This window comes from Cupriavidus pauculus (assembly GCF_003854935.1).
Classification (GTDB): Bacteria; Pseudomonadota; Gammaproteobacteria; order Burkholderiales; family Burkholderiaceae; genus Cupriavidus; species Cupriavidus pauculus_C.
Window position 1 is genome coordinate 57672 of record NZ_CP033971.1, and the last position, 57203, is coordinate 114874.

General features: G+C 63.8%; 48 protein-coding genes, 3 pseudogenes and 1 riboswitch (1 of these 52 only partly in view). Of the genes and pseudogenes, 21 read left to right on the plus strand and 30 right to left on the minus strand.

Features of this window, described 5'->3' with window-relative positions; genetic code table 11:
• Window positions 1-40 precede the first annotated feature (40 nt).
• From EHF44_RS26950 to EHF44_RS26960, 3 genes are read right to left on the minus strand one after another with little or no spacing between them, the layout of a single operon-like run.
• The gene (locus EHF44_RS26950) at window positions 41-970 is read right to left on the minus strand and encodes a tyrosine-type recombinase/integrase (protein WP_172966215.1); all 930 of its coding nucleotides are present in this window, start codon (window positions 968-970) and stop codon (window positions 41-43) included.
• A 38-nt stretch (window positions 971-1008) separates the two neighbouring features.
• Complete coding sequence (locus EHF44_RS26955) at window positions 1009-1368, minus strand: hypothetical protein (protein WP_124686847.1); 360 nt, start codon at window positions 1366-1368, stop codon at window positions 1009-1011.
• The gene (locus EHF44_RS26960) at window positions 1365-2108 is read right to left on the minus strand and encodes a DUF6884 domain-containing protein (protein WP_253700478.1); all 744 of its coding nucleotides are present in this window, start codon (window positions 2106-2108) and stop codon (window positions 1365-1367) included. The genes EHF44_RS26955 and EHF44_RS26960 overlap by 4 nt, the downstream gene beginning before the upstream one ends.
• A gap of 355 nt (window positions 2109-2463) precedes the next feature.
• On the opposite strand from EHF44_RS26960, the gene EHF44_RS26965 reads away from it, so the two are divergent.
• Window positions 2464-2715, plus strand: a complete 252-nt coding sequence (locus tag EHF44_RS26965; protein WP_124687068.1) for a 2OG-Fe(II) oxygenase — start codon at window positions 2464-2466, stop codon at window positions 2713-2715.
• Between the two features lie 7 nt (window positions 2716-2722).
• Here EHF44_RS26965 and EHF44_RS26970 read toward each other — a convergent pair whose 3' ends face one another.
• A complete protein-coding gene (locus EHF44_RS26970; protein ID WP_124686849.1) occupies window positions 2723-3457 on the minus strand; it encodes a CbtA family protein in 735 nt (244 codons plus the stop codon).
• Window positions 3458-3469: 12 nt separating this feature from the next.
• Entirely contained in the window at window positions 3470-3697 is a 228-nt protein-coding gene (locus tag EHF44_RS26975) for a CbtB domain-containing protein (RefSeq protein WP_124686850.1), read from the minus strand.
• Window positions 3698-3699: 2 nt separating this feature from the next.
• A riboswitch (cobalamin riboswitch) is annotated at window positions 3700-3856 on the minus strand.
• Here EHF44_RS26975 and EHF44_RS26980 point away from each other — a divergent pair.
• Complete coding sequence (locus EHF44_RS26980) at window positions 3845-4441, plus strand: histidine phosphatase family protein (protein WP_124686851.1); 597 nt, start codon at window positions 3845-3847, stop codon at window positions 4439-4441. (Overlaps the previous riboswitch by 12 nt.)
• Before the next feature lie 422 nt (window positions 4442-4863).
• On the opposite strand, the gene EHF44_RS26990 is transcribed toward EHF44_RS26980, so the two are convergent.
• The 4 genes from EHF44_RS26990 to EHF44_RS27005 all read right to left on the minus strand — a co-directional run bounded on the left by EHF44_RS26990 (window position 4864) and on the right by EHF44_RS27005 (window position 11090).
• Window positions 4864-6159 carry an MFS transporter gene (locus EHF44_RS26990; RefSeq protein ID WP_423194779.1) on the minus strand — a complete coding sequence of 432 codons (1296 nt, stop codon included), beginning with the start codon at window positions 6157-6159 and terminating at the stop codon, window positions 4864-4866.
• A gap of 371 nt (window positions 6160-6530) precedes the next feature.
• Window positions 6531-9401: a molybdopterin-dependent oxidoreductase gene (locus EHF44_RS26995; protein ID WP_124686853.1), complete on the minus strand. Its 2871-nt coding sequence runs from the start codon at window positions 9399-9401 to the stop codon at window positions 6531-6533.
• Window positions 9398-9907: a (2Fe-2S)-binding protein gene (locus EHF44_RS27000; protein WP_124686854.1), complete on the minus strand. Its 510-nt coding sequence runs from the start codon at window positions 9905-9907 to the stop codon at window positions 9398-9400. The genes EHF44_RS26995 and EHF44_RS27000 overlap by 4 nt, the downstream gene beginning before the upstream one ends.
• 22 nt (window positions 9908-9929) lie before the next feature.
• On the minus strand, window positions 9930-11090 hold the full coding sequence (locus tag EHF44_RS27005; protein WP_124686855.1) for an FAD-dependent monooxygenase: 1161 nt from the start codon (window positions 11088-11090) through the stop codon (window positions 9930-9932).
• A gap of 329 nt (window positions 11091-11419) precedes the next feature.
• On the opposite strand from EHF44_RS27005, the gene EHF44_RS27010 reads away from it, so the two are divergent.
• Genes EHF44_RS27010 through EHF44_RS27025 form a run of 4 tightly spaced genes read left to right on the plus strand, consistent with a single transcriptional unit; the run spans window position 11420 to window position 14734 of the window.
• Window positions 11420-12172 carry a maleate cis-trans isomerase family protein gene (locus EHF44_RS27010; protein WP_124686856.1) on the plus strand — a complete coding sequence of 251 codons (753 nt, stop codon included), beginning with the start codon at window positions 11420-11422 and terminating at the stop codon, window positions 12170-12172.
• A gap of 13 nt (window positions 12173-12185) precedes the next feature.
• Window positions 12186-13013, plus strand: a complete 828-nt coding sequence (locus EHF44_RS27015; RefSeq protein WP_124686857.1) for an alpha/beta fold hydrolase — start codon at window positions 12186-12188, stop codon at window positions 13011-13013.
• A 22-nt stretch (window positions 13014-13035) separates the two neighbouring features.
• Complete coding sequence (locus tag EHF44_RS27020; protein ID WP_124686858.1) at window positions 13036-14103, plus strand: 2,5-dihydroxypyridine 5,6-dioxygenase; 1068 nt, start codon at window positions 13036-13038, stop codon at window positions 14101-14103.
• Window positions 14096-14734, plus strand: a complete 639-nt coding sequence (locus tag EHF44_RS27025) for an N-carbamoylsarcosine amidohydrolase (protein ID WP_124686859.1) — start codon at window positions 14096-14098, stop codon at window positions 14732-14734. Before EHF44_RS27020 ends, EHF44_RS27025 begins: the two co-directional genes overlap by 8 nt.
• Here EHF44_RS27025 and EHF44_RS27030 read toward each other — a convergent pair.
• On the minus strand, window positions 14731-15459 hold the full coding sequence (locus tag EHF44_RS27030) for a TetR family transcriptional regulator (protein ID WP_124686860.1): 729 nt from the start codon (window positions 15457-15459) through the stop codon (window positions 14731-14733). The genes EHF44_RS27025 and EHF44_RS27030 overlap by 4 nt on opposite strands.
• Window positions 15460-15567: 108 nt before the next feature.
• On the opposite strand from EHF44_RS27030, the gene EHF44_RS27035 reads away from it, so the two are divergent.
• Window positions 15568-17757, plus strand: coding sequence for a xanthine dehydrogenase family protein molybdopterin-binding subunit (locus EHF44_RS27035; RefSeq protein ID WP_253700480.1), 2190 nt, complete (start codon window positions 15568-15570; stop codon window positions 17755-17757).
• A gap of 43 nt (window positions 17758-17800) precedes the next feature.
• On the opposite strand, the gene EHF44_RS27040 is transcribed toward EHF44_RS27035, so the two are convergent.
• The 3 genes from EHF44_RS27040 to phnN all read right to left on the minus strand — a co-directional run bounded on the left by EHF44_RS27040 (window position 17801) and on the right by phnN (window position 21937).
• The gene (locus EHF44_RS27040; protein ID WP_253700482.1) at window positions 17801-18850 is read right to left on the minus strand and encodes a porin; all 1050 of its coding nucleotides are present in this window, start codon (window positions 18848-18850) and stop codon (window positions 17801-17803) included.
• A gap of 257 nt (window positions 18851-19107) precedes the next feature.
• Window positions 19108-20100 (minus strand): tripartite tricarboxylate transporter substrate binding protein, encoded by a 993-nt coding sequence (locus EHF44_RS27045; RefSeq protein ID WP_124686863.1) that lies wholly within the window; start codon window positions 20098-20100, stop codon window positions 19108-19110.
• 43 nt (window positions 20101-20143) lie between these two features.
• The gene (gene phnN, locus EHF44_RS27050; protein WP_124686864.1) at window positions 20144-21937 is read right to left on the minus strand and encodes a phosphonate metabolism protein/1,5-bisphosphokinase (PRPP-forming) PhnN; all 1794 of its coding nucleotides are present in this window, start codon (window positions 21935-21937) and stop codon (window positions 20144-20146) included.
• Between the two features lie 308 nt (window positions 21938-22245).
• Between phnN and EHF44_RS27055 the strand changes: the two genes are divergently transcribed.
• Entirely contained in the window at window positions 22246-22791 is a 546-nt protein-coding gene (locus tag EHF44_RS27055) for a MarR family winged helix-turn-helix transcriptional regulator (RefSeq protein WP_124687069.1), read from the plus strand.
• Window positions 22792-22895: 104 nt separating this feature from the next.
• Here EHF44_RS27055 and nadC read toward each other — a convergent pair whose 3' ends face one another.
• From nadC to EHF44_RS27085, 5 genes and pseudogenes are all read right to left on the minus strand, one after another.
• Entirely contained in the window at window positions 22896-23729 is an 834-nt protein-coding gene (gene nadC / locus EHF44_RS27060; RefSeq protein WP_124686865.1) for a carboxylating nicotinate-nucleotide diphosphorylase, read from the minus strand.
• A gap of 217 nt (window positions 23730-23946) precedes the next feature.
• Window positions 23947-24417 (minus strand): MarR family winged helix-turn-helix transcriptional regulator, encoded by a 471-nt coding sequence (locus tag EHF44_RS27065; protein WP_253700484.1) that lies wholly within the window; start codon window positions 24415-24417, stop codon window positions 23947-23949.
• Window positions 24418-24642: 225 nt separating this feature from the next.
• Window positions 24643-25125 (minus strand): annotated as a pseudogene (locus tag EHF44_RS28770) (tyrosine-type recombinase/integrase).
• A 411-nt stretch (window positions 25126-25536) separates the two neighbouring features.
• Window positions 25537-25814, minus strand: a pseudogene (locus EHF44_RS28775) (SDR family NAD(P)-dependent oxidoreductase); the annotation flags it as partial.
• A gap of 93 nt (window positions 25815-25907) precedes the next feature.
• Window positions 25908-27368, minus strand: a complete 1461-nt coding sequence (locus EHF44_RS27085) for an efflux transporter outer membrane subunit (RefSeq protein WP_124686868.1) — start codon at window positions 27366-27368, stop codon at window positions 25908-25910.
• Window positions 27369-27452: 84 nt separating this feature from the next.
• On the opposite strand from EHF44_RS27085, the gene EHF44_RS27090 reads away from it, so the two are divergent.
• From EHF44_RS27090 to EHF44_RS27135, 10 genes and pseudogenes are all read left to right on the plus strand, one after another.
• Window positions 27453-28073 (plus strand): TetR/AcrR family transcriptional regulator, encoded by a 621-nt coding sequence (locus tag EHF44_RS27090; protein ID WP_124686869.1) that lies wholly within the window; start codon window positions 27453-27455, stop codon window positions 28071-28073.
• Between the two features lie 97 nt (window positions 28074-28170).
• Window positions 28171-29286, plus strand: coding sequence for an efflux RND transporter periplasmic adaptor subunit (locus EHF44_RS27095; RefSeq protein WP_124686870.1), 1116 nt, complete (start codon window positions 28171-28173; stop codon window positions 29284-29286).
• On the plus strand, window positions 29283-32405 hold the full coding sequence (locus EHF44_RS27100; protein ID WP_124686871.1) for an efflux RND transporter permease subunit: 3123 nt from the start codon (window positions 29283-29285) through the stop codon (window positions 32403-32405). Before EHF44_RS27095 ends, EHF44_RS27100 begins: the two co-directional genes overlap by 4 nt.
• Before the next feature lie 794 nt (window positions 32406-33199).
• Window positions 33200-34357 (plus strand): hypothetical protein, encoded by a 1158-nt coding sequence (locus EHF44_RS27105; RefSeq protein WP_124686872.1) that lies wholly within the window; start codon window positions 33200-33202, stop codon window positions 34355-34357.
• 385 nt (window positions 34358-34742) lie between these two features.
• Window positions 34743-34928 (plus strand): annotated as a pseudogene (locus tag EHF44_RS28780) (hypothetical protein); the annotation flags it as partial.
• A gap of 830 nt (window positions 34929-35758) precedes the next feature.
• Window positions 35759-35980 (plus strand): DUF2188 domain-containing protein, encoded by a 222-nt coding sequence (locus tag EHF44_RS27115; protein ID WP_124686873.1) that lies wholly within the window; start codon window positions 35759-35761, stop codon window positions 35978-35980.
• Between the two features lie 148 nt (window positions 35981-36128).
• On the plus strand, window positions 36129-36449 hold the full coding sequence (locus EHF44_RS27120; protein ID WP_124686874.1) for a hypothetical protein: 321 nt from the start codon (window positions 36129-36131) through the stop codon (window positions 36447-36449).
• 1406 nt (window positions 36450-37855) lie between these two features.
• Window positions 37856-38104 carry a hypothetical protein gene (locus EHF44_RS27125; protein ID WP_124686875.1) on the plus strand — a complete coding sequence of 83 codons (249 nt, stop codon included), beginning with the start codon at window positions 37856-37858 and terminating at the stop codon, window positions 38102-38104.
• 78 nt (window positions 38105-38182) lie between these two features.
• Window positions 38183-38425, plus strand: a complete 243-nt coding sequence (locus EHF44_RS27130; RefSeq protein WP_124686876.1) for a hypothetical protein — start codon at window positions 38183-38185, stop codon at window positions 38423-38425.
• Between the two features lie 148 nt (window positions 38426-38573).
• A complete protein-coding gene (locus EHF44_RS27135; protein ID WP_124686877.1) occupies window positions 38574-39419 on the plus strand; it encodes a DUF3626 domain-containing protein in 846 nt (281 codons plus the stop codon).
• A 211-nt stretch (window positions 39420-39630) separates the two neighbouring features.
• On the opposite strand, the gene EHF44_RS27140 is transcribed toward EHF44_RS27135, so the two are convergent.
• The 3 genes from EHF44_RS27140 to EHF44_RS27150 form a co-directional block, all read right to left on the minus strand.
• Window positions 39631-40815: an L-dopachrome tautomerase-related protein gene (locus EHF44_RS27140; RefSeq protein WP_124687070.1), complete on the minus strand. Its 1185-nt coding sequence runs from the start codon at window positions 40813-40815 to the stop codon at window positions 39631-39633.
• 1569 nt (window positions 40816-42384) lie between these two features.
• Window positions 42385-43155, minus strand: coding sequence for a YoaK family protein (locus EHF44_RS27145; protein ID WP_124686878.1), 771 nt, complete (start codon window positions 43153-43155; stop codon window positions 42385-42387).
• Between the two features lie 1256 nt (window positions 43156-44411).
• Window positions 44412-44831 (minus strand): HU family DNA-binding protein, encoded by a 420-nt coding sequence (locus tag EHF44_RS27150; RefSeq protein ID WP_124686879.1) that lies wholly within the window; start codon window positions 44829-44831, stop codon window positions 44412-44414.
• A 742-nt stretch (window positions 44832-45573) separates the two neighbouring features.
• Here EHF44_RS27150 and EHF44_RS28515 point away from each other — a divergent pair.
• The 3 genes from EHF44_RS28515 to EHF44_RS27160 all read left to right on the plus strand — a co-directional run bounded on the left by EHF44_RS28515 (window position 45574) and on the right by EHF44_RS27160 (window position 48059).
• A complete protein-coding gene (locus tag EHF44_RS28515) occupies window positions 45574-45732 on the plus strand; it encodes a hypothetical protein (protein WP_172966216.1) in 159 nt (52 codons plus the stop codon).
• On the plus strand, window positions 45708-46079 hold the full coding sequence (locus EHF44_RS27155; protein WP_124686880.1) for a hypothetical protein: 372 nt from the start codon (window positions 45708-45710) through the stop codon (window positions 46077-46079). Before EHF44_RS28515 ends, EHF44_RS27155 begins: the two co-directional genes overlap by 25 nt.
• A gap of 843 nt (window positions 46080-46922) precedes the next feature.
• Complete coding sequence (locus EHF44_RS27160) at window positions 46923-48059, plus strand: hypothetical protein (protein ID WP_124686881.1); 1137 nt, start codon at window positions 46923-46925, stop codon at window positions 48057-48059.
• A gap of 479 nt (window positions 48060-48538) precedes the next feature.
• Here the strand turns inward: EHF44_RS27160 and EHF44_RS27165 are convergent, their stop codons facing one another.
• The 9 genes from EHF44_RS27165 to EHF44_RS27205 form a co-directional block, all read right to left on the minus strand.
• Window positions 48539-48832 carry a hypothetical protein gene (locus EHF44_RS27165; RefSeq protein ID WP_124686882.1) on the minus strand — a complete coding sequence of 98 codons (294 nt, stop codon included), beginning with the start codon at window positions 48830-48832 and terminating at the stop codon, window positions 48539-48541.
• A 195-nt stretch (window positions 48833-49027) separates the two neighbouring features.
• Complete coding sequence (gene chrE, locus EHF44_RS27170; RefSeq protein ID WP_124686883.1) at window positions 49028-49354, minus strand: rhodanese family chromate resistance protein ChrE; 327 nt, start codon at window positions 49352-49354, stop codon at window positions 49028-49030.
• Window positions 49355-49376: 22 nt separating this feature from the next.
• Window positions 49377-50585, minus strand: a complete 1209-nt coding sequence (locus tag EHF44_RS27175; RefSeq protein ID WP_124686884.1) for a chromate transporter — start codon at window positions 50583-50585, stop codon at window positions 49377-49379.
• Window positions 50586-50630: 45 nt separating this feature from the next.
• On the minus strand, window positions 50631-51599 hold the full coding sequence (locus EHF44_RS27180) for a chromate resistance protein ChrB domain-containing protein (protein WP_124686885.1): 969 nt from the start codon (window positions 51597-51599) through the stop codon (window positions 50631-50633).
• Window positions 51600-51695: 96 nt separating this feature from the next.
• Window positions 51696-52076 (minus strand): hypothetical protein, encoded by a 381-nt coding sequence (locus EHF44_RS27185; RefSeq protein ID WP_124686886.1) that lies wholly within the window; start codon window positions 52074-52076, stop codon window positions 51696-51698.
• A gap of 57 nt (window positions 52077-52133) precedes the next feature.
• Window positions 52134-55238, minus strand: a complete 3105-nt coding sequence (locus EHF44_RS27190) for an efflux RND transporter permease subunit (RefSeq protein ID WP_124686887.1) — start codon at window positions 55236-55238, stop codon at window positions 52134-52136.
• 9 nt (window positions 55239-55247) lie between these two features.
• Complete coding sequence (locus EHF44_RS27195; RefSeq protein ID WP_124686888.1) at window positions 55248-56372, minus strand: efflux RND transporter periplasmic adaptor subunit; 1125 nt, start codon at window positions 56370-56372, stop codon at window positions 55248-55250.
• A gap of 16 nt (window positions 56373-56388) precedes the next feature.
• Window positions 56389-56946, minus strand: coding sequence for a hypothetical protein (locus tag EHF44_RS27200; protein WP_124686889.1), 558 nt, complete (start codon window positions 56944-56946; stop codon window positions 56389-56391).
• Window positions 56943-57203, minus strand: the 3' end of a protein-coding gene (locus EHF44_RS27205; protein WP_124686890.1) for a TolC family protein. The gene runs 945 nt beyond the window's last position; 261 of the gene's 1206 nt are visible here — the last part of the coding sequence; its start codon lies off the right edge, out of view; the stop codon is at window positions 56943-56945. Before EHF44_RS27205 ends, EHF44_RS27200 begins: the two co-directional genes overlap by 4 nt.

The window sequence follows — 57203 nt, forward strand, 5'->3', positions numbered from 1 at the left end:
GCTGCGAGTATGGCGTAGCAAGCCTGAGCCGGCCTCCCGGCTAAAGAGGGGGGCGATCCTGGCTCCCAGGCGCGTCGAGTGTCGCGGCGATTCGTGCAACCGTCCGGTTGCTCGCCAGGCCCAGCCGTTCCGTAACTGCGTCGGGCGCAACGCCACGAATCAATAGCCGCCGGCAGTAGGTGTTCCGCAGTATCCGCGGGCCCATGTCTTCGGCCTCGTGGCCAACAGCGGCGAATGCCTCACGAACGATCTTCCCAAGGCTCATGTCTGTGATCGGCGTGCCTGTGCGCTGAAGTGAGAACAGGAGATCGCCCTCGGCTGGCCAAGCGCGGCGATTACCGAGCCATGTGCTCAGTGTCGCGACCGCAAAGGGCTCCAGATGAATGGTTCGGGATAGCTTGGGTGGGCGCGCCGGTACGTGGAGATATGGCGGTGATGCGTGGGGGTTCAGGTCTTGGATGCGCGCCGCGCGGCCTTCGCTGGCCGTGACACCGGTGCCGAGGAACATCGCGATGATCGCCCGTTTCTGCAGGGTGGCCGGATCGTCGGAGGATTGCGGCCGTACGAATTCCTGCAGGTCTCGATCGACGTCCTCGGGCAGGAACAGGACATCGGGGTCGTCGACGGGCCAGTGCTGACCGAGTACGAGTTCGCTGGCAGGGTTGGCATCCCGTACGCCGATGGCCACAAGATGCCTGCAGAGGCGATCGACCAACTTGAGATAACGCATGCGCGTCGCTGGCGAGTAGTTTGCGGCATCGCCGTCGCGCCAGAAGCCATCGAGGACATCGGCGCCGAAGCTGGCCAACGTCGCACCGCGGCCGACCAGGTATCGGTGGAACCTGTCGAACATCGCCCGATGCTGAACGATGGATTGCTGGGAGAACGGCCGCCGGTCAGCGCCAGCGGCTTCGCGGGCCTGCCAGTCGGCATACGCCCGTTGAGGATCGGAAAGCCACAGTTTATCCATGACTAATTTATATACTGAAAGTTGCCTGCCTAGCAAACCTATCGTCGCTTCGCGACGCGATCTGCTTGCAAGTGGAGGGGTGGCCTGCCCGAACGCGGCGCCCGCCGAAGGCGCGCGTAACGGGGGTAGTAAGCGTCCATCGCCTGTTCCACTGCTTCCACGCGGCTCAGCTCAAGCGGCGGGCATTCGAGTAGATGCTCGTCTGCGCAGTAACGCAGTATTTCAAGCAAAAGGGTGTGCCGGCGACTCTCGGGAAAATGGAGTCGACGATTCCTTGTCCAAGCGTGGTAGCCGGCAAAGGCGAGGGCGAGCAACTGCTCGGCCGTACCGTCCAGATGTTCCGCGAGGCGTTGGGCCTCCCCACTCAAGATGCGCTGGTTTTCGGCCTCGATGTTCATGACGGTAGCCCCAAGTCCGTTACGCTGACCCAGCGAGTACTCCCTCTCATGCGACCTTTCACATCGCAAGCAATTTCTACCTCTGCGGTCGGCCCCATAGGCCCCGGAAAGAGCGAAAGAACGTGCGCAGGCGTGGTCGTCGAACCTGGAATCGCCCGGTATTGGAGTTCGACCTCGGCGCCCACTTCGAATGGACCATATCGCCGAAACACCGGGTTGCCGTTTGGATGCGAGCCAATCTGCTCGACAAACTGCGGGGCCATTCCAGCGAGGAAACGAGCAAGTTGAGAGCGCTGGTTGCGGATACCGCCGCCGACATCCTCGATGGGCAGGCGCTCCGCGCCGACCAGCTTAATCGCAGCGCGCATCACGCGCCGGTAGGTTTGGCCACCTCCGAGGAGCACTCTGCTGGCCAAGCGTGGCCAGGCCACCTGCACGACGGACTGGTGCAGCCTCGCCAAAAACTCGTCTGCGCGGGCAGATGTCATCTTCAAATCGTAAGGGTCCAGCGTGTCGTCCGGCGATACGAAGCCATATTTTGCAGAGAGGATCACCATCGCAGGCGTGGCGCCGCTGCATGGAGTGTGGGTGCGGTAAGTTTGATACATCACGCCCTGGTAGAGTTGTAGAGCAGGGGACCGGACCGCAGCCTTCTTCCCAGAACAGGCTAGAACCACTAGGGCGAGCGCCGCCGTATCAAATTCGACCCTTGTGTGGTGGGGGAAGAGGGCAAGTTGCATGGCGGGCACTCAAGCGATGTGGCGAAATTGCCCTTTGAGCGTACGCCACTGATCGGCATGTCAAGCATCCACCTTGCGGTCCCTCCGCCAATAATGCCCTCCGCGCCGCCGGCGTCAACGTCACGTCCGCGCAGTGCGAAAGGAGCTCGGTGACGTCGGCTCGCCGGCAACCATCATGCGCATGCGAGACGTCCGCTTCCCGAAAGGGTGCGGGCATTTCCTTTGTCTCCAATGCTATGGAATGCTATGAAGGTGTCTTCCTTAAGCGCTGCACTACGACCCCGACGCCCAGAGCCGTCCCGCATTTCGACTTCGTGATGCCGGATCACTCGTCGAATCAGGTCAGCGCGTGAGCATGATGGTGATCTACCTGAACGACGTACCCGAAGGCGGCGAGGTCGTGTTTCCCGAGATCGGCCTGTCGGTGTTGCCGCGCAAGGGCAAAGCGCTCTATTTCGAGTATTGCGACGACGGCGGCCAGCTGGACGGCCGCACGCTGCATGCGGCGGCCGCAGTGGCACGCGGCGAGAAACGGGTGGCGACCAAGTGGATGCGGCAGCGGCGCTTCGTGTCCGCCGCCTACGACGTGCGCGCCGCGTCGATGTAAGGGCCGGTTAGCGCGCCGGCGCCACCCGGCCCGCCATCAGCGGCTGGGCCAGCCGCGCGAAGATCAGTCCCAGCCCGCCCCAGAGCACGGCCTGTATGCCGAAGGTAGCTACCCGGTACTGCCAGAGCAGCGTAGCGGGAAAGCCGTTCGGCACCTCGTCGATGCCGGGCAGCCAGGCATGCGCCAGCCCGGCCAGCACCACGAACGCCGCGCTGGCACCTAGCCACGTCGTCCACGCATCGGCTCGCGCCAGCAGTCGGCGCGCCGCGACCACCGCCACGGTCATCGCCACCAGCGAAACGGCGATCATCGTGAAGAACAGCGCCGTGCGCAGGCCGATGGTGGAAGGGTCGCCCACGGCCGGCGGATTGGGCGGGTACTTCAGGAACGGCACGACCACGATGGCCACGTAGCCCAGCAGCGACAGCAGCACCGACGTGGCGCGCGCATCGAGCCGCCCGATGCGGCCGTAGACGTAGGCAAACACCAGCGCGAACAGCCCGCCCAGCGCGCTGCCGAATACGGCCACGCCGACGAACAGGCCCGCGCCGGACTGCACCTCGCGGCTCACCAGTTCCGGCACCTCGTGCGCGTGGCTGCCGCCCATCTCATGGGCGGCCTGTTCCTCGACGGCGATGGCACGCGCCACCTGCGGCTCGCCCACCACGCGCGCAAAGCCAAAGGCCAGCAGGCTGGCCAGGAAGCCCGCGACCATGCCGCGGACCAGCAGACGTCTCACCATGGGGCGACTTCCTCAGTGGCAAGGAAAGCCAAGCAGGTGGCGGCCGTCGTGCACGAATTCATGCACGTACATGGTGTTGAAGACCGCCATGGCGCCCGCTTCGACACCCACGAAATAGATAGCCAGGAGCAGCAGCATGCCGCCGAACACGGCCCATGGCAGCAGTTCGCGGACGGGGATGGAAACAGGCAGGGATACCGGCGCGATGGCGGCCGGCGTGGCGATGGCACTTGCGTGCATGGGATTTCTCCTTGAGGATGGCGCGTCCTGTCACGGATCGTTGCCCGCAGGGAAGGTCTGACTCTACAGTGGCGCGACCGTGCCGGAATTCCACCGGCTTCCTCCCTTCGGAATCCGTGCATTCTAATCGACTCCCGGACCCGCCGCATGACTTCCCGCATCGCCCTGCTTTGCGTCCCCGCCACCGCCGCGCTGCGCACCGGCCGCTTTCCGGCCAACACGGCGCTAGACCTGCCAGATCCGGCCGATCTGGCAGGTCTGCCGACGCTGCGTGATCCGCTGCTGGCGATGATCGGCGGGGACTCGCCCCGCGTCTCACGCAGTCCGGCCCCCGTGGCGCGCGCCACGGCCGAGGCGCTGGGGCTGGAGGCCGCCGCCGACGCCGAGTTGCGCGAGGTGGACTACGGCAAGTGGACAGGCCAGTCGCTCAAGGACGTGGCCGCATCGGCGCCGGACGCGCTGGCCGCATGGCTGGCCGATCCGGCGATGGCCGGGCACGGCGGTGAATCGCTGCTGGCCGTGGCGTCGCGCGCGGCGCGCTGGATCGATGCCTGCGCGCCGGGACCGACGCTGGCCGTGACCCATGCGAGCGTGATCTGCGCGCTGGTGGTGCATGCGCGGGGCGCGCCGGCGCGGGCTGCCACGCGGCTGGACATCGCGCCGCTGACACTGACCACGCTGACCGGCCAGCCTGGCGGCTGGCGCGTGTCGACCGTGGCCGTCCCTATTCAGCCGGGCGGCTGAGGCGCTGGGGCGCCAGGCTGCTGCGGCGCGCGAGCGGAAAGGTCCGTAGACGTCCTGCCCCGTGTTCCAGAACGTGACCACAAGCCCACTGTCCTAGCCATCATCAGCGTGTTGCCGTAGGGCACGGTCGGTATGAACGCGATATCGGGCGCCACAGCCACGGGCGGCTCCGGGGCCGCTTCCACGGTCAGCACCAGTTCGACAGTTTAAGCAATCGACCGGGCAATCGCGGCAATCATCGCGCTGTTGCGGGCTCGGCACCCCGCCGTCGTCGCCTTCAGCGGCGGCAAAGACAATAGTGCTGAGGCGGCCCTCGTGCTGCACGTGGCAGTACTTCATCGCGCTGCGGAAGGCTCGCCGATTGTCATTTCGTTCATGGTGCGCCACCCGGAACGCCCGGTCGGATGTCACGGGCCACGCGCTCAGTCCAGCGCGCGATTCCTCGATTCAACGTTGACGGCCGCGATGGCGAACGCGCCGACGAGCAGCATCGTCGAGATCATCACCAGTGCAAGCGTGAAGTGCGAGGCCATGACCGGCGCGATGATGGCCGGCGCGAACAGGCCGCCGAAGCGTGCCACGGCGCCTGCGGTGCCCATGCCGGTGGCACGCAGGTCCGTGGGGTAGACCTCGGGCGTGAACGCGTACAGCGCCCCCCAAGTGCCCAGCAACGAAAAACTCATCAGCAGCGTCGAGCCGATAACCACGGTCGGGGAGGTGCCCAGGCTGTACAGCATGCAACCCACCGCGCTGAGCAGCAGGAATCCGATCAGCGTCGGCTTCCGACCCCAGCGCTCCACGCCATAGGCCGATAGCGCGAAGCCGGGCAATTGCACGATCGCTAGCACCACCAGGAACACCTGGCCGCGCATGAACGCAAAGCCTTCCGCGCTCAGCTTGATCGGCAGGTAGACAAACACGCCGTAGTACGCGATCGAAATCAGCGCCCAGGCGGCCAGCAGGGCGATGCTGCGGCGCCGGAAGCTGGTGGAAAACAGCGCGAAGACCGACTTCGGGGCAACCGGCTCGGACTTGAGCGGCGGGATGTCGACGTCGCGGCCATTCACCTTGGCCACGCGCTGCAGCACCTTGCGGGCCTCGTCGGACCTGCCGCTGCGGTTCAGGAACATTGGCGACTCGGGGATGTAAAAGCGTAGCACCACGCCGATCAATGCCGGAATGCCGGTGACCAGGAAGATCACGCGCCATGCCTGATCGCCATACGAAAGCGCCGCCAGCGCCAGCAGCGCCAGGCAGATGGTGCCGACGGCCCAGAACGATTCCAGCAGCACCAGCCATCGGCCACGTCGGTCGCTGGGCAGGAACTCGGCCATCATCGTGTAGTCGACGGGCAGCGTGCCACCTACGCCGATGCCGGTGAGGAAGCGCAGGGCCAGCAGCCAGGTCAGTTCCGGGGCAAACGCCGATGCCACACCGCACACGGCATCGATGACCACGGCCATCATCAGAACGGGCCGGCGGCCGATGCGATCGGCCAGGCGTCCGAAGAAGAACGCGCCGATCAGCATGCCCACGAAGAAGAACGTGCCGGTCTGCAGCGCCTGGGGCACGGTGATGCCGAACGTCTTGGCAATGGACGGTGCGCTGAAGCCGATCGACAGGACCTGCATCGCGTCGGCCAGCCATACCAAGCCGAAGATCACGAAGAGCCGATACTGGAACTTGCCCACGCCTGCGGCCTGGATGCCGCTTTCCAGCGATGCTTGGCCTGCCGTGCCGGCGGCGCCATGGCGGGCGCTCAGGCCGAGGCGGTCAACGCGCACGTCCTCGCGGTAAATGTCAGGCGTTGCGGCCGCCACGGGGGGCAGGGCAGCCGCAGAGTCTTGATACGGGGATTGCATTGTCGCTCCTTATGGCGTGTTCGCCGTGGTTTGTCTACCCGAGATCTGGCCGTGCCGGGCGGCATTGCTGGGGTCGCAAGGTCCGCGCCAGCCGAATGGCGATCGATTGCTATCGATTCTGTGTACTGCTGGTCAACTTCAGGCACATTGGCAGCGCGCCGCCGCCTGTTTCCGGTGCGTGCGGCCGCCTTGTGCCGGACATCGGCACTGATGTAGTGAGCGCTACATTAGTGCTTGGGCTGCTGCCTTATCCTGGCGACCGTCGCTTCCACGTCGTGCCATGCCGGCTGGCCCGGCGCGAAACGCTGGCGCAGGTAATGCAAGAGTTCGGTTACCTGGGCATCGTCGAAGCTGTCCGCGAACCCTGGCATGTAGCCAATGCCCGACTGCGGCGGCGTGTCGCTGCCGTGCAGCACCGCTTGGATCACGTTGTCCGGGCGCACACTGTGTAGGTTGCTATTGAGCGCCAGCGATGGCTTCACGCCGAACTGCGGCACACCGGCATTGCCCTGGTGGCACACCGCGCAGGCGCTCTGGTAAAGACGGTCGGTCGCGCCCGATAGCCGGAGCGCCGCCGCATCGCTGCGCGCCTCAACGGTCGCCACGTCCGGAGCGTCGGGCGCCGGTGGCTGGAACGACGCTACATAGTGGGCAATCGCGCGCACATCGCTGGCAGGCAGTTCGCGCAAGCTCTCGACCACCGGTGCCATCGGCCCGGCCGCTGCGCCGTGGCGGGCGGCATAGCCAGTGCGCAGGTACTGGAATAGGTCGTCTTCCGTCCACGGCACTGGCGACTTCGACAGCGCGGTCAACGCCGGCGCTTCCCACCCTTCGGCCTCGCCGCCGGTCAAGTACGCCTTGCCGCCTTTCTCGGCGCCCAGCGCGTTGCGTGGCGAATGGCATGCGCCGCAATGCCCCAGCCCCTCGGCCAGATATGCGCCGCGATTCCACAACGCAGACCGGCTGGCATCAGGCTCGTACGGCGCATTACGGTGGAACAGCGCATTCCAACCGGCCAGCGCGGGGCGGAGATTAAATGGGAACGCGAGTTGCGTCTCGGGCGGGCGCGACGCCACTGGCTCGGTCGACATCAGGTAGGCGTAGAGCGCCTGCATGTCGGAATCGCTCACCTTGGCAAACGCGGTGTACGGGAAGGCCGGATAGAGGCGCCGGCCATCCCGATGGATACCCTCGCGCATGGCGCGCTCAAACGCGGCGTACGACCAGTTGCCGATGCCGGTTTCGACATCGGGCGTGATGTTGGTGCTGTAGACCGTGCCGAACGGTGTTTCCAGTCCCAGTCCGCCGGCGTTGCGGGCACCGCCTGGGACGGTATGGCACACCGCGCAATCGCCGGCTGCGGCTACCAGCCGACCGCGTTCGATGGTGGCGGCCGAATAGAAGCCGGGGCCGGTGGGCGCCACGGGCGCGATGGGTGCCCGCCATGGCATCACGGTGGCACACAGGCCGGCCAGCGCCGTCAGCGGCGCCAGCACGGCAACCAGCCAGCGGCGCTTGCCTGCTCGCTGGCGCGCTGTCTCATCGGACGCGGCGGATGCCGTGGCCAATGCTTCGCGAATCTGGCCGGCACTGAATGGCGGCTCGCGCAGACGAATGCCCGTTGCGTCATGGATCGCATTGGCGACGGCGGCAGCGGCCGGCAGCGTCGCCGCCGCACTGCCGGCCAAAGAGCCAACGACGTCGACCTGTGTCGGCGCTGCCATGGCGACACCGGTTGCGTGCGTGGCCAGCGCAAACGCCGATTCCGCTGTCGCGTCGTCGCCCCAAGCATCGTATGCGCTGCCGCCAGCGGTGAGCTGCCGCGCGGCGACGGTTACGTCGTCCTTGAGCGATGTGGGCCGTGCCGGCGCATCGCTGCGGGTGACTTCGCGCTCGTGGCCGACCGTCACGCGTGTGACGCTGACGTCGCCTGTGCGGCTGTCGACTTCGACGTCCGCCACCCAGGCCGACCACGTGCGGGCGGGGCGTCCATCCTCGACGTCGACGACGCTGGCGTAGGCAAAGCCACGTCCGTGTCGAACCCCTTCGTCCGTCCTTGCGCGGCCGTGCAGCGGTCCGCGCCAACCGGACTGGGCGGCGACGCGTTTGATCAGTTCCGTGCCGGTGCAGTCTTCCAGCGAGCGGAGCCGCAAAGCCAACGGATCGAGATCGGCGCGCACGGCGAGTTCGTCCCAGTGGGATTCGTGGGCGAATACCTGGCCTCGCGCGGCGATGTCCGAAGGCACATCCATGGGCAGGGTGGCCGTGACGTCCAGGTGCTCCACCGCATACGGCGGCACCAGGCTCGGATCGACCGCAACGTCGTCGGCCGCCGGCGATGCCGTTCCGATTTGCGCCAGGGCAATGGGCTGGCTAGCATGCGCTGGCGCGCTTGCGGCGATGCGATAGGCCGACTCCGGGGCCAGCGCGCCGCTGACTACCAGCGTCACGTGCGCCGACGCGCCGGTCAGGTCTGCCGCGTGGCATTCCGCCTGCACTGGCCGGCCTACTACCTGGGTCATCAGCGCCGCATCGGCTGCCGCCTGGGCCGCGCAATAGTTGTCATGGCGCGCCGTCGGGTCGGGATCGCAAACGATCAGGACCCGGCTCTCGGGGACGTCCAGCAACGCCGCCAGCGACGTCCGCAGCGCGGCTGGCTGCGTGCAAGCCAGCCACACATGCAACGTTCCGTGGCGCCATTCGGCTGTTGCCGTGCCGCAGGCGTCGATGCGCGGACTCATCAGCGGCCAGCGGTAGCTCGCGTCGACACGCTGCGCGCTCTGCGCCAGTGCCGTTGCCGCATCGCCACGGGAGGCGATGCGCACCGTCCGGGTGTGCATGGGCTGGGCGGGGGGCGTGTCGGCCCGCCAGACAGGCTGTAAGGCCGCCGCCGCGGCCCTGGCCTGGTGGCGCGTGTCTGCCACGACCGCCAGGAAGTTGCCACGCGCGACAATGTCGACCACGCCGGCGCAGCGGCGCGCCAGATCGGCGTCGAAGCGCTGAAGGCGGGCGGCCCCGCCGGCCGGACGCGCCACGTAGCCATGCAGCACCGCAGCCGGCACCGCCAGTCGAACCGTGTCGTGCGTGCGCGCGTTCATCGGACTGCCTCGAACTCGCGTCGCGCGTCGGCTTCGCGCTGTAACGCTGCGGCGCGCCGCACTGCGCGAAGGATTTCCATGTGTGTGCCACAGCGGCACAGGTTGAACCGCAGCGCCTCGCGGATCTCGGCGTCGCTCGGGTCCGGGTTCACCGCCAGCAGCGCCTTCGTGCTCATGATCATTCCGTTGAGGCAGTAGCCGCACTGGGCCGCTTGCTCGTCGATGAAGCCCTGCTGAACCGAGTCCGGCTGCGCCCGGGTGCCGAGTCCTTCCAGCGTGGTCACGGCCCGCCCCACGGCCGCGCCGGCGGGCACAATGCACGACCGTGCCGCCACGCCATCGATCAGCACCGTGCAAGCCCCACACTGGCCCAGCCCGCATCCATACTTCGGACCGTTACAGGCGAGGTCATTGCGCAGAACATAGAGCAACGGCGTTTGCGGATCGACACAGACATCGTGCGACGTCCGGTTCACGCGCAGCATCAGGGGACGGGATGCGGTCATCGTTGGGCGCCCTGCGGGGGAGTCAAGCGGCTGCCGGAACAGGCCGGGCCGCCGGCTCGCGCAGGGCCACCGAGAACACGTCGTAACCGAAGCACCAGTCGGGGTTCTCGTTGGTGCGCAGCCAGGTGTTATCGTGCGATACCTTCTGCACCTTGCCGGCGCGCTCGGCGCGATTGGCCTCGTACAGCGCGAACGTGTAGGCGTGGTCCTGCAAACCGGCTTCCGCGAAGCAGCGGGTCAACATGGCCGCGTCCTCGATGGCCATGGCGGCCCCCTGGGCCATGTGCGGCTTCATCGGATGGCAGGCATCGCCCAGCAGCACCAGGCGGCCGCGGCTCCACAGCGGCAGCGGATCGCGTTCCAGCAACGGCCATTTGGTCACCTCGACCGTACCCTCGATCAGCGACTGCACCCCCGGGTGCCAGCCGTCGAAGGCGGCGCGCATCTCCTCGACGCTGCTCGGCACCCAACTCCGGCTCATGTCCCAATCGGCCTCGGGCACGCCCGTCACGTAGTAGATCTCATCCAGCTTGCTCGTGTCGAAATAGACCATCATGTGGCGATCATCGGACCACCACTTGGTGCAGCGGTCGTGCGTGAAACCCTTGACGCGCGAAATCGGGAACACAGCGCGGTGCGCCACATAGCCCGTGTATTTGGGGGGCTCGGCGCCCAGCAGATGCTCGCGGAGGCGGGAATTCACGCCGTCCGCGCCGATGACGATGTCAGCCTCTTCCACCGAACCATCGGCAAACGTCAGCTGGACCACATTGCCCAGGTCTTCCACGCGCTCCAGCTTCTTGTTGAATGCCAGCCGGGCCGGGTCCACGGCGTCGGTCATCAGCTTGTGGAAGTCGCCACGGTGCACCGTCAGATAGCTGGCGCCGTAGTGGGACAGCGCATAGTCGCCCAGCGGAATCTGCGCCACGACCTCGCCGGTCTTCCAGTCGCGGCTGTACCAGTAGTCGGGGTGGCAGCCCATCGCGTTCATGGCGTCCTCGATGCCGATGCGGCGCAGGATTTTCATCACATTGGGGCCCACGTGGATGCCGGCACCCAGCCGAGAGAACGCTGGGGCCTGCTCGTACAGCTTCACGTTGAATCCTGCACGCTGGAGCAGGGCGGCCGCAGCCGTCCCGCCAAGGCCCGCACCGATCACAGCAATTCGAGTATTCCCTTGCACGACGTCTCTCCTGAGTTGGTCTGTCACGTTAAATCGAGTGTACACACCACATATTTCCAAGTAAAGCCGACATGTGTTCAAGTAATGGAAAACCCTTAAAAGATAACGAAGCATAAAAATCAATGCCCATGAATGGCGAAATAATGCGCCATAGGCGGGATTCATTCATTCAGAAAGCACTGAATGAGTGCGTTGCAGAGCAACAAATCGCTTGTTGTAAAAATAAGATGTGTACACTAGAATTTTCCGGAAGGCGACGGACCGTGCGCCATGCGTCCCGTGCGGCATGGGCGGGTGGGTAGACAAAGACACAGACGATGGAGTGACAAGTGCAGAAAGTTTTCCGGATCGGACAGATCGTTCCCAGTTCCAACACCACCATGGAGACCGAGATTCCGGCCATGCTGGCCGCGCGCCAACTGGTGCGCCCCGAGCGCTTCACGTTCCACTCGAGCCGCATGCGCATGAAGACGGTCAAGAAGGAAGAGCTGGCGGCCATGGATGCCGAGTCCGACCGCTGCGCGCTGGAACTGAGCGACGCTCGCGTTGACGTGCTGGGTTACGCCTGCCTGGTCGCGATTATGTCGATGGGGCGCGGCTACCACCGCCAGTCCGAGACGCGCCTGAAAGCTCGCACCGAGGAAAATGGCGCCACGGCGCCGGTTGTGACAAGCGCGGGCGCGCTGGTCCATGCGCTCAAGGTGATCGGGGCGAAGCGCATCGCGCTGGTGGCGCCCTATATGAAGCCGTTGACCGAACTGGTGGTCGACTACATCGAGCATGAGGGGTTTGAAGTGGTGGAGTGGCGCGCGCTCGAGATTCCGGACAACCTTGAAGTCGGCCGCCACGATCCGTCGCGGCTGCCCGGCATCGTCGCCACGATGAACACGCGCGATGTGGATGCAGTGGTGCTGTCGGCCTGCGTGCAAATGCCGTCGCTTCCGGTTGTGGAAAAGGTCGAGGCCATGACTGGAAAGCCGGTCATTACGGCGGCCATCGCCACGACCTACGCGCTGCTTAAGGAGCTGGACCTGGAGGCGGTGGTCCCCGGTGGCGGCGCGTTGCTGTCCGGTGCCTATTGAACGGAGGCGCACCATGAGCATGTTCCTGTATGGCGGCAATGTGCACGCCAACGGCATCCGCCAGCATTACCTGCGCTACGGCGGCAGCGGTGACGGCCGCGATGCGCGCGATGCCGTCATCATTGTGCCGGGCATCACGAGCCCGGCCATCACGTGGGGCTTCGTGGGCGCGCAGTTTGGCACCCGCTTCGATACCTACGTCCTCGACGTGCGCGGCAGAGGCCTGTCCTCCGCCGGGCCAGAACTGGACTACAGCCTCGATGCGCAGGCCGCCGACGTGATCGCGTTTGCCCAGGCGCTCGGGCTCAGCCGGTACCAGATCGTCGGGCATTCCATGGGCGGCCGCATCGGCATCCGCGCCGCGCGCTCCCGGCCCGCTGGGCTGACTCGGCTGGTGATGGTGGACCCGCCGGTCTCCGGCCCGGGCCGCCGGCCGTACCCGGCCCAACTGCCGTGGTATGTCGATTCAATCCGCCTGGCCATGCAGGGCATCGATGCCGAAGGCATGCGCCGCTTCTGCCCCACGTGGACTGAGGAGCAGCGCCAGCTACGTGCCGAATGGCTGCATACCTGCGACGAGCGCGCGATGCTGGCCAGTTTCGAGGGCTTTCATACCGACGACATCCACGCGGACCTGCCTCATGTGCAGGTGCCGACGCTGCTGATCACGGCCGCGCGCGGGGACGTGGTGCTGCCGGGGGACGTCGAGGAACTGAAATCGCTGCGGCCGGGGCTGCTGGAAACCCGGGTGCCGGACGCCGGCCACATGATCCCCTGGGATAACGAGCCCGGCTTCTACCAGGCTTTCGGTGACTTCCTCGGCGCGCCGCTCGCCGCTTGAGTCCAACTGCAAGGAGCCCATCATGGCCGTCAGTGACTATGACCTGACCTGCGCGTGGAAGCAGGTCCTTATGCTGTCGAAACTGGAGCCGGGGCAGACCGTCACCGTGCTGACCGGGGCCGATACCCACCCGCAGACGCTGCGCACCGCGCTGGTGGCGGCGGCGTCGATGGGCGCCGTCGTCAACCGGCTTGACTTGCCGCCCGTCAACGGCGAAAAGGCGCTGAGCCGCGACGCGCTGGCCTATCTGGGCACCACGCCGCTCACCGGCAACCCCGCCGCCATCGCAGCGTTGAAGGCCAGTGACCTGGTGCTGGACCTGATGACCCTGCTGTTCTCGCCGGAGCAGCATGACATCCTGTCCACGGGCACCAGAATCCTGCTGGCCGTGGAGCCGCCCGAAGTGCTGGTCCGACTGGTGCCCACGGAAGCCGACCGCGTGCGCGTCAAGGCCGCCACCGCCCGGCTGTCGGGAGCCCGGACCATGCACATCACTTCTGACGCGGGCACAGATCTACGTTGCGACCTGGGCGAGTTCCCGGCCATCAGCGAGTACGGGTTTGTCGACGAGCCCGGCCGCTGGGACCACTGGCCCAGCGGCTTCGTGCTGACCTGGCCAAACGAGGGCGGCACTAACGGACACCTGGTGTTGGATCGCGGCGATATCCTGCTGCCAATGAAGTCCTATGTGCAGGAGCCGATCCACGTGACCGTGCAAAACGGCTACGTGACGAACATCGAGGGCGGGCTGGATGCCGAGCTGCTGGCCGACTATATGGCATCGTTTAACGACCCCGAGTCGTATGCGATGTCGCACGTTGGCTGGGGCCTGCAACCGCGCGCCCGCTGGTCGACGCTGGCCATGTACGACCGCGAAGCCACCATCGGCATGGACGCACGAGCCTACGAAGGCAACTTTCTGTGCTCGTTCGGCCCGAACAACGAAGCAGGCGGCAGCCGCACCACGGCCTGCCATATCGACATTCCGCTGCGCCGCTGCACAGTCAGGCTGGACGGCGAGCCCGTGGTGGCCGCCGGCAAGGTGCTGGACGGCGCAACCCATCCCAGCCAGGAGCCCGCTCATGCATGAAGAAGAACAGACGTACCGCCGCCAGGGTTTTGGCACGGCGATGGAACTAAAGGCCCCCTACGGCCTGCTGATCATCGATTTCGTCAATGGTTTTGCCGATCCGGCCGTGTTCGGCGGTGGCAACATCCCCGAGGCCATCGCCGCCACGCAGCCGCTGCTGGCTACCGCTCGACGGATGGGCTGGCCCGTGGCGCACAGCCGGATCGTGTTTGCCGATGACGACGCTGACCACAACATCTTCACGTTGAAGGTGCCTGGCATGCTGACGCTGAAGGAGGACGGCGCGCCGAGCCAGATCGTGCCGCAGCTTGCGCCGGCGCCCGGCGAGTTGGTGGTGCGCAAGACCGTGCCGTCGGCGTTCTTCGGCACGTCGCTGGCCGCGTGGCTGGCGCAGCGCGGCGTGCAGACGCTGCTGGTGGCTGGTTGCGTGACCAGCGGCTGCGTGCGGGCCAGCGTGGTCGACGCGATGTCGTACGGCTTCCGTCCGCTGGTGCTGTCCGACTGCGTTGGCGACCGCGCCATCGGTCCGCACGACGCGAACCTCTTCGACATGTCGCAGAAGTACGCGATGGTGATGCCGCGCGATGCCGCGCTGTCGGCCATCGGCGCGGCGGAGGCCGTGGCGGCCTAGGCCACCCGGCGGGGTCGGCCGCGCGGCCTGCGCGGCGCCCGCGTGGCTTCCACGGGCAGGATCTCGGCTCGATGGCACACGGCATTGAGTACGGTACGCTGGATGACGTCGCGCCAGTGCGCGACGGCCTCCGCGCGCATGATCGGCTCGCCCAGGAAAGCGCTCAGCGTATGGTGGTTCGAGTTGTAGAAGTAGCCCAGCGACGCGATGATCAGGTACACGTCGCGCGCGGTCAGGCCCGCCTGGAACGTGCCGGCCGCGATGCCGCGCGCCAGGATGCCGTCGAGCACCGACAGCGCATAGCCCGAGATCTCGTTGAGCCGCTCGGACTTCCTGGCATGGCGCGCGCGGCTCAGGTTCTCGCTGTTGAGGATGGCGACGAACTCGGGATGGTCAAGGTAGTATCGCCAGACGAAGTCGATGAGCTGCGTCAGCGCGCGAACCGGGTCATCAGGGTCCAGCACGAGTTGCTGCTCGGCCTCGTTGAGCTGCAGGTAGATGGTCTCCAGCACTTCGATGAACAGTTTCTCCTTGCTGCCGAAGTAATAGTAGATCATCCGGTCGTACGTATTGGCCAGCGACGAGATACTCTCGATGCGCCCGCCGTCGTAGCCGCGCTGCGCAAAGACCTTGATGGCGGCCTTGAGGATCTTGGCGCGGGTGTCTTGAGCCTGGCGGGCGCGGGTACCGGGGCGGGCGGGCGCGGTGTTCGTGTCTTTGGGCATGCGGGCCGTAGTCCGGAAGAATTCCAACAAGGCGCCGGCGGACCTGTACGCCGGCGCGGTTGCCAGTATAGCCGCGCATCATGAGCGTGCGGCATGGAAGGACGAACGATGTCAGAGACACCCCGCGCATTGCGTGAAACGTTGTTCCGAGAGGCCGGCGTGCTGCTGGTAACGCGGCCGGCGGCCGCGGCGCCGCGCCCGTCGTCGGGCCAGCCCGGCGCCGCCTCTGATTTCGTCTCCGACCTGCCTGACATCTTCATCGCGATCCGCGCCTCGGGCCAAATTCTGGCCTTCAACGGCCACGTCGACCTGGGCACCGGGATCCGCACGGCGCTGGCGCAGATCGTGGCCGAAGAACTCGACGTCGAACCGGACACGGTCACCATGGTGCTGGGCCATACCGAAGCCACGCCTAATCAAGGGCCCACCATTGCCAGCGCGTCGATTCAGATTTCGTCGCTGCCGCTGCGCCGGGCGGCCGCACAGGCCCGCGCCTGGCTCGTCAAACGGGCCGACGGAGGCACGGTGGACTTGGCAGCGCTGCTCGGCGGCGAGCACATCGAACTGCCGCTGGCCGACGACGTGCCGACCAAGCCGGCCGACCAGTACCGCGTGGTGGGTCGCAGCGCGCCGCGCGTCGATATCCCGGCCAAGGCCACCGGCGAGCTGACGTTCGTGCACGACGTGCGTTTGCCGGGCATGCTGCACGGTCGCGTCATCCGGCCGCCTTACGCCGGTCGCGACAGCGGCGACTTCGTCGGCACGAGCCTGATCGACGTCGACGAGGCGTCGGTGGCGTCGGTACCGGGGCTGGTGCGGGTCTACGCCGAGGGCGATTTCGTTGGGGTGGTGGCCGAGCGCGAGGAGCAGGCCATCGAGGCCGCGCGGCGGCTCAAGGTGCGATGGAAGCCGGTGCCACCGTTGCCGGATCTGAACGCGCCCGAAACGGCGCTGCGCGCGGCACCGGCACGCCGCCGCGCGTTGCTGCAGACCGGCGAAGCCTCCGCGGCACTGGCCGCCAGCGCGCGTCGGCTGGAAAGGACCTATGTCTGGCCCTACCAGATGCACGGCTCAATCGGGCCGTCGTGCGCGGTGGCAGACTGGCGCGACGGCCGGCTGACGCTCTGGTCGGGGACACAGAATCCGCATGTACTCCGTATCGACATGGCGCGCCTGACGGGTCTGAACGAAGGCGCCATCGAGGTAGTGCGGATGGAGGCCGCCGGCTGCTATGGCCGCAACTGCGCTGACGACGTCTCTGCCGACGCGGTGCTGCTGTCGCGCGCCGTGGGCTGCCCAGTACGCGTGCAGCTCAGCCGCGAACAGGAGCATCTCTGGGAGCCCAAGGGCGCGGCGCAGTTGATGGACGTGCGCGGCGGTGCGGAAGCCGACGGCGCGCTGACCGCCTACGAGTTCCTGACGCGCTATCCGTCGAATGACGCGCCGGTGCTGGCGTTGCTGCTGACCGGGCGGGTGCCGTCATCGCCGCGGATGCTGGAGATGGGCGACCGTACCTCCGTGCCCCCCTACGCTTATCGCGCGATGGACATCGCCTGTGACGACACGCCTGCTATTGCGCGCGCATCCTGGCTGCGCGGCGTGTCCGCGCTACCCAATACCTTCGCGCACGAGTCCTTCATCGATGAACTGGCGCACCAGTGCGGCGCCGATCCGCTGGCGTTCCGCCTGCGGCATCTGCCCGACACCCGCGCCTGCGAACTGCTGGTGGCACTGGCGCAGGCCGCCGGGTGGCACGAGGGCATACGCGGATCACGCGGACAGCCTGGGGCGGACGGCCTGCTGCGCGGGCGCGGCATTGCCTATGCCCGCTATATCCACAGCAAGTTCCCTGGCTTCGGCGCCGCCTGGGCGGCCTGGATCGTTGACGTGGAGGTGGACCCCGCCACCGGCAACGTAGGCGTGACGCGGCTGCATGTGGGGCAGGACACCGGCATGATGGTGAACCCGGACGGCGTGCGCCACCAGATTCATGGCAACGTGGTGCAGAGCCTGAGCCGCGTGCTGCGCGAGCAGGTGCGGTTCGATACCCAGGGCGTAGCCAGCCGCGAGTGGGGCAGCTATCCCATCGCTGGCTTCACCGATCTGCCCGACATCGACGTTCTGCTGATGCCCCGCCAGGGGGAGAGTCCCCTAGGCGCTGGGGAATCTGCATCGCTGCCCGGTGCGCCGGCAATTGCCAACGCGCTGTTCGATGCCACCGGCGTCCGCCTGACGCGGGCGCCCTTCACACCGGAGGTGCTCCGGCAAGCGTGTTCCAGCCCCTTTGCAGCCGTGTAACCGATGCCCCGTTCCCGTCTTGCGAAGAAAACGAGGCAAGTGCTCAGAACTTATGGCGGATGCCGACCACCGCGCCTAGCTGGTTGGTGCCGGGCAGCCCGATGGTCGTCGCCGGCCCGTTGAGGCCGATGCGCGCGCCGTCGTCGTTGCGTACATAGGCAGCCTGCGCATAGACGTCCGTGCGCTTGGCGAAAGCATAGTCGATCAGCAGCGCGGCGCTCCACGCGTTGCCATTGCCGCGCCGGTCATCCAGCAGATAAGCCGCACCGCTGAACGATAGCGCCGGCGTGAGCTGGTATCCCACGCCAATCCAGTACAGGTCCGCGCGGCGCGAAGGCACGGTGGCCGTCGTGCCAATGTTGCCGTTAAGCCAGCGGTACCCCGCGTACACCTTGGCATTGGGGAGCTTGTAGGTCGCGGCAACAGCCAGACGCTGGTCCTTCTGGGACGGATTCTGGCCCGCTATGCCGGTGGTGCCTTGCTGCATGTCGTAGATCACCGTCATCCCGACGTTGCCCGCGTTGTATTCCAGGCCGCCGCTGATTGCCCGGTCGCTCTGCGGATTCCCGGCTACTTCACTGGCCATGCCGCCGCCCGACAGCGACGTACCGCGCGCGAACGCATAAAGTCCCGTCACCGTGAGGCCGCCGAATTTGCCGACATACTTGGCCGTGTTGTCGTAGCGGCCGGCGGTCATCGTATCCATCATGAAAATGGAATAGCGCGGGGACACAGCCATGGCGTCGTAGTTGATCAGGATGTCATACAGGATGTTGTTCTGCCTGCCCAGCGTGACGCGCCCGTACGGCGATGACAGGCCCGAGTAGGCCTGGCGCCCGAACAGGCGTCCGCCCTGGGCGGACGTGCCGGCGTCGATGTCGAAGCCGCTCTCCAGCACGAACAGCGCCTGCAGGCCGTTGCCGAGGTCTTCGGTGCCGCGGATGCCCCAGCGTGAGCCGGACAAGTTGCCGGACGCCATGCGCGTCGGGCTGCGGTTGGCGGCATCGGCATGGGTTAGAAACTCGATGCCGGCGTCGGCTACCCCGTACAGCGTGACCGACGATTGCGCGTGTGTCGCCGGCGCGGCGAGCATGGCCGCGGCTAGCGCGACATGCCGAAGAGAAAGGCGTGATTGGCTCATTGTATTGGTATGACGGTTGGAGATGCCCTGACTTCCTCCGTACGTCACGGGAACTCGGCGCGCAGCCCCCCGACGTCTGGACGTTAGGTCCAGATCGCAGGGACGAACGCGCTTTCACGGGGGCTGGCGTGGCGCCCGAGGCGTGACGTTGCGGAGGAAGGGGGAAAAAAGGGGTCGGCCTGCTGTGACCTGGGCGGTGACCCGGCGGGTCAGTCGACCAGCAGGTTGATCTTTGTCGCGAACTTCTGCCAGCGATCGATATCACTGGTCACCAGCTTCTGGAACTCGGCCGGGGTGCTGGTCGTGGTGGCAAAGCCAAGCTGCGCCAGCGTGGCCTTGGTCTCGGGCCGGGCCACCGCCTTCGCGATCTCGGCATTAAGCTTCTGCACGATGTCGGGCGGGGTATGGGCAGGCGCCAGAATGCCGAACCATTGGTCAACGTCGTAGCCCGGCAGGCCCAGTTCGCTGACGGTTGGTACGTCGGGCAGGAACGGCGAGCGGGTCTTGGACGTAACGGCCAAAGCGCGCAGCTTGTTGCTCTTTAGATAGGGCACCGTGTTGGTCAGGGTGTTGACGCTGACGTCGGCCTGACCGCCCAGCACATCGGCAATGGCCGGCGCGCAACCCTTGTAGGGCACATGCAGCATTTCCATTCTAGCGGAGACCTTCAGCAGTTCGCCGGCCAGATGCTGCGGCGTGCCATTGCCGCACGAGGCGTAGCTGGGCGGCGTGCCGCTCTTGCCGGCGGCGAGCAGGTCGTTGAACGTGCGCAGCTTCGACTGGTACGGCACCGCGATCACCGAAGGCACCGAGGCAAAGGTGATGACGGCGCTGAAGTCGCCCTTGGGGTCGAACTGTAGCTTCTTGAAGACGCTCGGGTTGATCGCAAAGCTGCTGTTGACGATCAGTAGCGTGTAGCCGTCCGCCGGGCTTTTGGCCACGAACTCCGCGCCGATATTGCCGCTCGCGCCGGGGCGGTTGTCGACCACCACGGGCTGGCCCAGCGACTTGCTCAAGTCGGCGCCAATCAGCCGCGCAAGCGCGTCGGTGCCGCCGCCAGCCGGAAACGTCACGACCACGCGTATCGGTTTCTGGGGAAACGCGCTCGCAATGTTGGCCTGCGCACGACCGGGCAGGGTGCCAAGCGTACCAGCCACGAACAGCAGCGATGCCAGACTGCTGACGACGGATAGGGGTCTCATGTGTTTACCTCGTCGGTTAGGTTGAAGGAAAGGGGAAAGCCGGTCAATCGGGGTCGATGCGTATCGCGTCAGCGCCTTCGCCGCAGGCCAGCGCCACGGCGGCTGCCAGCGCCTCGGGAGACGCGGCGTGGATTCGGTACAGCGCCTGGTCCACTTCCACATGCGCGCCAATCGTGCACAGTAGGTCTAGGCCGGCACCGGCGTTGCGCGGTGCGCCTGCAGCGCGGGCCACGCCAGACACCTGCACGCCCTCGATGGAGGCCACGCGGCCGGCGCGTTCGGCGCGAATCTCGTGGACGAGGGCACTGGGCAGCACTGGCGCCGCATGGCGACCCTGTGCCGCGGCGATTTGATCGAAAGCGGCCTTCGCCTCGCCCGACGCAAGCAAGCGCGTCGCAATTTCCAGGCCCTGTTCGGCCGAACCGACGCGCGGGTCGAAGGCGATGATCTCGCCGGCAAAGCGCAGCGCCTTGGCGCGCAGGTCCGCTGGGGCCGCCGGGTTGTTGTCGAGGACCTGCATGACGTCGCGCACTTCCAGTGCGGGGCCGATGCCACGGCCGATGGGCCGGCTGCCGTCGGTGGCGATCGCGCGCACGTGCAGGCCAAGCCCCTTGCCAACCTGCTCGAAGAGGGCGCCCAGCGCCTCGGCGTCGGCGCGGCTAGCCATCTTGGTCTGCGGCCCGTAGGGCAGGTCGACCATGACGTGGGTGGCCCCGGCGGTGTACTTCTTCGACAAGATCGATGCCACCGACCAGCGCCGCGAGTCGAGCTGCAGCGGCCGCGTGATCGCGTTCATCACGTCGTCGACGATGGAGTGATTAAGGCGGCCGTTCCAGGCGATGCAGGCGCGCGCCTGGGCCACGCAGCGGCGCACATCTGCCTGCGTCAGGTCCACGCGAGCGACGGTTTCCATCGCGTCCGCCGTGCCGGCCGCCGAGGTGATGGCGCGCGACGACGTCTTGGGCATCGCCAGTCCGTACGCCGCGACGATGGGCACGAGGATCAGCGTGATGCGGCTGCCGGGGACGCCGCCCAGCGAGTGCTTGTCCACCACCAGCGGCTCGTCCCAATCGATGCGCGGCGTAAAGGCTGTGCGCGCGCGGGCCAGTGCCACCACCTCGGCGTCGCTCAGGCTGGCCGTGGCGCCGATCAAGAACTGGGTCAACTCGGCTTCGGTGTAGCGGCCAGCGATGGCGTCGCGCAACACGGCCACATAGGCGGCCTCGTCCAGCGCATCGCCACGAATCTTCGCGCGTAGGTTGAGGTGGCTGACTGGCGGAGTACCACTGGGCGCGCCTTGCCGCAGCGCTTCGACAAAGCGAGCCACGCCCACTTCGAGTGTGCTGTCGTTCGATACAGTGATGCAGCGCACGCCATCCGGCAGCGGCATCGCCTGGCGTGCGACCCGCCGCGCCACCGCTTCGCCCGATTCGCGGCCACGCGCCGCGATGCGCTGGGCCAGCACGTCATGTGGAGCGGTCACCATCACCACGGTAAAGCGGGGCAGCCGGGCCGCAAGCTCCGCCACCACGCTGCGCGAGCCGTTGGCAATGACGTGCACACCGGTGGCCAGCGTGTCCAAAAGCGCGGTGGGCAGGCCATAACGCAAGTCGTGAGCGTCCCACGTGACCAGGAACTCGCCAGCCTCCTGGCGATGCGCAAACTCCAGGTCGGATACGCTTTCGTGATCCTCTCCCGGAGAACCGGTCGGCCGCGTGATCACCCGCCGCGCGAACCGGTAGCCGCTGGTGAGAATCGCGCGTGCACCATCGATCAGGGAGTCCTTGCCCGCGCCGCTGGGGCCTACCACAAGAAAAAATGTGCCGGTCTCTTTCATGATTAACTTAGACGTCGAAGTTGTAGGCTTATGCTAGCACCGGCCGAAACGCTGTCAAGAAAAGTTCGATGTCTAAGTTAATGCAAGGGACGGGCCAGCTCCCGCAAATCCAGTGTGTACGCCGGATCCGGCCGTTTCTCAGGGAAAACGCGCAGGGCGCCATGCGCGCCCTCGGTGCCCCATGCCTCAGCAGCGCGCACGGCGCACTGATGTTGTGAGCGCTACATCGATGTCAAGCGGGAGCGCGCGGCGATGTCATGCCGGAGGCGCTATCATGTGCGCTGCCTTTGTCATTACCCGCTTACGCCATGGCCACAAGAAAGCCGGATAGTCCTGTCTCCATCACGCCTTCCGACGAGATCGAGGAAGAACGCCTTGCCCATCTGGTTAAGGACGCGGCCCGAGCGTATATCCGCGCGCTGCAGTTGCGCCTGGCCGAGCATTCGGTGTCGTATGGCCACTGGACCATCCTGCGGATCCTGTGGCGACACGACGGCCTGTCGCAACGCGAGCTCAGCGAACGCGCCGGCGTGACGGAGCCCACCACGTTCGCTGCCGTCAAGGCGCTCGAAGCGCTCGGCTATGTCGAGCGCACGCACCTGCCGGGCAACAAGAAGAAGGTGCACGTGTTCCTGAGCAAGACAGGGCGAGCCCTGCGGCGCAAGCTGGAGCCGCTGGCGACCGAGGTCAATACATTGAGCGTGGAGGGGGTCAGCGAGGAGGATGTGCTGACCACGCGCCGCGTGCTGATAACGATCGCGCAGCGCCTGGTGGCCGACGAAATGGCGCTGGCCGAGCGGGGTCGGCGCGTGCCGTCCACGCAAGAAGTCGGACGTCTGCTGGCCGATCTCTAGGATCGTCGCGGCTGTCCCGAAGCCAATGCAAAAGGCCCTCGGCCGGCGGGCCGGCGAGGGTGAAGCCTTCTCGGGTGGAAGGCGCGACAATCAACAGGTGGCTGTCAGGCTTCGTCGAGCCCGATGTCGACGGCCGGGGCCGACTGGGTGATCTTGCTCGTTGAGATGTAGTCGACGCCGGTTTCCGCCACGGCACGGATCGTTTCGAGCCGGATACCGCCGGACGCCTCGACCTTAGTCCGGCCGTTGACGATCTGCACTGCCTCTTTCATGTCGGGCACCGACATGTTGTCCAGCATGATGACGTCCACACCGGCCGCCAGGGCTTCGTGCACCTGTTCGAGCCGGTCGCACTCCACTTCCAGTTTGGTCAGCACAGGGAGCTTGCGGCGCACGCGCTCGACGGCGGCTGCAATGCTGCCGCACACCGCGATGTGGTTGTCCTTGATCATCACGCCGTTGTCCAGGCTCAGGCGGTGATTCAGCCCGCCGCCGCACGTGACGGCATGCTTTTCCAGCGCTCGCAAGCCCGGCGTGGTCTTGCGGCTGTCGATCAGGCGCGCCTTGGTGTGCGCGATGGCCTGAGCGTACGTGGCCGTGTGGTTGGCGATGCCGCAGAGCCGCTGCATGATGTTCAGCGCCGTGCGTTCGGCCGTCAGCACACTGCGGGCATTGCCACTCACGTTAAGCAGGATCGCACCTTTCTCGACCTTGTCGCCGTCCACCACGCGCACGTCGATGGAAAGCGACGGATCGTAGCGCGCAAAGATCCGGGCGGCGACGTCGATGCCTGCAATGCGCATCGGCTCCCGCGCGTTCATGCAGAACGAGCCGGTCTCCCCGGGCTCGATCATGGTCTGGACCGTCAGGTCGCAGATGCCGATGTCCTCGGTCAGCCAAAGGTCGATCAGCTTGTCCGTGGCGAAAATGTCATACATGGGTGGGCTCCTTAGCGGGGTTGTCGCACATCGAAATCTTAGACATCGAAGTACATGACGTAATACTAGCGCCTGGCGCGGCCATGTCAATAATAATTCGATCTCTAAGATAAATTGAAGCGGCGACGTCCGGAAGGATTCTCGGGGGCAGGGAGCAAAGGGAAGGGAAGGGCGACGGGCGGTCCGCGCGGCCCGTCGGGTGGCTGGTGGCTGGTGATCAGGCCGGGCTGTCGGATTCGGCGGTGACGTCCGGCCGCAGGTCGTCTAGTTCGCTCATTTTGCGCAGCAGATAGAGCAGCGCCACGCGTTCAGCGGGGTTCAGGCCGCCCATGGTACGCTCGGTGATGTCCTGCGCAAACGGTACCACTTCGTCGATCAGAGCCTGTCCGGCAGGAGACAGCAGCACCACCACCTTGCGTCGGTCGCGCGCGTCGTGGGACACCACGATCAGCTCGCGGGACTTCAGGCGCTCGATAATGCCGCGCACGGTGGCCTGATCGATGGCCGTGGCGCGGGCAATCTCGCTGAGGGAGCACGATCCTTGCTCCTGCACGGCACAAAGCACCACAAACTGACCGGCCGTGAGCTGGGAATCAGGAATGGTCTGCTGGAAGATGGCGACGTGCCGTTGATAGGCCCGGCGCAGGAGGTGTCCCACCTGTTCCGTGAAATCGTAATGGTCGTTCACGCGCGGGTCGAAGCTTTGGCTGTTCACGGATGACGGACGGCGAATCGGCGATGCCGCGAAGTATACCTGCGGTACGCCTTTCCGGCCGGGAATCGTTCCGCGCTCCGGTAAGACCTTGCCTAGAACGCCTCGGTCACCGCAGCAATAACCACCTGCTCTCGCGATTTCCGGTTGAACCGGTACACTCTGCCGGTGACGTCGATCGCCTGCCGGCCGGATGTAAGGTCAGACTCCGGTTTGCTCTGCAACCTTCGAAGCGTCATCAACCTCAATCCCCAAATACCTGACGGCGCTCTCGAGCTTTATATGATCGAGGGAGCAGTTGGACGGCTCCTAGGTTCCGGGTCCGTCGGTAGATTAAAGAGACCCAGTTCGCCGGATTGAATGCGTCCCGAAGCGAAAGTATCGAGGCCGATCGACGCCACCCACCGATGAAACAATCGCGCATACTGTCGGGTCGATAGGTGGGGCGAGGAAAGCAACCGACTGGGAAATAGGGAAGTCGCCGCAGCTCAGCCACGTCGCACGCATCCAAGCCTGGAAGCATTCCCGAGTCTGTCCAGTAATCTTAAACTGCACGGGTCGATGCGTCTTCTGTTGCATGACCGTTGCACGCATGCCAACCTGGCTTCCTACACTGATATCTTGAGCTCGGAGGCGAATCAGGTCGCACCCGCGCAGCTTGCTGTCGAGGGCGAGGTTGAACATCGCCAAGTCTCTCGTGTTAGCGCCGAGCTGCAAGCGCTTACGGATGGCCCAGATCTCCGAAACCTTCTAGTCCCACTCCGCCCCCGAAACCAGCTCCGCTGAAACGACCCCTTCGACGCTCATTTGGTAGAGCTTCCGGTAGCACAGCGGACATGGCACCCAGTCCAAGGCCTCATTGCCTCCGACTTCGAAATGCACTTCGCGAATCCGGACGGGGGCCCCGCATTTGCAGACGAGCTTCTGGGTATGATCATCCATCGCTTACCTCCTTAGCTTAAGGGGGATTGCAGCATGTGACGGCCGGAGATTTCCATGGATTACGCGTTACTGACCGTCCTAACGTGCAACCGGAGGCACCGCAGGGTCCGAAGAGCCGAAGCGTAGGACCAATATTTTGTGTGGGGCAGTTTCGGACATTGCTGACTCCAAGAACGTTGGCATTGTTGCGCCCAGCAGCGTTACGCCCGCACTGTTCACCAGCACACCGATGCGTTCGGCCCGCGCAAATAGGCGGACGCTTGATCGCGGATATCCAACTCGATCAGTTCAACGCTTGGCAGCGGCTGCGCTTTTGCGAGGTCCCGCACGGTGCCGAATACCCGTCAGCCGTGAAGCGCATTCTTCGCTGCGGTGGCGCGGCCGATGCCAGAAGATACACCGGTAATCACGACAACTTTGGAATTGGACATGGAGGTTTCCTTCTGAATGGATAAGGCGAGACGCGGAAACTCGGGTATTTCGAAGCGCGCGGCGCTGGAACCCCAGCCACATTCACGGAGGGACTATCGGCCTGCAACCGCGGTCGATTCGTCAGGCTGCCAGCCACCGCCCAGTGCCTTGAATGCCGCGACAGCAGCGCGTGCCGACTCCGTTTGTGCCTGGACGCGCGCATCTGACGCACGCAACAGGTTCTCGTCGGCCTGCAGGACTTCTATCAGGCTGACCACGCCTTTCTGATAGGCGGCAAAAGAAGCATTACGCGCGCGGCTGAGAGAATTGACGCCTTGTGTGAGCAAAGCTGCCTGCTCTTCGCGCTTGACCAGGGCAGAGAAGGCGTTTTCCACGTCTTCCGTAGCGTGCAGCACGGCGAGTCGGTACGCGGCCAGCATTTCAGCTTCTTCCCCCTTGGCCCGATCGATTTGCGCATTGATGCGGCCGAAGTCAAACAGGCGCCAGCGCAGGCCGAGCACGCCGGCATACTGACTGGCACCGCTGCCGAACAGGCTTCCGGCGCCCACAGATGTGGCGCTGCCGATCAGGCCACTGATCGAGAACTTCGGGTAGAACTCCGCAATGGAGGCGCCAATGCGCGCATTGGAAGCCGCCAGGCGGCGCTCGGCAACGATGAGGTCGGGCCGGCGCCTCAGCAATTCGCCCGGCGATCCGCTGGTCGCGATCTGTGGAGCGGCCGGGATATCGCCGTCTTGTCCCAACTCCGCGCGATGTGCCCCCGGCAGCGCGCCAAGTATCACGTCGAGCGCGTTCATCGCTGCATCCAAGCCGACTTCAAGTTGGGGGATCGACGCGCGAACCTGGGCCAGCGCGCCTTCGGCCTGCCTGACTTGAAGCTCGGCCGCCAGCCCCTTGCCGTACAGCAGGTTGATGGTGGAGAGCAGTTCTTCCTGCGTCTGGACCTGGTGACGCGCCACCTTCAGGCGCGCCTGCAAGCCACGGACAGTGATGTAGATGTCAGCGGTTTGTGCGGCGACGGCCAGCCGCGTGGCATTTGCACCGGCCTTGGAGGCCTGGTATTCGGCGAGCGCTGCTTCCCTGCCGCGACGCAGTCCGCCGAATAGGTCCACCTCCCAACTCGCGTTGACATTAGCCTCAAAGGCATTGCCGTATCGGTCAAAACCGGGCTGCGCATTCAGGACTCTGCCTAACGGCATTTCGACGGAACGGTATGCCCGTGCGGCGTCGGCACCGACGTTCCCGGAGGGCAGCAACGCCGCATTTGCGGCACCGAGGCCGGCACGGGCCTGTTCTACGCGGGCGAATGCCTGTGCGAGATCCAGGTTTCGTTCCAGCGCGAGGTGCACGAAACCTGTCAGTTGCGGGTCATGGAACCCGACCCACCACGCGGACAGATCGGCTCCGGCGTTGGCGGGACGCTGCTCCACGGCGGTCTGTCCCTCGAAACGTCGCGGAACTGACACGTCGGGCTCCATGTAATCTGGGCCGACAGCGCAACCGGTTGCTAGGCTAGCAACGACGAGAGACGCAAGGTAGCGTTTGGGCAACATAAGCTTTCCTCGGGATATCTGGTGACTATAATACAAAATAGTCACAAGTTGTTCAACTTTCCCGACTGGCGTAAGCTGGAGCCCATGAACTCCACCCCTTATCCCGCTCCCGCTCCCGCTCGCGGTCCTGTGGACCATGACGTGCGAGACCAAATCGTGGCGGCCGCCACCGAGCACTTCAGCCGCTACGGCTACGAAAAGACCACTGTTTCCGATCTGGCCAAAGCCATTGGTTTCTCCAAGGCCTATATCTACAAGTTCTTCGAGTCCAAGCAGGCCATCGGCGAGATGATTTGCGCGAACTGCCTGCGCGAGATCGAGGCCGAGGTCAGCGCTGCTCTCGCAGAAGCCGAGTCACCGCCCGACAAGCTCCGGCGGCTTTTCAGAACCGTGACGGAGGCCAGTCTTCGACTGTTCTCCCGCGACCGCAAGCTGTACGAGATCGCCGCCTCGGCAGCGACCGAACGGTGGCGGGCAGTACTCGCCTACGAGGAGCGCATCCAGAAGGTAGTGCGGGCGGTGTTGCAGGAGGGTCGGGAAACCGGAGACTTCGAGCGCAAGACGCCGTTGGACGAAGCCACGAGCGCCATCTACCTGGTGATGCGCCCGTACATGAATCCTCTGCTTTTGCAGCAGAACCTCGACTACACGGACACTGCTCCCGGGCTGCTCTCCAGCCTCGTGCTTAGGAGTCTTTCCCCCTGACGGTCAAATTCCGACCAGCTTTTCTTTGTGACTATTGACTAAATAGGTCACAAGAACCCAAAATGAAACCCCAGCCATCCCTATCGATGGGGCTTTCATGCTTTTGCGCCGCTTTGTTACTTTCACCGTCATTTGGGCGTTGCCGCTCGCATTGACCGCTTGCGGCGAAAAGGCCGCTTATGATCCACGCACGGAGGCGCCGTTGGTGCGCACCGCGCTCGTCCAGCTGGCTGGCACTCCATCAAGTGCTTTCACGGGGATCATCGCTGCCAGAGTGCAGAGCGACATAGGCTTCCGCGTGTCGGGCAAGGTGCTGGAACGCCTGGTGGATGCCGGACAGACCGTCAAGCGGGGGCAGCCACTGATGCGAATTGACCCCGTCGACCTGCTGCTAGCGGCTCACGCCCAGCAAGAAGCCGTGACCGCTGCGCGGGCCCGTGCGAAGCAGACGGCGGAGGACGAAGCCCGTTATCGCGATCTGCGCGGCACGGGCGCTATTTCCGCCTCCGCTTACGACCAGGCAAAGGCCGCTGCCGATGCGGCACGCGCTCAACTCAGCGCAGCGGAGGCACAGGCCGACGTGGCACGTAACGCCAGCCGCTACGCCGAGCTGGTTGCCGATGGCGATGGCGTTGTCATGGAAACGCTGGCAGAACGCGGCCAGGTCGTCAATGCGGGGCAGGCCGTTGTACGCCTGGCGCACGCTGGCCGCCGCGAAGCGGTTGTCCAATTGCCCGAAACGCTGCGGCCGGCGATCGGATCTATTGCAACGGCCACGCTTTTCGGTGGCAACAACACCGGCGTGTCGGCCCAGCTCCGGCAACTTTCGAATGCTGCAGATCGACAGACCCGCACGTTCGAAGCGCGCTATGTGCTGGACGGTGAATTGGCCAACGCGCCGCTGGGCGCTACTGTGACCATCCAGGTGCCCGATCCACGGGCCACTGCGCAAGGCGATCTGCAGGTGCCACTTGGCGCCGTGTTCGACGCCGGCAAGGGGCCGGGCGTATGGGTCATCCACGGGGATCCGGCCACGGTGTCGTGGCGATCCGTCACCATCGTGCACCTTGGCGACGAAGCTGCTCAGGTTGCGGGGCAGCTCAAGCAAGGGGACCGGATCGTCGCGCTCGGCGCGCAACTGCTGCGTGAAGGACAGCAAGTCCGTGTGGCTGGCCAGGGCGGCAGCGCTGCCATCGCAGGGGTGCGACTGTGAGCCCCGGACGTTTCAATCTATCGGCACTCGCCGTGCGTGAGCGTGCCGTTACGTTGTTCCTCATCTGCCTGATCTCGCTGGCAGGCATCGTTTCCTTCTTCAAGCTGGGCCGTGCTGAAGATCCGGCGTTTACCGTGAAGGTCATGACGATCATTACGGCATGGCCGGGCGCCACCGCGCAGGAAATGCAGGACCAGGTGGCCGAGAAGATCGAAAAGCGCATGCAGGAGCTGCGCTGGTATGACCGCACGGAGACCTACACCCGGCCGGGGCTGGCGTTTACCACGTTGACCCTGCTGGACAGCACGCCACCATCGGAAGTGCAGGACGAGTTCTATCAGGCGCGCAAGAAGGTGGGCGACGAGATCGCCAACCTGCCGCCCGGCGTGATCGGGCCGCTGGTCAACGACGAGTATGCGGACGTGACCTTTGCATTGTTCGCGCTCAAGGCCAAGGGCGAGCCGCAACGCATGCTCGTGCGTGACGCGGAGACGCTACGCCAGCGGCTATTGCACGTGCCCGGCGTAAAGAAGGTCAACATCATCGGTGAGCAGTCGGAGCGCATCTACGTCGAGTTTTCACATGACAGGCTCGCGACGCTCGGCGTGAGTCCGCAAGACGTCTTCGCCGCCCTGAACAGCCAGAATGCCCTGACGGCAGCGGGTTTTGTGGAAACGAAGGGGCCGCAGGTCTTCATCCGCCTGGATGGCGCGTTCGATGGCCTGCAGAAGATCCGCGATACGCCCGTGGTGTCACAAGGGCGCACGTTGAAGCTGTCGGACATTGCCACGGTCAAGCGCGGCTACGAAGACCCCGCAACCTTCACGGTGCGCAACGGCGGGCAACCTGCCTTGCTGATGGGCATCGTCATGCGCGAGGGATGGAACGGCCTGGACCTTGGCAAGGCGTTGGACAAGGAGGTTGGTACCATCAACGCCGAGATGCCGCTTGGGATGAGCCTGACAAAGGTGACGGACCAGTCGGTCAACATCAGCGCTGCCGTCGATGAGTTCATGCTCAAGTTCTTCGCCGCACTGCTGGTGGTCATGCTGGTGAGCTTCGTCAGCATGGGCTGGCGCGCCGGCATGGTAGTCGCCGCCGCTGTGCCGCTGACACTCGCCGTGGTCTTTGTGGTGATGGCTGCGACAGGCAAGAACTTCGATCGCATCACCCTCGGCTCCTTGATCCTGGCGCTGGGCCTTTTGGTGGACGACGCCATCATCGCCATCGAGATGATGGTGGTGAAGATGGAAGAGGGTTACAGCCGCGTCGCCGCCTCCGCTTACGCCTGGAGCCACACCGCGGCGCCCATGCTGTCGGGCACGCTCGTGACGGCTGTCGGCTTCATGCCAAATGGCTTTGCGCGATCCACCGCGGGCGAATACACCAGCAACATGTTCTGGATAGTAGGCATTGCGCTGATTGCGTCCTGGGTTGTTGCAGTGGTGTTTACGCCTTACCTGGGGGTGAAGATGCTGCCCGACTTCAAGAAGGTCGAGGGCGGGCACGATGCGATTTACGATACCCCGCGCTACAACCGCTTCCGTGCACTGCTGGGGCGTGTGATTGCGCGTAAATGGCTGGTCGCGGCTTCGGTTGTCGGGCTCTTCGTCTTCGCCATTTTAGGCATGGCGGTGGTCAAGAAACAGTTCTTTCCGATCTCGGATCGACCCGAAGTGCTGGTCGAGGTGCAGATGCCCTATGGCACTTCGATCAACCAGACCAGCGCCGCCACGGCCAAGCTCGAAACGTGGCTGGCCAAACAGAAGGAAGCCAGGATCGTGACGGCTTACGTTGGCCAGGGTGCGCCGCGCTTTTATCTGGCGATGGGCCCGGAGTTGCCCGATCCGTCGTTCGCCAAGATCGTGATCCGGACCGATAGCCAGGAAGAGCGTGATGCGTTGAAGCAGCGCATGCGCAAGGCCATCGCCAACGGCCTTGCGCCCGAAGCGCGCGTGCGCGTCACTCAACTCGTGTTCGGTCCCTATTCGCCGTTCCCGGTTGCCTATCGGGTGACCGGCCCGGAAGCGGAAACGTTGCGCCGCATCGCGAGCGATGTGCAGCAAGTCATGGACGCGAGCCCAATGATGCGCACGGTCAACACTGACTGGGGGGTACGCGTACCGGCCCTGCACTTCACCTTGCAGCAGGACCGCCTCCAAGCCGTGGGACTGTCGTCCAGCGCAGTCGCACAACAGCTGCAATTCCTGCTCAACGGCATTCCGGTGACGACCGTCCGTGAGGACATCCGTACCGTACAGGTGACTGCGCGCTCGGCCGGCGAGGCCCGACTCGACCCCGCCAGGATTGCGGATTTCACGTTGGCGGGCGCCAACGGGCAACGCATTCCGCTCTCGCAGGTGGGCAAGATTGATGTTCGCATGGAAGAGCCCATCATCCGCCGGCGCGACCGCATGCCGACCATCACGGTACGCGGCGATATTGCCGATGGCCTGCAACCGCCCGACGTATCGACAGCCATCAGCAAGCAGCTTCAACCGATCATCGACAAACTGCCCGGCGGATACCGCATTGAACAAGCAGGCTCCATTGAAGAATCGGGGAAAGCGACGAAAGCCATGCTGCCGCTGTTCCCGATCATGCTGGCGGTAACCCTGCTGATCCTCATCTTTCAGGTGAGGTCGATCCCGGCGATGGTGATGGTGTTCCTGACCAGTCCGCTCGGCCTGATTGGTGTGGTGCCCACGCTGATTCTGTTCGGACAGCCGTTCGGCATCAACGCGCTGGTCGGCCTGATTGCGCTATCGGGCATCCTGATGCGCAACACGCTGATCCTGATCGGCCAGATTCAACACAACAAGGACGAAGGGCTGGACCCGTTCAGGGCCGTCGTGGAAGCCACTGTCCAGCGTGCGCGGCCGGTTATTCTGACGGCGTTGGCCGCCATTCTGGCCTTCATTCCGTTGACCCATTCGGTGTTCTGGGGAGCCTTGGCCTACACGCTCATCGGCGGGACGTTTGCCGGGACGATCTTGACCCTGGTGTTTCTGCCGGCCATGTACTCCATCTGGTTCAGGATTCACCCGAGCAATGCAGCCGATGCGCGGCGCGCTCGACATTCGGCTATGAAGTCCGACGGACAACTGCTACCCGAATAGTGCTGACTAGCCTGGGCATTTCCTTCCCACATTGTGGACAAGTTGGAAGCTTAAAGGCGGCGCATCGAGGCAGGGACTCTTCGATCCGCTCAACATTGGCACGGAGCCGCCCCCCCCCCGCCCCGCGGTTCGACAAGTTACAGATTGGCCCTGAATTCGTCGCTGCGATGAGGGAAGCTACGTAAGCAGAGACAAATTTTGTTTGCACGCGCCCGCCCATTTTTTGTCTCCGTGGCTCTCTCGACCTTGGGGCGGGCTTTTCCTCCCACTTTTCCGATTGCTTCCCGGCCGATGTCCGATGCAGGCACCTCTGCGGGGCCGAGGTACAACCCATCCTGCCTGGCTAGTCGCCTCCCTCATGTGGCGAATCTGCCGCGTTCAGCCTCCCGGCTTTCTTGCATGTTCCGGCCGCCGCTTCGGCAGCCACGATGAAGAACGCCGACACGGCGAGAGGCATAGCGGCCGCCGTTGACGGTTGGCACTTGCATCTTTAGCACTCACCGGGCGTGCTGCAGTGGGATTGAATGGCGAACGAGAGACTGTCTGAGTACGTCGTTGCCGGTACCACGATCGCGTGCCAGCCGTCGGAGTCGCCGCCACTGTGCTTGACGGTTCGCGTTCGCAAATTTAGATTATTCGAGAACGTGCATATGGAAGATGCGAAGGCGCTGGATCGCCAATAGCCTATATTGTTTGTTCAATCGGCAGAGTATCGCTGAACTGGAAGCTAGCGGTCGTAGGCTTCCCGGCATGCTTTCTTCTTACCGTACCCGCCCGGGGGCAGCGAGACTAGGATGGACCGTTCAGTCACCCATGCTAAGAAATATGTGAATGTCGCATTGATCGGAGCTGCAGATGTCAGAGAAGCGGCCTCGCACCTTGTGCGTAGGCCGGCGGAGCGAAGCCATTCCAAGAATTATGGTGTCAATGTGGGGGACGAGTGGTTCACCCCACGAGACCTTTTGAGGGCCGCAAGCTCCAAGCTAGGGATTCCCATCTCGAAGGCGGTTGTGGGCCAGTACGACCAAGCTTGGCGTCAACGCCTCGCCGAGCTTGGTTTTCCAATCCAAAGGCGCAGCGTGGGATCTCTGCGGCGAGTGGACGCTCAGTCAGGGATAGATCCACGCGAGTCGCTGCCGTTGGCGCGCCCTGATTACATTTTGGCCGAGCATATCGTTGCCGCTGCCAGGGAATGGAAGCAGGGAAAGATTAGGCCTTCCTATAGGCCTAGTTCGCGCTACAACGTATGGATATCTGTCGATCTTGAAAGCCCGCCGGAGCCGTTCCCGCCCAAAGCCATACTTGGTTTGGCATCAGCGCATTCCGGGCAGCGCCCTCTGCAACCAAAAGATTTCACTTTCACCATCGGCGGAAACTGGCACGCTCGTCTTGTTGCGCTAGGCTTTGAGGTCCTCTTGAGAGGCGATCAACCGGGGGTATTCACTTCAACGGCCCGCTTCGCTGAACGTAAGACGCTGGACGGGAATCCAACTGTGGCGTTGGAAGACGCAATGCTCCTTCCATGGTCCGATCCTCTATCTGGAGCTCTGCGTGAGGCGTTGATGGAACGGCATATGGGGCGGTGTCAGGTTTCCGGTTTAGGGATCCCCGAGATTCTCTGCGCCACGCCAATCTCCAGGCAATCCGGAGACGCGCCCCCGAGGTTGCTGAGAGTGGATGAGGCGCTCTTACTTGCTCCTAACATTGCCGCATTATTTAATATCGGACACATAGCTTTCTCAAGTAGCGGACAGATGTGGATGTCGCCAAAAATCGTGAAGCTTCGCGGGATGCTCGGCCTCCGGCGTGGCATGAAGTTGGCCGTCATTTCCTGCCGCCAAAGGGATCTCCTTCTCAAACACTACGAGAGCGCGCTGCGACTCAGTGCGGTGCGCACTGAAAACGAGCTTGAGTATGGAGAACGCTTTGTTCCCTTTCCCGCGCCCAAATAGTGGGCGCCACTAGCTACCCGCCACCCCCGTGCGGACTACAGGCAAGCGCGCGGTCGTAGATCGGCCGTGAAGTGTGTCGCGGGCTCATAGGGTTCGATCATTCCACCTCAGTGCCATCCAATGCGGGTCGCCGGAGACCTGATGCAGACGGGGAGCAGGGCGAATTTCGACGCGTTGTGGAGTAGTATAAATGTGACGTAAGAACACCGTACGGGCTGAATCCGTTTCTTGGCGATTCGCCAAACCTGCCCACTTGAAATTTGGGTGGCAAGCTACATTTTCGCTCAGGCAGTCGACGACCAACGCGCGCGCTGCGTGTTTCTGTTTGTTTGCCAGCAGCTTGGCAGGTCGATGGGAGCGCGTATGCCATTCGCCTCCTCGCTGCATGGAAGGAGGATACGACCATGAGCAACCTTTCCATTGGGCTGACCTCTTCAACGAACTCGACCGCGTCCAAAGGCAGGTGGCGAGCTTGTTCGGCGGCTTCCCGTCAAGCATTCGCTCCGGCCGCTTTGGGGCATCCCCCCCGGTGAATATCGGAGCCACGGACAATTCCATCGAGATCGTCGCGCCGCCATTTCGTGTATCGGCACTCACGTGCCAATTGTGCAAGTTCGAAGACTTGGCGTGGGGTTGAGGAAGGGAGATGGTCTTGGCTGGGGCCCGAGCGGCAGCGGTTCGGTGAAGATCATAGCTTGGATCTTCTTTTCAGCCTCAATCATCGAATGAGCACTTGTTTCCGGAGCCAGGTCGGATTGAGCGGTACGGCCTGCGAAAGTGCGTGTGTCGGTAGGCTGGCTCACGCTGAGACCCCCATATATGGCGGGTAGCAGTATGTCGCGGCATGACTAAAATGGTCCGTCGGGGAGCTTCCGCGGAGATCATGCCCGTCGGCGCGGCAGGTGGAGATGGACGGGGTCCGTGCCTCGGCGTCGCGCGGTGGCGAATGGTGAAACATTCGTGGCGCGAGTGGAAAAATGATCGACGGAATACCTCCCCACTCCCTAACCACTACGCGGCTATACGGACTCTTACCCACCCTATCCCTGCGCGGCTCCTTCCGTTTCGTATTCCCGGCGATTTCGCCGCTTTTGCTGTTCCAGATAGAGGCCTGCGCCGCATACATGCTTAAGGGCGCAGAATAATAGACTTCAAACCTTAATTGCAGATTAGGATGGCCGCCCTGCTGTAGGACGTACACCTACCTCTTACGTCCGCTATCGAACTCCGAGTGATAAGTTCAGTATCTCGGTGCTGGAAACAGCAACTCGACCCTAAATCTTGCGCCGCAGCGTCGTCTGGCTGCGGCATTTTTTTGCCCGGGAGTTGTTCATCGCTAATCTCTAGCGATACGCCGCCCGGTTCAAGCTTTAACCGGGTCAACTATTCTATGGAGGCATCATGGCGAACCGAGGCATCCATGTGGTGCCCTCAGGCGAGGGATGGGCGGTCGAAGTGCCGGATGGCGGCGCGCACTCTATCTTCGTAACGCAGGAGGAAGCCATCGCGGCAGGTACCGAGCTGGCAAAACGCGAGAAGGCCGAGTTGCTCATCCATGGGCGCGATGGGCGAATCCGTGTAAGGGAATCTTTTTGCCATGGCCGGCCCGTTCATAGGGGCTAGTCACACCATCAGTACCGCCCACGGCTTGGGTGCTGTTCTTGCCGCTGTTATCCGGGAAACTTCTGCCGGCTTGCGCCCATAGTCCGTTAGCGAACGGAAACCGCGCCATGCCTCCAGCAAAGTGGCTGCAACAGCCAAAGAACTCACCATGCCAGATGTAGTCCGCAAAGCTGCCCACGTTTATGACGTGCTTGCTGCAGCCCTACAGCAGGCCGAAGAATCGCTGGATCACAACGACGTTGTGATTGCGATCCAGCGCTTTGGGATGGTTCGCATCCCGTGCCCCCACGAGGGCCCGAATGTGGACGATCGATTTGAGTATCGCGACGCCGCTGGCGATAGCGTCACCATGTGGTGTCATCTGGACAATCGGAACGCGCATGCACCGCGCAGCAAGTTTGTTCTCGAATTGCGCAGAGCCGATTCAGATCGCCATCGCGTCACTAAGGTGAGTTTTCCCGCCACGTAGGCAGAGCGAAGGTCTTACACCTGTGTGTCGTTTCTTCATAGTGGGCTACCAGTAAAGTTAACGCTCAATTGCAGGAAGTGTGCGCTGATGCGCGCCTGCCCCTTCGCTCGGCATTGGTACAAGCTATGCGGACGAAGGTCGGGGGACGGGCTCGTCCGACGGACCTCTAGTGAGAACAAGGAGACGAAGATGATGAAAACCCGAACAATGGCAGCGACGTTTGCAATGCTGGGAGCGGTACTGGGCGGCTGCACTGCAGCAGGTAGCGGAACAGGCTCCGGCTCCGCAGCGGGGTCAGGTAGCGTTGCGCCCACCGATTCCCGCAGCGGAGGCAGCCGCCCTGGCACTGCTCTTGACGGGCACTAGCGGTACCAGTAGCGGTAGTGCAAGCGGTAGCGGCGCAACATCAGGAGCGACAGGCTCCCGATAGGAAGGGGCAATGCCGGTTCTATGGATGCGCCGGCTTTCGTGCGAAGCTCGATCCTTGAATGGACTACAGCGTTCGCGGGTAGGAGGAAATTAAGCACCTGGGAGATGTCGGCTGGAAACACAGATCCTGTCGTGACTTTTTAGCACCATTTCACGTTTATGTCAACACGTGCCATGCAGGCGTGACAAGAAAGTGGCCACCTTTGCATTTAGCCACGACCACCCCGGCCGTGGTTTTTTTTGTTAAAGGACCGCGCAGGCCGGCCCGCCGGATACGCTGGCAAAGCCTGCGAAATTATCGCGGGGCGCTCCACAGTCGGTCGCGCGATAGTTAGGGGTATACATTGCACCTGGACTTGTGCAGCCGCTCTTGGGACTATGACTTCTGAATCACGCTGCTTGGACGATTCCATAGAAAGCGTCGCTTTCAGCGGCTCACCTGGCTATCTACCCAGTCTTTGGCCCAAGCAAGCCCCAGTGCTTGAGCTTCCTCGGACGTGGGAAAGCATGCGAGTGCCCCCGAGGCGCCCACTCGACGGCTAGCGAGGTCTACGCCGGCCGACGCCTCAAACTGTTCATTCCACAGCTTCCATACAAACGCTCTTACTGTGTAGCCTTTATAGACGTCCGCAAGCATGGAGTTCTCCGATCATGAGACGGCGCAATACAGATTCTTTTGAGAAGAGCTTGCTCTTCCAACTCGAAATTGGACGTGTGTTGTCGACTTGAGAAAAAACGGCCCTTGTGCTAGCGGTGCGGCGCAAAGCGCAGAGAATGAAGAGCTTTGAGAGCAAAGCGTCGGCAAGTGTATGAAGGACCGCCGACGCTACGGTACGTAGCATGCATTTTGCGGGCCGGCTACAACCCCGCCCCCATAGACCACAACGATTATCGGCGGCGTACATAACGTTGGCGTTTCGAACGGTCTCTTCCAAAGGGGGGTGCGGTACATTCCCTGCAAAGGGGGAGGGAGATAGATGCGACGCGTGATCCTACGAGACCTAATCGTCGTGGAGCGGTTTCGAAAACAGCTGGCAGCGGAAGTTGCAGGGCAAAAAGCAACCATCGAAGCTCTTGCGTCGGCCGGGGCTGATATCACTGAGCAAACCCGAATTTTGGCCGCCATGGAGAACGCGCTGCGTGCGCTAGAGGTAAGGGCTACCCAGCTCCAGCGAATTAAAAATCACGGCGCCGATCTTCAACGCTCTCAGCGTCGGAGCGGCTAGACAGCCGCTTTGCTAGAGAAGTGGTTTTTTCTTCGGCGTACTGAATTGCATCAGGAAGCAACACGACTTTCGTGAGTCGTGCTTCGGGTCGCCAGGCATGTCCATCGCCTGCAGCGCCACGAATGGCCGTTGTTGCGCTCGGCAATCCCAACGGTGTTCCACTGCAGCAGGGCAGTGGCGCTGGCCACGATTTTCGGCCTGAAGGCTGAACAGGTCACGATCGACGTCGTCGTCGTAAGTCAGACTGAGGTGGATACGCATTTTGGCGTTTATGAGCGCATGCTGGCAGAGAAGCTCGGCACCGTGCCGCCCATACAGTAAAGCGCGAGGCCTGATCAATTGCGGGGCAATGACGCGGGAGAGATACAACATCTTTCCTGGGCGCAAGTGTCAATCAATTCTATAGGCGGTCAGGGTGCTGCCCGTAGAATTGGCCAAATCGTTTCCCTGAAGTCGATTCTACGACACCATGTCATTAGCCCTCACCTCCGCCGCCAGGGCATGGGCCCACATTGCCGCAATATCGGCGGGCAAGCCGGTCGATCCGGGTTGGCGTGTAACGCTGAACTTCCACCCCGATCGAATCTTTCGTGGTCGGCCTCTACTGGCAGTGTTGGCGGAAGATGGCGTGTATCGAACTCAGTTCGAAACTGGCACGAGCAATGGGGGGCTGTCCGCCTATCCCGGTGGCGATCGCTGGCAATGGGAAAGCCGAATCTTCGGGCAGGCTTATGACACAGCACCCGCTTCCGAGCGGCCGCGCTATGGCGCGCTGAATGTAGGCCATGCATCCGCTGGCGCGGCGCCCCGCTTTGGGTCGGCGCATTTACGGCTTGCATCCGGCGTGCTGTCTCGTACGACGTTTTGCCACCCGGACAGCGTCTACGAGCCGAGTCATTTTGGCGTGGCCGGCCGTTTCGCCCTTGTCGAACGTCTGGCTGCTGCGGTTACTCATGGCGACCCGCTTGACCATTACATTGAGGCCCATGTTCATGGTGGCGTGGTGATTGAGCGCGACGTGGAGGCTATCGTGCTTGACCCATCGTTCCGGCATAGCGACGTCGAGGCGCTTGCTCATGCATTGCCCTGTCGTGTCGAATGGCACGCCGGGTTTCGCGCAGAAGCGGATCTGCTGCGCCGACAGTCCGAGTACCGTGGGTCGGCTGTCGCAAAACTAGCTGCGTCCCTGGCCGGCGCACACCCACTCACGCCGGTACGGATTGGCGAGGCCGCGCGCAGCGGCCAGTATGATCCTCAGATGCTTAAGCAGGTGTGGCACTGCCTGGCCCGTTTCGGCAACAGCAATCACCGCTAAGCCACGTCCAGGATCGTTCGCTCGCCCACGTGACTGATGTTCTGCGCCGCGCCGGGCGGATTGGAAGTAGGTTCGGTGGATGACGGCTACTGCCTGACGCGGCCGGCGCCGGCGCCGTTCCGATCGGTACCGTTTGTACACCGTCGTCGAGGAAAGCATGGACGGCGCAGAGGGGAGCGTCTCATTCACGTGGAAGTACTGTGCATTTCGCTCAACGAGTAGGCGCAGGCTTTACTCCAATGTGCAGCCGGTACAGCACGTAGGGCTTCACGCGCATATCCTTACCGCCTTGAAATCCCGCCTGGCGATGCAACTGGTTGGCCGTGACATAAAGATAGCCGTCTGGGCCAACCGAAAGCGTGTCGGGCCAAAGTAGCCGGTCATCCTGCACAAGAGTTTTCCACGTACCGGACGTGCCTAATGTTCGGATGGCATTGTTTTCATAGTCGCTGGCGTAGACCGTGCCATTAGCATCAGACTCCAACCCGTCGGATGCGCCTTTCTCGCCAAGGTCTGAGACCGCCTTTCCGATCTGCGCGTCCGTCAATGTCGGATCGCGCAGCATGGCGGTCGGCACCGAATAGAGATGTCGGCTGGATAGTGGAGAGTAGTAAAGCGTCTTGCCATCCGGGCTTAACGCAATGCCGTCGGAGGCCACGGTAAACGGGCTGATATTGCCGGAAGCGTCTCGCGCTTGCATTGGCTTGCCTTCAACGACCGGGCGGAACGATGGATCAGCCGACGTCGAAGGATGGCCAGTGAGGCGGCGGACAGCCTTACCCGTGTCCAGGTCTACTACGATCAGTCCCCCGGTGCCGGAGAGCGAAGAATCCGTGATATACGCGACGCCGGACCTCCCGATGCGCAAGTCGAAGCGCATGTCATTGACGTAGGTCCGATCAAGCATGACGTCGGGAGGGAAGACGATGGTCTTTGCAATCTGGTCAGTTTTCAGGTCGATTGCGACCAGCTTGGCTCCGCCTGGGGCTGGGTTGGAGAAATTCGGAGCCCCGGTATCAAGTACCCAGACCCGCCCCTGGCCGTCGGCCACCACGCTTTGAACACTGAGGAAGGTGTCCCCTGGCCGCGAATTGTCGGGTTTATTGACTGCTGCATCGGGGTATGCGCGCACCTGGCCGTCCCGAAGCTCTCCGACGGTGAACGGGACATCATCGCCCCAGCGCGGAAAGTTGACGAAGATCCGGCCGCCTTCGGCGACCGTGACGCCGGTGGGCATGGCTCCGTTGAATATTGCGACAGCTTCCAAAGCTGGTGATGGGGCTGCGGCAAGGGAAGCGCCGAGCGGAGTCAGCCAGGCCGCCGCCGTGGTGACAGCGCCCACTAGCAGTCCCCGAGTGTAGCGAGCCCAAGTTCCGTCGTTCAGTGTTGAGTTCATCATAAAAGTCCCAGTCGATTGTCTTTTGGTTGCCAAGCTTTCCAGTTCATTCGCGTCTGAAAATTCAAGGGCGGCGCGATGAGTTCGTGGGGATATCTTCTGCGCTAGCAGCTTGTCGAGAAACATGAGGAATGCGGCAGGACTTTCACTCGTATTGTGAAAATGGAGTGTCGGTCGGCTGACCACGGACGCCGAATGGGACCGAGAGCCGTCCTAGTAGCCCTACTGGGGCCGGGTGGCGCATACTGTGCATTTGTACAGTGCGTGTTTTCCGGCCATTGGGTACCAAAATCGGCCGCGGTCTGCCGGTGCCATCTCCGGCCCCCGACATTCCAATGGTCCGTCAAGTGGCGATGCGCCTGCTTGGGGCCTTGGACCAGGTACACGACGGCACCGAGGTACCGCTTCCATGGCTGGGGGAGCGGACTGGAAGAGCGGGCCGGAGATCGTGTGTGGGGGAAGTCCGCCATGAAGCTGAGGTGCTTGTGGCCAGTACGCCAGCGCACAGCAGACTTAATCACGGGCGCAAACTTCGAGCCCGATACATTCGGGCGTGTCTGGAAATCCGAGACGGTTCAGAGGGCGGCTAGCTTCTACATAGCGCGGCTTGGCCGAAGCTGTCCGGGCCCCGTGACGGCCGGATTTAAGAGCAAGATTACTTTGACTACGACCGGCGGCATGCGAGTGGCTGAGCGCCACACCGTCATTGGGCTCTAGATTCCGCTAGACAAAGGCATTCGGGGGCCGAGAGAGGGAGTACGAGTTTTCGCATCCCTGACAATGCAGATACTAGCCTGACCCGATCGGGCTATTCCCAGTAGAGGCCGCGCGTGACATTCTTTGTTTGCCAAGAGATTGGCCCTTTGCATTCAGCCACGACCATCCGGCCGTGGCTTTTTTTTCGGTTCTGTTTGGCGCCGCTTCTGGCTACCTGAGTGCAAAACGAGCGTCAGTTCGTCCTATTTCCAGGAGAGTGGCTATCTGCGGCGTTTGCCTCGCGTCGCTGATCGCTGTCGAAACCTGATCTGTCCCGCGTCTGGACCACCGAAGCGGAGTCGTTCAAAAGCGACAACCAAGGCAAGCCTCAGCGGTTCTGACCCAACAGTCTATGGGAGCAGGCTAGCGTCATGCTTTCGGCGATATACGCCCGGCGGCCACGCTTGCGTTCGACGGTAGTCAACCGTTCCCAGTGACCGGCGCTCCAATAGCCCAGAACGCGGCGTTGGCCGAACTACGCGCCGACTTTGCCGTCTAGGCCGTTGGCTACGGTTGCGTTGCGCTACACAGGCCAGTTCGGCGGCGGCAACCAAGACCAAACCGGCCCGGTGGCTTTGCGGTGGAGGTTCTAGAGAGGACGCGCGCGAGAGAGCGACAGGCGGTGTGAGCCGACCTCTCCCGCTTTCAGCGCCAGAACCGGACAGGTGGGATGGCGGGAGCAGGGAAAAGCCTGGGTCTGTTACTCTAAAACGTTCCAGAGAAACCGCATACATACAACGATAGCGCTAACTCTCGGCGGGGCTCAACGGCCAATGTTCGAGACGCGTGTGGATCCACTCCAGATAAGACAGTTCAAGATCGGCTCGCATGCCGACCCTCGGTGCTGCCGCGGCGAACGAAGTCTGCCCTGGCGGGAATCCATGCCAGAGCGAACAGAAGACAGGCAAATGGAGTTACGAAAACAAAGCCAATGCTTTGGAATCCAGCCGCACCAGCCATGCCACCGAGAATAAAAGACAACAGCAGCCCACCGCTACGCTGCAGACGGGGCACATCGGCGCGTACCGAGACGTGCTTAGACACTTCACGCCGGTTCCAATAAAGCATCTTCCCCAGCTCGATTCCGACATCGGTGATATTGCCGGTCATATGCGTAGTCCGGACTGTTCCGGCCGACGTCTTGGAACCGATGGCGTTCTGCAATCCCATAATGAAGCAGAGCAGCAAGACAGTGGCCGGCGCAGCGAACGGTGTTTGCCAGCTTAAAGTCGCTGTCCCGAGGACCCCGAAAGGGAACAGCAGGGCGGCTTCCAACAAGAGAGGCAAAGCGTAGGTATTGCGGGCGCGGATGCGGCGGGAGAAATTCACAAGCATCGAGGTCGTCGCAGCCCCGATGGTGAACGAGACAAGCGCTGCCGCGGAAGCGACCCCCAATTCGAAATCGCTGAGAACCACACCGTCTGCAACCTGGGAAGCAAAGCCGGTCATGTGCGACGTATAGCGTTGCAGAACGATATAGCCGCCCGCGTTAATAGCGCCCGCATTCAGCGCCAGCAGCAGGCCAAGCGCGAGGTTGGAGGAAGGTGTGCGGTGCCGGTGGGTAAGATAGCTAAAGCGTCGCATAATCCATATACGGTCGGCTAGATTAAGGCATGAAGTGATTTTCTATCACGCGCTCGCCCCAATGCAAACCAGTATTGGGTGCGTAGGCCAACGTTAGTGAGGCGCATATACGCCATCAGCGCTCTAGGCAAGACCGGCACTATCGGTAGCCGTACTTCCAGCAATAGGACAGCCAGATTGTGTCGGATTGGCTGAGCAGTCCGGTGCGACATGTCAACCGCCGTGAGGCAGTTCAGCCTATCGCCGACATCGTGCTGCTTCGGTCGTTCCCTGCGCGGTGTTGAGCGTTATGGGCGCACATGAGCGCGGCGGGACGCGGCGATCATCAGGCGGCATGCGGGAAGGCTCGGTGGCTCAGACCGCTGAGTGAGGTTGTTTCGCACCGGGGCCTGCGCATTCGCCGCAGCTGGACGCTTGTTAAATCGCCACAATTGGGGGGTGAGGCCCGTGCCGCGCATCAGGTTTCAGGTACGGTCATGATCGGCTGACCTGCTGGGTGATTGGCTGACACCGCGGGGGCTATACGGTCCCCTTCGCGCCGTGCCAGGGAAGGCGCGCTGCACAGCGCTAAGTACTTGGTATCCGGCCGGTGTAAGGCATGCTGAAGTGGACGCGACCGATGCATTTGTAATGTGTACCAAGTTGCGGGCGGCAAGTGCAGCCAGATCGCGCCGATCGATATCGCGGGAATATCCCAGCGAGCCGAGCACCATCAATGCGGCGATTTCATGGGCGCTCAACATGGCATGTCTCCCTTGGCAGCGGCCATCGAGTGTTTATTGCCATGCGAACATAGCCGCTGCTAGAGCGTTATTGGGTGCAAACTTGCATCTGGTTGACGACGATCAAGCCGGCCTAGATGCTCCCACGTCATAAGATTACGAGCGTGCACAAAGCTCTCATGCAAGAAGCCATGCCGCTGCGGACACCTCAAAGCATGATTGCCGGGGTTGCACGGGGTGGTCAACGGGCACAGTCGGCGGCAGCTGTCAGCAGGGCAGGCTAATAATGAGGAGTTGCCAACAACCCGATTTGTTCTTGCTAGCTCGGAACTTGTTTTTGAACACAATTTACCAGCGGGGCTGCGCGCTGAAGCGCTACACGCACCATTCATCCGTGGCTGTATGAAGATGGCAGTTAGGAGCGCGACACGGGAGATCCGGCGATCATATTTAATAGAGTTGGTGGACCCGCGTGTGCCGGCATGGCGAGAAAGGGAGCAAGCTCCCTTTTCTGGTTTGGACGTCCCTCGCGGCTTATAGCGCGGCGTCCTTCAGTTTCTTCAAGGGCCGCACCTTCACCTTCACCGATGCAGGCTTGGCCGCGAACCACTGCTCCTGGCCCGTGAAGGGATTCTTGCCGAACCGCTTCTTTGTTGCTGGCACCTGGACGGCAGAAACCTTGAAGAGGCCCGGCAAGGTGAATTCGCCTGCGCCCTTTTTGTGCACTGCGCCCACGATCGTGTTCTCCAGGTGAGCAAGCACGGTCTGAACGGTCTTCTTGTCCAGTTGGGTTTGTTCTACCAAGTGTGCGAGCAGACTGGTCCTATTGAACGTGTCCTTCAGCGGCTTCGCCACTGGGGCGGCTGCTGCATTCTTGGCCGCTGCGGCCTTCTTTGCGGGGGCGGCCGTTTTCTTTGCCGCAGGTTTCGGGGCGGCCATCTTCTTCGTTGCCATAAATCTCCTTAGTTTCTTAGTGCCGGCCTGTGCATGCTGGCCGGATCCATGGAGCTTAGCGAATTCGCCCCGAAGTGCGCAACGGGGTGAATCGCTAACTGTCTGAGCCTGGCATTCCAGGCGGTACTGTCGGTCACGAAGGCTTCGATACTGCTGGCGCAGGCTGGCCTGCCGCTGAGGCGGGTTGGGCCGCCGCATGGTGGCTTCCACGTTTCGGGCCTGGTCGGGCAGCGCTTCACATACAGTAGCCCTGGGGTGGAACCGCGACGGGCTAGTCATCGTGACGCTGCGGGGCGATGCCGCCGAGATATGAGTCGAGCGGGAGGCGAGAGATGCTTGTTCCTGCTGACCGACCGAACCGCTATTGCCGACGGTGGATACCGCCCTCCTGCAGGGGGTGGAACAAGTGCAAAGCCATCCGGACAGTGTGTGCAGCACCTTGCCCGCTCGCCGGCGTTTGATGAGGGCCTACACCATTGCAGCTTGCGCCAACAACAATCAAGCACGGCGCAGCGCATCGCTACTTTCCCATGCGAAGCTTGGATCGTTCCGGATAATCCACCGCAGTCGACGAGAAGCGCGGCCAAGTCGGTGAGGGCGTAGACGGCCAAAGAGAGAGTGGTGACCATGTGCCCCCCTTGTTCAGCTCGTGTATCCAGGAGGTTTTGGCTGGCGAGCATGGCGTACCTGCGCAACGAGGGCCTCCCGGCTGAAGTAGGGTTGGCTGGGCTATGAATTCGTCATGGACGAGGAAGTCGTGCAGATTTACCGGGCGGCGAAGTTGGCTCAGGATCTGACCAAAAGCGGCCTCGGCTTTCGCGTAGACCATGCTACTGTTGCGGTAGAGCGCAATGTTTCACCTTCTATGGAGGCGTTATGGAAACGACTCGGCGTCTGCTGACTGTCGCCTTGCTGGTAGCCCTGCTTCCCGGGGGCGCGGCCAGGGGGCAATCTCAGAACAATGGAAGCGCGGCGTCGGCGATCTCTGAGGCCGTACAGGAAGGTAGCAACCCCTATCGGCCGCCATCCGCGGTCAACCCGGAGAACAAATCGGACGCAAGCTACGAGGAGCAGCGCCGCGCTCGTTGCGACCAACTGCGACGCGACATCGAAGAGACCGATCGGAAGCGCACCTATACGTCCCCTGGCACCGCGACTACCAGTGCGCAAGGGCGGGCCATTCCCAAGCTGGAGCGCGATAAAACATTAAAGCGGTTGCAGCAGAGCTATCGTCAAAATTGCTCCTGATCGGCCCCCCGAGAACCGGACGTCAATACGTCGCGCGAGAGGGAGGCCCTTGGGTATGGCGTCTCCCGGTAATCAATGTTCGTGTCTGGCCGGCGCTAGGTGTCATGATTGGGGGAAGCCCGGCCCCTGCTAGGCAAGAGTGCCTATAGCTATGCTCACCGTTCCGACGGCGCCATGTCCAACTCCGCGAGCCCGACGCTAAAGCGGTTAGCAGCTTCACTGTATTAGCGAATAAAGGTATCGAGCGCGTGGCGGGAGGTGTCGTGTTGTGGGTCATCAGTGTCGACCCGAACGGAACGAACTCCCAGACACCCAGCGTAGGGCGGGGATGGCGTGGACGCGTTAAGTAAAGTGCGCTAAGAATCGGGGGGCGATGAAATTTTCATGGACTCCGACCATGGCCTAAATGACGTAGATGACCCGCTTCTAGGTCATGGTGCGAAGGGGCGTCGATATTTGCAAAGCGTCCGTTTCCTATTTTCAAGCGTGAAAGTCAAAACAAAATTTGTGATCTTATGTGCGCCCCCCGCGCGCCGGCCTATGGTGAAGATTCCTCGTCAAAATCTGCTGGATCCCCTAGGTCGAACACCCGTGCAAAAACAAGGACAACCGGAAGGCTAAAGGTCGGTCATAGGGTCCGCTTTTCGATGGCAATTCTCAGTATGCCGAGAAGGCCAAGGCCACGGGCAGCCCTTCGCCAGTAAAGGTTGCCACGGTGTGCAGTACTGCGGCCATGTGTGAAGTTCATTGCTTGGTCTATCGCCCTAACCGTCTTCGCCCTGTTCAGTCTTGAGCTGTCCTTGTATCATGTCTTCTCAAGAATTTTGAGAATTCTCAATTTGTATGAGATCTACTGAGAAGAATCTTCCCGATCCGTGGCATTTTGCTCGGCCCGAACTGGCGCAGGCGTATCTGAGCGCGTTCGAGCTCGGCCTGTCAGCCGCGCGTGGACTCTTTGCTCGCCGTCGCATGGGAAAGACTGAGTTCCTGCGTCGGGACCTCCTGCCAGCGGCCGTGTCAGGGGGTTACCTGACTGCGTATACGAACCTTTGGGATAACAGGTCCTCCCCGGAAACAGCCCTCGTTGCGGCACTTACCCACGCGCTCGAGCCCAAAGGCGCGGGTGCGCTGATGGCCAGGCTTGGCGCACCGGTCAAGAAGGTAAAGGCGAGTGCCAAGCTGACCGGCGTAGGGGAGGGGACTCTTGAAGCCGAATTGGGGAAGTCGGGCTCGGACCGGACCATCGCACTGCATGAGGTGCTAAAACAAATAGACCGAGCGAAGAAGCCGCTTCTACTTGTCATCGACGAAGCACAGGTGCTTGCCGGAACGGACCACAGCGATTTTGCGCACGCGTTGCGGGCCGCGCTTGATATCCGGAAAGATCGCATCAAGGTGATCTTCGCCGGCAGTTCCGAGACAACGCTGCGCGCAATGTTTGCGCGAGCATCTGAGCCGTTCTATAACTGGGCGCCGCTTGAGCCGTTTCCCCTGCTCGGCGACGAATTTGTCTCCTTCACGGTCAAGCTGCTGAACAGCATGGCGCGCCAGAAGCTCACCCTTGAGCAAGGCAAGCGTGCCTTTGAGGAACTACATCGCACGCCCGAATTCTTCAAACGATTCATTGAGCGGTACATGATGTACCAACCTCAGGGCGAGGCTGCCGCGCTGGCTTACACCAAGGCCTCGGTATTTTCCGATGAGCATTCGCTGGCGCAATGGCGCGATATGAAACCTGCCGACCGCGCCCTCTTGTATCTTCTGGCCCGAGGTGAGTCCGACCTGCATTCCGCGGCGACTTTGGAAAGGCTGGGCAAAATGATTGGCAAGGTAGCGACGCGCAACACTACAGGTCACGCGCTGAGGCGGCTACTAGCGGCAAACCTCGTCACGCGCCTGGCAATGGGGGACTATCGGATCGAAGACGAAGCGTTTGCCGAGTGGATTCGTAATCGGTCAGAACCTGCTGCAGACGCGTGACAAGCGATCGTTAGACAGACATTGCAGTTAGCCTGACGTCCACTTTCAGCTTTCATTCAGAAGCGTAGGGTTTGAGCATCCAGCGATCGGGATGAGGTCGCAGCTATTGCAGTCGACATCGCCACACGCAGGAATCGTTGCTCGAGTGGGGACGGAGCGCCAGGATTGGAGCGAGCCGATAACCGCGTCCCACAAGCTGCGCACCTCTGCCCTTGAAATGCAATCTCGAGGGGCTTGGGCCAAATCGAAAGACATCTCTCCGAGGCTGCTGCTTCCAAAATACATCGTTCTCGAGCCAATGTTTGAGCGCAGTTGCGACACGAATGTCAAGCTCTGTGACGTTGCCTACGTCACGAACGGGCGAAGCGTTGCATGTGGATGGCGCCATGATGGAATCCTTGCGTAGTTAGCGAGTACGTCCAAGCTACCTGGATTCGCGCCAAGTCAAGTTCGGCTAGGCAGCCGATTCACGCGGTTGCTCATTTGCCCTCTTGTCGCCGCAACAGTGCCGTGAGGGTTGGGAAAGGCCAGTCCTCGTCGTCGTATCCGGGCGGCAGGCCCAAGTGGCGATCACCGTCGCCGCATTTGAGCTTGTCCCCGGGAAGGACGACCTCCGTCACCAAAATGCCCGGACGGTCCATCTCGAGCAATAGACGGCAGCAGACCGGGCAATAGCCACGATCTCGCGGCTCATCCTCGCCAAGATCCATGAGGTATTCGTGGATCTGCACCTTGACCCCACATTGACAGATGATCGGTTCGATAAAGTTCATGGACTGGCTCCGGAGGTAGAGTGCTCAGTAAACTGGCTTCGAGCACTGCGGTCCATGGATGATGAACTTTTAGGGTCAAATTGCCATCGCCCGAACAGGGCACGAACTAATCTGTCAGGTCAGCATTGGTGCTTGCAGACGCCGCAGGCTAGCAGATAACGCTCAGTTGAGTTCGATCACGCCGTGTTGCTATCGCTAGGGTTTGGGTTTGGTTGGATGCGCGCCGGCAACCCAGGCGGCATAGCCACCAACCAGATATGTTGCGTCGAAACCTACGGCTTCCAGTAGGGCGGCGCAGTTTTGACTGACCTCCATTCCATGGACGCAGTACAGAACGATGGACCGTTGGGCGTCAAGCGTCGTAATCCACTCGGCGAGATGCTCTGGATCCCGCCACTCCGATTCAGGGATCATGCCGTCGCTAGCTTCAAATGCTGGCTGGCGGCGAACGTCGATAACATATGGCGAGTTGGATTGCGTAAGCGCCCGAGCGAGGGCGTGAGGGTAGGTGGCATTAGGCATAATGCTCCGCCTTCGGTATCAGTCAATGCCGCAACAATGGGTAGACTAACAGACCGATCAGCGCCGCACCCGCGACGATCATCGGTTCGGACAGTTTCTTGAACCGCAACAGCAGCACGACGGCGGCCAAGGCCAGCAGCGCCGTCGGCAGGTCGATGATCGAGCGCCTGGCCAGCACGATCACGGCGCCGGTGATGGCGCCGATGGCGGCTGCGGTGACGCCGTCCACGAACGCCAGGATGGCCGGCAGCCGGCCGTACTTCTTGAAGTACGGCGCCGGTAGCACGGTGAACAGGTAGCAGGGCAGGAAGGTGGCCCCCGCCGCCACGCAGGCGCCGGGCAGCCCCGCCACGAGATAGCCGATGAATCCCACGGTGATCACCACCGGCCCCGGGGTAATCATGGCCACGGCCACCGCGTCGACAAACTGCTTGTCGTTCAGCCACTGGTGCTCGGTCACCACGCCGCCATACAGGAACGGGACGATGGCAAGGCCCGAGCCGAACACGAACGCGCCCGCCTTGGCAAAGAACACGCCGACCTGCGCCAGCAGCGGCCAGTCGACGTAGCCCAGCGCCCCGGCGGCCGCCGGCACCGGCACCGCCGCCATGGCGTGCAGGCTGCCGCGCCGCAGCCAGCGCGGCGGCGCGCGCCAGAACCAGACCAGGACGCCGGCGGCCAGGAACATCCACGCCATCTCCGATTCGGTGACCACCGTGACGACGGCCAGCACGAGGTAGATCGCCCATAGCAGCCAGTCGGTCCCCACGCTCTTGCGGGTCAGCTTGTAGGCGCTGATGGCGATGATGCCGATCACGGCGGCGCCCACGCCGTAGAACACTGCCTGCATCCACGCCAAGCCGTTAAACCGCACGTACGCCCAGCCCAGCGCCAGCACCATCAGGAACGATGGCAGAACGAACGCGATGCCCACCAGCGTGGCGCCCGTGACGCGGTAGTGCACATAGCCCAAATAGATCGCAAGCTGCGCCGCGAGCGGGCCCGGCGCCAGTTGCGCCAGCGCCAGCCCTTCGCGGTAGTCGGCATCGGACACCCAGCCGCGCTGCTCCACGAGGTCGCGGTGCATGTAGCCGGCCAGCGCCACGGGCCCGCCGAAGCCCAGCGCGCCCAGCCGCAGGAAGTACAGCACGAGCTGCTGCAGCGTGTAGCGCGGCAACTCGCGTTCGGGCGGCGGCGGAACAACCACATTGGACGGGGGCGTCGGGAGCATGGTCGAGATAAGGTTTCGGGGTTAAAAGGTGTGCCGACAGTCCCGTTAGCGCAGGCGGGGACGAGCGAAGTGGGCGTACAGCGAGTCGAGGACCCGACCGATTTCGTCAAGCAGCGCCGTGTCGTCGGACAATCGTTCGCGTGCGCCGGCCAACACGGCCTCGAAACCGCTGGCCTCCGCCACAGGGATGCCGCCGACGTCGAGTGCATGCACCATCTGCCCGATGCGGGACAACGCCCGGTCCTCGTCAAGGCCAAAGCTGGACACCAGTACCTCGAACGTGACCCGGTCGCCGATGTGCGTGAATGTGGCACCGTCGAAATCGAACCCGAGCGCGTCTGCAGGGCAGTCCCGGACATCTTCCAGCCACAGGAACGTGGCGTGTGGATCGATATGCCGCAGAATCAGCCAGGCACTGGCCACGCGGTCTACCCACAGGTGGCGCCGGGTCGCCCAATGCCGGCCCTGGTACTGCCCCGGGTCGCGGCGCGGAGTGCTGCCGCGCGCGCCCTGAGGCTCTCCCGGGGACAGCAGGCGGTCGATGGCACCATGGAAGTCGCGCCAGTGGGCGTCAGCGCGTCGGGATGCCGCATCGGGGAAGTAGTCGATCCGGCGGATGGCTTCGAGCGATCGGGCGTACCGGCGCGCCAGACGCAGCAGTTCTGCCTCGTCGGCGTCGCCGATGGCGGCCCGGGCCGTAGCAAGCTCCTGCGTCCACGTCGCGTAGTCGCTGGTCCGGTCGAACAGTGCGCGATAGCTACTTTCCTGCTCCATGTCCGTGGCGTAGACCGACAGCACCCAGACTCTGCCATCCTCCCCCGCAGCATCGGCGGCCAGGGCCTGCAAGGCATCCTGGAGTCCGGGGAGGTCAGGCAGCAAGTAGACGCCGTCACGTAATGCGGCGGCGCCCAATGCCTTGACGCCGCGCCAGAGGCGCATGCGGGCGGTAGCGGCCGACGTCGGCAGGCTGACGACGAGTAGCCGCCATGCCTGCGAATTGGATAGCGAATTCATGCCCACAGGTTACGGGCCTGTAGTGGCCTCTGCAACCGTGTAGAGCTCGCTACAAAAATGATTCATCCGGCGTAACGGCCGGTCGCCCGCCTCACCCTATTTCACCGCGAACCGCACTGTCACCGTCTTCCCGTCGGCAAACGTTACCGTGGCCACGGCCTTGGCGCCGGATGGCAGCGCGATGGGGTCGCGGGCCACCAGGGCGTTTTCCCGGGACGGCACCAGCGCGGTTTCCTTCTTGTCCGCGCCAGCCAGCACGGTCAGCTTGCCGGCGGCGCCTGCAACCGGCTTTCTACTGTCGTGATCGTCGACATACAGGCTGACCTGGCCGTCCTTGCCGACCAGTTCGAACTGCAGGTCGCTGGCGGTCTGGACCACACCGCCGTACTGCGCCGGCCTGGCACCGTGCGCGTGGACCAGGCTAGCCGAGCCGAGCATGGCAGCGGCGGCGATGGCAATGGCGATCAAGTTTTTCATCGGAATGCTCCTGGAAATGGGCGACTTGCGAGGGCGTCGCCGCTGGACCCTGTGATTTCAGTACGGCGCCTGGCCGCCTTCGCGGACCATCCGCTCGATCGGCTCGCGGCCAAAGCGCCACACGATGACGGGTGTCAGCACTGCGTCTAGTAGCGTGGAACTGAGCAGTCCGCCAAAGATGACCACGGCTACCGGATGCAGAATTTCCTTGCCGGGTGCGTCGGCCGAGACCAGCAGCGGCACCAGCGCGAAGGCGGCCACCAGCGCGGTCATCAGCACCGGCGTGAGCCGCTCGAGCGACCCGCGCACCAGCATCGGGATGCCGAAGGGCTCGCCTTCGAACCGGCACAGGTTGATGTAGTGGCTGACCTTGAGAATGCCGTTGCGCGTGGCGATGCCCGTCAGCGTGATGAAGCCCACCATCGACGCCACCGACAGCGTCAGGCCGCCGATCCACATCGCCGCCACGCTGCCGATCAGCGCCAGCGGTATGTTGGCCATGATCGCCAGCGCCAGCCGGTGCGAGCGGTAGCGCGAGTACAGCACCAGGTAGATCAACGCCAGCGACCCCAGAGCCAGCAGCGCGATCAGCCGGCTAGCCTGCTCCTGGGCCTGGAACTGGCCCTCCACGCTCACGAAGTAGCCGCCCGGCAGTCCCGCGCCGGCGATGGCCGTGCGCACCCCGCCGATGATGCGCGACATGTCGGTGCCGTCGGTATTGGCGTACACGACGATGCGGCGCCGGCCGTTCTCGCGGCCCACCTGGTTCGGGCCGTCGGACGTCTCGACCGTGGCGATGGCCGACAGTGGCACAGGGCCGCGCGGCGACTGCAGCATGACGCGGGCCAGGTCCTGCGGTGTCCGGCCGGCATCGGGGAGCCGCACCACCAGGTCGAACCGCTTGACGCCCTCGATCACCTGCGACACCCGCGTGCCGTCGGCCAGCGTCTGCAGCGCGCCCAGCGCGTCGCCCGGGGCGATGCCGTACTGTGTCGCGCGGCGATAGTCGAGCCGGACGTTGACCTGCGGGATCAGCACCTGCTTCTCGACCGAAATGTCGACCAGCCCGGGGACGCCCGTCAGCCGGCTGCGCAGCGTTTCGGCCAGCCCGCGCAGCGTGTCTAGGTCGTCACCATAGATTTTGAGCGCGATCTGGGCGCGCACACCCGAGAGCAAGTGGTCGAGCCGGTGCGAGATGGGCTGGCCGATGGCCACAGACGCCGGCAGCGTCGCCAGTTGCGCGCGGATCGCGGCCATCACCGCCTCGCGGCTGCGACCCGCGCGCCGCAGGTCGACGTCGATCTCGGACGAATGCACGCCTTCGGCATGCTCGTCCAGCTCGGCCCGGCCCGTGCGGCGGCCCACTTGCACCACTTCCGGCACCTGGCGTATCAGCGTCTCGGCCAGCGCGCCCATGCGGTTGGCCTCCGCCAGCGACGTGCCGGGCTGGAGCAGCAGTGACATCACGAGTGATCCTTCGTTGAAGCTGGGCAGGAATGCGCGCGGCAGATAAGGCACCGTGGCGGCGGCCAGCAGCACGGCCGCCCCGCCCGCGGCCAGCACCAGCCGCGTGCGCGGGAAGGCCCAGTCCAGCAGCCGCATCTCGGCGCGCTTAAGCCAGCGCACCAGCGGGCTGTCGGGATGGTCCAGGCGCTGCATGCCGGGCAGCAGGTAGAACGACAGCACCGGCGTCACCGTCATCGACACCAGCATCGACGCGAGAACGGAGACGATGTAGGCAATGCCCAGCGGCGCGAACAGCCGGCCCTCGATGCCCGGCAGCGCGAACAGCGGCACGAACACCAGCACCACGATCAGCGTGGCATAGACGATGCCGGAACGGACCTCGACGGACGCGCGCCAGATCACGTCCAGCACGGGCGGCGGGGCGTCCATGGCGCGGCGCTGCCGGAGCCGGCGCAGGATATTCTCGACGTCGACCACGGCGTCGTCGACGAGCTCACCGATGGCGATGGCAAGCCCGCCCAGCGTCATCACGTTGATCGACTGGCCGAGCAGGTGGAATGCCAGCGCCGTCACCGTCAGCGACAGCGGGATGGCGATCAGCGAGATCGCCGTCGTGCGCGCGCTGAGCAGGAAGGCGAAAAGCACGATGGCCACCATGATGGCTCCGTCGCGCAGCGCATCCACCACGTTGTCGATCGACGCCTCGATGAAGTCGGCCTGCCGGAACAGGATTTGCGGTGCGGCCAGGCCGGCCGGCAGCCCCTGCTTTAGCTCGCCCAGCGCGCGTTCCAGTTCGCGCGTGAGTTGCACCGTGTCGGCGGCGGGCTGTTTCTGGACGCTGACGATCACGGCCGGCTGGCCGTTGAATCCGGCGTCGCCGCGCTTGATGGCGGCCGCATGGCGTACCGACGCCACCTGTTCGAGCAGGATCGGCGCGTTGTCGCGGTAACCCACGGCCAGCCCGCGCAGGTCCTCCAGCCGCGTAGTGCGGCCCAGGTTGCGGATCAGGTACTCGCGCCCGTTCAGGTCGATGAATCCGCCGCTGGTGTTGGCCGCGAAGTCGCGCAGCGCACGGGCGACGTCGGCCAGCGCCACGCCGAACTGGGCCATGCGCGCCGTGTACGGCTCCACGCGGAGCTGGCGCACTTCGCCGCCGATCGGGATCACCTGCGCGACGCCCGGCACCGACAGCAGCCGGGGCCGCAGCACGAAATCGGCATACTCGCGCGCCACCATCGGGCTAACCTTCGCCACGTCGATGGGCAGCGCGACGAGCATGATCTCGCCCATGATCGACGACACCGGCCCCAGGATCGGCGTGAGCCCGCCCGGCAACTGCTCGCGGACCAGCGCCAGCCGTTCCGACACGAGTTGGCGGTTGCGGTACACGTCGCTGCCCCAGTCGAACTCGGCGTAGACGATCGACAACCCCACGCCCGACACCGACCGCACACGGGTGACGCCTGGCATGCCGTTCAGCGCCGTCTCGATGGGGAACGAGACCAGCAGCTCCACTTCCTGCGGCGCCATGCCGCCGGCCTCGGTGATCACGGTCACCAACGGCTTGTTGAGATCGGGAAAAACGTCGATGGGCGTGCGCCAGGCCATGAACGACCCGTACGCCATCAGCATGGCTGCCACGGCCAACACCAGCAGCCGGTTGCCCAGGCTCGCGCGAACGATCCAGTTGAACATGGCGTGCCCCTACCGGATCTGGTTGATCAGGGCCGCGCCGCGTACGACCACACGGTTCTCCGGCGACAGGCCGCGCGTTACCACCACCGTCTTTGCGTCGAGCGTGCGCACTTCCACCGGCTGCGCGATGAAGCGCTGCGCGCCTGACTTGATCCAGACCACCGGTTCGTTGTTCGGATTGTGTACCACGGCCTCGCTGGGCAGCGCGATGCCGGGCATCACGTCGGACAGCCGCGCCACCACCGTGACCGGCTGGCCTACCGCGAGCGTGGCCGAGCCATCGGCCAGGCGGAACGTCAGCGGCACGGCGCCGTTGCGCAGGCTGCGGCCGGCGCCGATAAAGACGAGCTGGCCGCCGGTGGCCAGCACGCCGTCGCGGATGCGGCCGGCCAGCGCGGCATCGGGGCTTTGCGCCTCCACCATCAGGCGGTGTGGGTCGACGATCTCGAACAGCGTGTCCTGCGCGGCCACCACCTGGCCGGCCACGGCGTTGGCCGACGCGATCACACCATCGGCCGGCGCGCGCAGCGTGTCGGTGGGATGCAGGCTCGTTGCCACGGCCGCACGCTGGCCGGCCAAGCTCTGCACGTCGGCGCGCGCGGCGTCGACGTCCTTGCGCGGGATGCTGTCCTGCAGCGATTCCAGCCGGGCCAGCCGCTGCCGCGCCAGCTGCAGGTTGGCTGTCAGCGTGGCGAGCTGGGCCTGCTGGTTGCCGATGTCGAACGGCTCGTTCTTGTGCCGCAGCACGGCCAGCGGCTGGCCCTTGGTCACGCGCTGGCCCAGCACCGGAAAGCCGTCGCGCGGCGCTTCGATCCAGCCCGGATGGCCGGCCTGCACGCGGCCGCCCGCGTTGGGATCGATCACCACCGCGGCATTGAGTGGCACGGTCTGCGGATGCTCGCCCGCCTGCGGCAAGGCGGTACGGATGGCCATGCGGCGCTGGGCCAGCTTGGGCACCTGTACGCTGCCGTCGGGCAGGCGTGCGAGGCCGGTGGCCGGGGCGGGCGCGCCCGGCGCGTCCAAGTGTTCGCCCCCGGGGCCATGGGCGCCCGGCGCTGCCCCGGCGTGCAGGGGATAGCCGGCCAGCAGCGTGGCGAGGGTGACGAGGGCAAGCAGCAGCAAAGTCTTGTACATGGTCGCGTAGCCTTCTTCAGCGAGGAGTGCGGCGGCGGCGCAGGCGCCAGGCGGTCACGGCGGCCGCCAGCACCGCGAGGCCCGCCAGCACGGCGGCGGCCAGCTTGCCGGCATGCCATTGGCCGCGCGCGTCGGTGTCGGGGGGCGTGCGCAGCGCGCCTTCGATCAGGTCCGTGTCGTGGCCGGTCACCAGCGTGAACACGAGCACGTGTTCGCCCGGCTGGCGCAGCGCAGCCAGCAGTTTCGGATCGGCAAAGGAGAAATCGCCGATGTCGGCGTGGAGCCGGGCTTGCGCCTTGATCGGCCCGAGCTCCACTTCCAGCGTGCCGGTGGTGACGGGCTCGTTGGTGTCGTAGCGGTCGACCAGCACGGAAAACTCGTCGGCGTGCAGCGTGCCGACCAGCTCGAAGCCCTCGGTGCTGGCCTCGATGCCGGGCCGCGCGGCGCCCGCCGGCACACCGGCCGCGGGCGCGTCCAGATGCTCGCCGTTGGGGCCGTGGGCGCCCGGGCCGGCCAGGGCAGGGTGGCTCAGGGCCGCGCAGAGGCAGAGCGCGGCAAGACAGGTTCGGATCATGGCAGTACTCCCAGTGCCTGGTTCAAGTTGGCGATGGCAAAGCCGCGTCGCGCGCGGATACGGGCCAGTTCCAGGTCGGCGTCCAGCGCCTGGTTCTGCGCGCGCAGGACCTCGGCCAGGCCGATCTCGCCCGCGTCGAACGTCTTGCGCAGCAGCGCGGCGCGCTCGGCCAGCGTGGCGCTGCGCTCAGAGACAAGGGCCAGTTGCTGCTCGGCCAGCGCCAGCGACTGCCGCGCGGCATCGATGTCGGACTGCAC

What these genes read in the sequence shown, in the direction of transcription:
- EHF44_RS26950 (WP_172966215.1), bottom strand. Translation starts at nt 970, where the DNA reads ATGGATAAACTGTGGCTTTCCGATCCTCAACGGGCGTATGCCGACTGG.
- EHF44_RS26955 (WP_124686847.1), bottom strand. Translation starts at nt 1,368, where the DNA reads ATGAACATCGAGGCCGAAAACCAGCGCATCTTGAGTGGGGAGGCCCAA.
- EHF44_RS26960 (WP_253700478.1), bottom strand. Translation starts at nt 2,108, where the DNA reads ATGCAACTTGCCCTCTTCCCCCACCACACAAGGGTCGAATTTGATACG.
- EHF44_RS26965 (WP_124687068.1), top strand. Translation starts at nt 2,464, where the DNA reads ATGATGGTGATCTACCTGAACGACGTACCCGAAGGCGGCGAGGTCGTG.
- EHF44_RS26970 (WP_124686849.1), bottom strand. Translation starts at nt 3,457, where the DNA reads ATGGTGAGACGTCTGCTGGTCCGCGGCATGGTCGCGGGCTTCCTGGCC.
- EHF44_RS26975 (WP_124686850.1), bottom strand. Translation starts at nt 3,697, where the DNA reads ATGCACGCAAGTGCCATCGCCACGCCGGCCGCCATCGCGCCGGTATCC.
- EHF44_RS26980 (WP_124686851.1), top strand. Translation starts at nt 3,845, where the DNA reads ATGACTTCCCGCATCGCCCTGCTTTGCGTCCCCGCCACCGCCGCGCTG.
- EHF44_RS26995 (WP_124686853.1), bottom strand. Translation starts at nt 9,401, where the DNA reads ATGAACGCGCGCACGCACGACACGGTTCGACTGGCGGTGCCGGCTGCG.
- EHF44_RS27000 (WP_124686854.1), bottom strand. Translation starts at nt 9,907, where the DNA reads ATGACCGCATCCCGTCCCCTGATGCTGCGCGTGAACCGGACGTCGCAC.
- EHF44_RS27015 (WP_124686857.1), top strand. Translation starts at nt 12,186, where the DNA reads ATGAGCATGTTCCTGTATGGCGGCAATGTGCACGCCAACGGCATCCGC.
- EHF44_RS27020 (WP_124686858.1), top strand. Translation starts at nt 13,036, where the DNA reads ATGGCCGTCAGTGACTATGACCTGACCTGCGCGTGGAAGCAGGTCCTT.
- EHF44_RS27025 (WP_124686859.1), top strand. Translation starts at nt 14,096, where the DNA reads ATGCATGAAGAAGAACAGACGTACCGCCGCCAGGGTTTTGGCACGGCG.
- EHF44_RS27030 (WP_124686860.1), bottom strand. Translation starts at nt 15,459, where the DNA reads ATGCCCAAAGACACGAACACCGCGCCCGCCCGCCCCGGTACCCGCGCC.
- EHF44_RS27035 (WP_253700480.1), top strand. Translation starts at nt 15,568, where the DNA reads ATGTCAGAGACACCCCGCGCATTGCGTGAAACGTTGTTCCGAGAGGCC.
- EHF44_RS27040 (WP_253700482.1), bottom strand. Translation starts at nt 18,850, where the DNA reads ATGCTCGCCGCGCCGGCGACACACGCGCAATCGTCGGTCACGCTGTAC.
- EHF44_RS27045 (WP_124686863.1), bottom strand. Translation starts at nt 20,100, where the DNA reads ATGAGACCCCTATCCGTCGTCAGCAGTCTGGCATCGCTGCTGTTCGTG.
- phnN (WP_124686864.1), bottom strand. Translation starts at nt 21,937, where the DNA reads ATGAAAGAGACCGGCACATTTTTTCTTGTGGTAGGCCCCAGCGGCGCG.
- EHF44_RS27055 (WP_124687069.1), top strand. Translation starts at nt 22,246, where the DNA reads ATGGCCACAAGAAAGCCGGATAGTCCTGTCTCCATCACGCCTTCCGAC.
- nadC (WP_124686865.1), bottom strand. Translation starts at nt 23,729, where the DNA reads ATGTATGACATTTTCGCCACGGACAAGCTGATCGACCTTTGGCTGACC.
- EHF44_RS27085 (WP_124686868.1), bottom strand. Translation starts at nt 27,368, where the DNA reads ATGTTGCCCAAACGCTACCTTGCGTCTCTCGTCGTTGCTAGCCTAGCA.
- EHF44_RS27090 (WP_124686869.1), top strand. Translation starts at nt 27,453, where the DNA reads ATGAACTCCACCCCTTATCCCGCTCCCGCTCCCGCTCGCGGTCCTGTG.
- EHF44_RS27095 (WP_124686870.1), top strand. Translation starts at nt 28,171, where the DNA reads ATGCTTTTGCGCCGCTTTGTTACTTTCACCGTCATTTGGGCGTTGCCG.
- EHF44_RS27105 (WP_124686872.1), top strand. Translation starts at nt 33,200, where the DNA reads ATGGACCGTTCAGTCACCCATGCTAAGAAATATGTGAATGTCGCATTG.
- EHF44_RS27115 (WP_124686873.1), top strand. Translation starts at nt 35,759, where the DNA reads ATGGCGAACCGAGGCATCCATGTGGTGCCCTCAGGCGAGGGATGGGCG.
- EHF44_RS27120 (WP_124686874.1), top strand. Translation starts at nt 36,129, where the DNA reads ATGCCAGATGTAGTCCGCAAAGCTGCCCACGTTTATGACGTGCTTGCT.
- EHF44_RS27125 (WP_124686875.1), top strand. Translation starts at nt 37,856, where the DNA reads ATGCGACGCGTGATCCTACGAGACCTAATCGTCGTGGAGCGGTTTCGA.
- EHF44_RS27135 (WP_124686877.1), top strand. Translation starts at nt 38,574, where the DNA reads ATGTCATTAGCCCTCACCTCCGCCGCCAGGGCATGGGCCCACATTGCC.
- EHF44_RS27140 (WP_124687070.1), bottom strand. Translation starts at nt 40,815, where the DNA reads ATGAACTCAACACTGAACGACGGAACTTGGGCTCGCTACACTCGGGGA.
- EHF44_RS27145 (WP_124686878.1), bottom strand. Translation starts at nt 43,155, where the DNA reads ATGCGACGCTTTAGCTATCTTACCCACCGGCACCGCACACCTTCCTCC.
- EHF44_RS27150 (WP_124686879.1), bottom strand. Translation starts at nt 44,831, where the DNA reads ATGGCAACGAAGAAGATGGCCGCCCCGAAACCTGCGGCAAAGAAAACG.
- EHF44_RS28515 (WP_172966216.1), top strand. Translation starts at nt 45,574, where the DNA reads ATGGACGAGGAAGTCGTGCAGATTTACCGGGCGGCGAAGTTGGCTCAG.
- EHF44_RS27155 (WP_124686880.1), top strand. Translation starts at nt 45,708, where the DNA reads ATGGAAACGACTCGGCGTCTGCTGACTGTCGCCTTGCTGGTAGCCCTG.
- EHF44_RS27160 (WP_124686881.1), top strand. Translation starts at nt 46,923, where the DNA reads ATGAGATCTACTGAGAAGAATCTTCCCGATCCGTGGCATTTTGCTCGG.
- EHF44_RS27165 (WP_124686882.1), bottom strand. Translation starts at nt 48,832, where the DNA reads ATGAACTTTATCGAACCGATCATCTGTCAATGTGGGGTCAAGGTGCAG.
- chrE (WP_124686883.1), bottom strand. Translation starts at nt 49,354, where the DNA reads ATGCCTAATGCCACCTACCCTCACGCCCTCGCTCGGGCGCTTACGCAA.
- EHF44_RS27175 (WP_124686884.1), bottom strand. Translation starts at nt 50,585, where the DNA reads ATGCTCCCGACGCCCCCGTCCAATGTGGTTGTTCCGCCGCCGCCCGAA.
- EHF44_RS27180 (WP_124686885.1), bottom strand. Translation starts at nt 51,599, where the DNA reads ATGAATTCGCTATCCAATTCGCAGGCATGGCGGCTACTCGTCGTCAGC.
- EHF44_RS27185 (WP_124686886.1), bottom strand. Translation starts at nt 52,076, where the DNA reads ATGAAAAACTTGATCGCCATTGCCATCGCCGCCGCTGCCATGCTCGGC.
- EHF44_RS27190 (WP_124686887.1), bottom strand. Translation starts at nt 55,238, where the DNA reads ATGTTCAACTGGATCGTTCGCGCGAGCCTGGGCAACCGGCTGCTGGTG.
- EHF44_RS27195 (WP_124686888.1), bottom strand. Translation starts at nt 56,372, where the DNA reads ATGTACAAGACTTTGCTGCTGCTTGCCCTCGTCACCCTCGCCACGCTG.
- EHF44_RS27200 (WP_124686889.1), bottom strand. Translation starts at nt 56,946, where the DNA reads ATGATCCGAACCTGTCTTGCCGCGCTCTGCCTCTGCGCGGCCCTGAGC.